The sequence below is a fragment of the Brevundimonas intermedia genome, assembly GCF_027922165.1.
In the GTDB taxonomy this organism is placed as follows: Bacteria; Pseudomonadota; Alphaproteobacteria; order Caulobacterales; family Caulobacteraceae; genus Brevundimonas; species Brevundimonas intermedia.
On the sequence record NZ_BSFD01000009.1, the window covers coordinates 111,993 to 165,057 of the forward strand.

At 66.0% G+C, this 53,065-nt stretch carries 67 protein-coding genes and 1 tRNA gene (2 of these 68 only partly in view); 27 read left to right on the top strand and 41 right to left on the bottom strand.

The features are described from left to right. Positions 1–34 carry the 5' end (the start) of a bifunctional glutamate N-acetyltransferase/amino-acid acetyltransferase ArgJ gene (argJ, locus tag PKE72_RS12070; RefSeq protein WP_271165629.1) on the bottom strand. Its footprint begins 1,361 nt before the window's first position, so only the first 34 of its 1,395 coding nucleotides appear in the window; its start codon is at positions 32–34; its stop codon lies beyond the left edge, outside the window. Between the two features lies 1 nt (position 35). Continuing rightward, positions 36–992 (bottom strand): peptidylprolyl isomerase, encoded by a 957-nt coding sequence (locus PKE72_RS12075; RefSeq protein ID WP_271165630.1) that lies wholly within the window; start codon positions 990–992, stop codon positions 36–38. Between the two features lie 245 nt (positions 993–1,237). On the opposite strand from PKE72_RS12075, the gene secA reads away from it, so the two are divergent. Further along, entirely contained in the window at positions 1,238–4,087 is a 2,850-nt protein-coding gene (secA, locus tag PKE72_RS12080; protein ID WP_271165631.1) for a preprotein translocase subunit SecA, read from the top strand. A 73-nt stretch (positions 4,088–4,160) separates the two neighbouring features. Here the strand turns inward: secA and PKE72_RS12085 are convergent, their stop codons facing one another. After that, positions 4,161–4,526 (bottom strand): hypothetical protein, encoded by a 366-nt coding sequence (locus tag PKE72_RS12085; RefSeq protein ID WP_271165632.1) that lies wholly within the window; start codon positions 4,524–4,526, stop codon positions 4,161–4,163. 143 nt (positions 4,527–4,669) lie between these two features. On the opposite strand from PKE72_RS12085, the gene PKE72_RS12090 reads away from it, so the two are divergent. Continuing rightward, positions 4,670–5,608: a DMT family transporter gene (locus PKE72_RS12090; RefSeq protein ID WP_271165633.1), complete on the top strand. Its 939-nt coding sequence runs from the start codon at positions 4,670–4,672 to the stop codon at positions 5,606–5,608. 91 nt (positions 5,609–5,699) lie between these two features. Here the strand turns inward: PKE72_RS12090 and PKE72_RS12095 are convergent, their stop codons facing one another. Both PKE72_RS12095 and PKE72_RS12100 read right to left on the bottom strand, forming a co-directional pair. Beyond that, the gene (locus tag PKE72_RS12095; RefSeq protein ID WP_271165634.1) at positions 5,700–6,341 is read right to left on the bottom strand and encodes a TetR/AcrR family transcriptional regulator; all 642 of its coding nucleotides are present in this window, start codon (positions 6,339–6,341) and stop codon (positions 5,700–5,702) included. Positions 6,342–6,543: 202 nt separating this feature from the next. Next, positions 6,544–8,379, bottom strand: coding sequence for a cation:proton antiporter domain-containing protein (locus tag PKE72_RS12100; protein WP_271165635.1), 1,836 nt, complete (start codon positions 8,377–8,379; stop codon positions 6,544–6,546). A 155-nt stretch (positions 8,380–8,534) separates the two neighbouring features. On the opposite strand from PKE72_RS12100, the gene PKE72_RS12105 reads away from it, so the two are divergent. Further along, entirely contained in the window at positions 8,535–10,655 is a 2,121-nt protein-coding gene (locus tag PKE72_RS12105; RefSeq protein WP_271165636.1) for a M13 family metallopeptidase, read from the top strand. Positions 10,656–11,028: 373 nt separating this feature from the next. On the opposite strand, the gene hisS is transcribed toward PKE72_RS12105, so the two are convergent. Together hisS and hslV are read right to left on the bottom strand one after the other, a co-directional pair. Further along, complete coding sequence (gene hisS, locus PKE72_RS12110) at positions 11,029–12,519, bottom strand: histidine--tRNA ligase (RefSeq protein WP_271165637.1); 1,491 nt, start codon at positions 12,517–12,519, stop codon at positions 11,029–11,031. Between the two features lie 50 nt (positions 12,520–12,569). Then, positions 12,570–13,124 carry an ATP-dependent protease subunit HslV gene (hslV, locus tag PKE72_RS12115; RefSeq protein ID WP_271165638.1) on the bottom strand — a complete coding sequence of 185 codons (555 nt, stop codon included), beginning with the start codon at positions 13,122–13,124 and terminating at the stop codon, positions 12,570–12,572. A 134-nt stretch (positions 13,125–13,258) separates the two neighbouring features. On the opposite strand from hslV, the gene PKE72_RS12120 reads away from it, so the two are divergent. The 3 genes from PKE72_RS12120 to PKE72_RS12130 all read left to right on the top strand — a co-directional run bounded on the left by PKE72_RS12120 (position 13,259) and on the right by PKE72_RS12130 (position 14,954). Next, positions 13,259–13,669 carry a BLUF domain-containing protein gene (locus tag PKE72_RS12120; protein ID WP_271165639.1) on the top strand — a complete coding sequence of 137 codons (411 nt, stop codon included), beginning with the start codon at positions 13,259–13,261 and terminating at the stop codon, positions 13,667–13,669. 81 nt (positions 13,670–13,750) lie between these two features. Further along, the gene (locus PKE72_RS12125; protein WP_271165640.1) at positions 13,751–14,161 is read left to right on the top strand and encodes a BLUF domain-containing protein; all 411 of its coding nucleotides are present in this window, start codon (positions 13,751–13,753) and stop codon (positions 14,159–14,161) included. A 55-nt stretch (positions 14,162–14,216) separates the two neighbouring features. Next, a complete protein-coding gene (locus PKE72_RS12130) occupies positions 14,217–14,954 on the top strand; it encodes a HesA/MoeB/ThiF family protein (protein WP_271165641.1) in 738 nt (245 codons plus the stop codon). A 3-nt stretch (positions 14,955–14,957) separates the two neighbouring features. Here PKE72_RS12130 and PKE72_RS12135 read toward each other — a convergent pair whose 3' ends face one another. Continuing rightward, positions 14,958–15,209 carry a hypothetical protein gene (locus tag PKE72_RS12135; RefSeq protein WP_271165642.1) on the bottom strand — a complete coding sequence of 84 codons (252 nt, stop codon included), beginning with the start codon at positions 15,207–15,209 and terminating at the stop codon, positions 14,958–14,960. A 119-nt stretch (positions 15,210–15,328) separates the two neighbouring features. Between PKE72_RS12135 and PKE72_RS12140 the strand changes: the two genes are divergently transcribed. Next, positions 15,329–16,534, top strand: a complete 1,206-nt coding sequence (locus PKE72_RS12140) for a DUF6880 family protein (RefSeq protein ID WP_271165643.1) — start codon at positions 15,329–15,331, stop codon at positions 16,532–16,534. On the opposite strand, the gene PKE72_RS12145 is transcribed toward PKE72_RS12140, so the two are convergent. Next, entirely contained in the window at positions 16,531–17,517 is a 987-nt protein-coding gene (locus tag PKE72_RS12145) for a 2-hydroxyacid dehydrogenase (protein ID WP_271165644.1), read from the bottom strand. The genes PKE72_RS12140 and PKE72_RS12145 overlap by 4 nt on opposite strands. Before the next feature lie 63 nt (positions 17,518–17,580). Here PKE72_RS12145 and PKE72_RS12150 point away from each other — a divergent pair, with 63 nt between their 5' ends. The 4 genes from PKE72_RS12150 to PKE72_RS12165 all read left to right on the top strand — a co-directional run bounded on the left by PKE72_RS12150 (position 17,581) and on the right by PKE72_RS12165 (position 20,526). Beyond that, positions 17,581–18,153, top strand: coding sequence for an SH3 domain-containing protein (locus PKE72_RS12150; RefSeq protein WP_271165645.1), 573 nt, complete (start codon positions 17,581–17,583; stop codon positions 18,151–18,153). 78 nt (positions 18,154–18,231) lie between these two features. Continuing rightward, complete coding sequence (fabA, locus tag PKE72_RS12155) at positions 18,232–18,768, top strand: 3-hydroxyacyl-[acyl-carrier-protein] dehydratase FabA (RefSeq protein WP_008263519.1); 537 nt, start codon at positions 18,232–18,234, stop codon at positions 18,766–18,768. Positions 18,769–18,845: 77 nt separating this feature from the next. Then, entirely contained in the window at positions 18,846–20,063 is a 1,218-nt protein-coding gene (gene fabB, locus PKE72_RS12160; protein WP_271165646.1) for a beta-ketoacyl-ACP synthase I, read from the top strand. A 4-nt stretch (positions 20,064–20,067) separates the two neighbouring features. Continuing rightward, complete coding sequence (locus PKE72_RS12165; protein WP_271165647.1) at positions 20,068–20,526, top strand: GNAT family N-acetyltransferase; 459 nt, start codon at positions 20,068–20,070, stop codon at positions 20,524–20,526. Between the two features lie 131 nt (positions 20,527–20,657). On the opposite strand, the gene PKE72_RS12170 is transcribed toward PKE72_RS12165, so the two are convergent. Continuing rightward, positions 20,658–21,347, bottom strand: a complete 690-nt coding sequence (locus tag PKE72_RS12170; protein WP_271165648.1) for a hypothetical protein — start codon at positions 21,345–21,347, stop codon at positions 20,658–20,660. 149 nt (positions 21,348–21,496) lie between these two features. Here PKE72_RS12170 and PKE72_RS12175 point away from each other — a divergent pair, with 149 nt between their 5' ends. The 3 genes from PKE72_RS12175 (at position 21,497) to PKE72_RS12185 (ending at position 23,054) form a co-directional block, all read left to right on the top strand. Next, a complete protein-coding gene (locus tag PKE72_RS12175; protein ID WP_271165649.1) occupies positions 21,497–21,955 on the top strand; it encodes a YaiI/YqxD family protein in 459 nt (152 codons plus the stop codon). Next, positions 21,952–22,356: an alternative ribosome rescue aminoacyl-tRNA hydrolase ArfB gene (arfB, locus tag PKE72_RS12180; protein ID WP_271165650.1), complete on the top strand. Its 405-nt coding sequence runs from the start codon at positions 21,952–21,954 to the stop codon at positions 22,354–22,356. The genes PKE72_RS12175 and arfB overlap by 4 nt, the downstream gene beginning before the upstream one ends. Positions 22,357–22,433: 77 nt before the next feature. Next, positions 22,434–23,054, top strand: a complete 621-nt coding sequence (locus PKE72_RS12185) for a hypothetical protein (RefSeq protein ID WP_271165651.1) — start codon at positions 22,434–22,436, stop codon at positions 23,052–23,054. A 7-nt stretch (positions 23,055–23,061) separates the two neighbouring features. On the opposite strand, the gene PKE72_RS12190 is transcribed toward PKE72_RS12185, so the two are convergent. From PKE72_RS12190 to PKE72_RS12210, 5 genes are all read right to left on the bottom strand, one after another. Beyond that, the gene (locus PKE72_RS12190; RefSeq protein WP_271165652.1) at positions 23,062–23,862 is read right to left on the bottom strand and encodes a hypothetical protein; all 801 of its coding nucleotides are present in this window, start codon (positions 23,860–23,862) and stop codon (positions 23,062–23,064) included. 98 nt (positions 23,863–23,960) lie between these two features. Further along, positions 23,961–24,422 carry a hypothetical protein gene (locus PKE72_RS12195; RefSeq protein WP_271165653.1) on the bottom strand — a complete coding sequence of 154 codons (462 nt, stop codon included), beginning with the start codon at positions 24,420–24,422 and terminating at the stop codon, positions 23,961–23,963. 13 nt (positions 24,423–24,435) lie between these two features. Next, complete coding sequence (ubiB, locus tag PKE72_RS12200) at positions 24,436–26,013, bottom strand: 2-polyprenylphenol 6-hydroxylase (RefSeq protein WP_271165654.1); 1,578 nt, start codon at positions 26,011–26,013, stop codon at positions 24,436–24,438. After that, positions 26,001–26,789 carry a class I SAM-dependent methyltransferase gene (locus tag PKE72_RS12205; protein ID WP_271165655.1) on the bottom strand — a complete coding sequence of 263 codons (789 nt, stop codon included), beginning with the start codon at positions 26,787–26,789 and terminating at the stop codon, positions 26,001–26,003. The genes ubiB and PKE72_RS12205 overlap by 13 nt, the downstream gene beginning before the upstream one ends. Before the next feature lie 40 nt (positions 26,790–26,829). Further along, positions 26,830–27,555: a Crp/Fnr family transcriptional regulator gene (locus tag PKE72_RS12210; RefSeq protein WP_271165656.1), complete on the bottom strand. Its 726-nt coding sequence runs from the start codon at positions 27,553–27,555 to the stop codon at positions 26,830–26,832. Between the two features lie 168 nt (positions 27,556–27,723). Between PKE72_RS12210 and PKE72_RS12215 the strand changes: the two genes are divergently transcribed. The 10 genes from PKE72_RS12215 (at position 27,724) to PKE72_RS12260 (ending at position 32,386) form a co-directional block, all read left to right on the top strand. After that, a complete protein-coding gene (locus PKE72_RS12215) occupies positions 27,724–28,035 on the top strand; it encodes a 4a-hydroxytetrahydrobiopterin dehydratase (RefSeq protein WP_271165657.1) in 312 nt (103 codons plus the stop codon). Next, positions 28,035–28,835, top strand: coding sequence for an SDR family oxidoreductase (locus PKE72_RS12220; RefSeq protein ID WP_271165658.1), 801 nt, complete (start codon positions 28,035–28,037; stop codon positions 28,833–28,835). The genes PKE72_RS12215 and PKE72_RS12220 overlap by 1 nt, the downstream gene beginning before the upstream one ends. 178 nt (positions 28,836–29,013) lie before the next feature. Continuing rightward, positions 29,014–29,090: transfer RNA gene (locus PKE72_RS12225), tRNA-Arg, on the top strand. A 184-nt stretch (positions 29,091–29,274) separates the two neighbouring features. Continuing rightward, positions 29,275–29,715, top strand: a complete 441-nt coding sequence (locus tag PKE72_RS12230; protein WP_271165659.1) for a hypothetical protein — start codon at positions 29,275–29,277, stop codon at positions 29,713–29,715. A gap of 97 nt (positions 29,716–29,812) precedes the next feature. Continuing rightward, positions 29,813–30,040, top strand: a complete 228-nt coding sequence (locus PKE72_RS12235; RefSeq protein WP_271165660.1) for a hypothetical protein — start codon at positions 29,813–29,815, stop codon at positions 30,038–30,040. Next, on the top strand, positions 30,037–30,399 hold the full coding sequence (locus PKE72_RS12240) for a hypothetical protein (protein WP_271165661.1): 363 nt from the start codon (positions 30,037–30,039) through the stop codon (positions 30,397–30,399). Before PKE72_RS12235 ends, PKE72_RS12240 begins: the two co-directional genes overlap by 4 nt. 36 nt (positions 30,400–30,435) lie before the next feature. Beyond that, complete coding sequence (locus tag PKE72_RS12245; RefSeq protein WP_271165662.1) at positions 30,436–31,140, top strand: SOS response-associated peptidase; 705 nt, start codon at positions 30,436–30,438, stop codon at positions 31,138–31,140. A 25-nt stretch (positions 31,141–31,165) separates the two neighbouring features. Continuing rightward, positions 31,166–31,432 carry a hypothetical protein gene (locus PKE72_RS12250; RefSeq protein WP_271165663.1) on the top strand — a complete coding sequence of 89 codons (267 nt, stop codon included), beginning with the start codon at positions 31,166–31,168 and terminating at the stop codon, positions 31,430–31,432. Positions 31,433–31,504: 72 nt separating this feature from the next. Then, a complete protein-coding gene (locus tag PKE72_RS12255) occupies positions 31,505–31,765 on the top strand; it encodes a hypothetical protein (RefSeq protein WP_271165664.1) in 261 nt (86 codons plus the stop codon). Between the two features lie 84 nt (positions 31,766–31,849). After that, complete coding sequence (locus tag PKE72_RS12260) at positions 31,850–32,386, top strand: hypothetical protein (protein WP_271165665.1); 537 nt, start codon at positions 31,850–31,852, stop codon at positions 32,384–32,386. Positions 32,387–32,652: 266 nt separating this feature from the next. Here the strand turns inward: PKE72_RS12260 and PKE72_RS12265 are convergent, their stop codons facing one another. Together PKE72_RS12265 and PKE72_RS12270 are read right to left on the bottom strand one after the other, a co-directional pair. Beyond that, positions 32,653–33,021, bottom strand: a complete 369-nt coding sequence (locus tag PKE72_RS12265; RefSeq protein WP_271165666.1) for a hypothetical protein — start codon at positions 33,019–33,021, stop codon at positions 32,653–32,655. Then, positions 33,018–33,497: a M15 family metallopeptidase gene (locus PKE72_RS12270; protein ID WP_271165667.1), complete on the bottom strand. Its 480-nt coding sequence runs from the start codon at positions 33,495–33,497 to the stop codon at positions 33,018–33,020. The genes PKE72_RS12265 and PKE72_RS12270 overlap by 4 nt, the downstream gene beginning before the upstream one ends. 334 nt (positions 33,498–33,831) lie before the next feature. On the opposite strand from PKE72_RS12270, the gene PKE72_RS12275 reads away from it, so the two are divergent. Together PKE72_RS12275 and PKE72_RS12280 are read left to right on the top strand one after the other, a co-directional pair. Then, on the top strand, positions 33,832–34,188 hold the full coding sequence (locus tag PKE72_RS12275; RefSeq protein ID WP_271165668.1) for a hypothetical protein: 357 nt from the start codon (positions 33,832–33,834) through the stop codon (positions 34,186–34,188). Positions 34,189–34,342: 154 nt separating this feature from the next. Continuing rightward, a complete protein-coding gene (locus PKE72_RS12280) occupies positions 34,343–35,398 on the top strand; it encodes an acyltransferase family protein (protein ID WP_271165669.1) in 1,056 nt (351 codons plus the stop codon). Between the two features lie 383 nt (positions 35,399–35,781). Here PKE72_RS12280 and PKE72_RS12285 read toward each other — a convergent pair whose 3' ends face one another. Continuing rightward, entirely contained in the window at positions 35,782–37,494 is a 1,713-nt protein-coding gene (locus tag PKE72_RS12285; protein WP_271165670.1) for a glycine-rich domain-containing protein, read from the bottom strand. Positions 37,495–37,499: 5 nt separating this feature from the next. Next, positions 37,500–38,138 carry a hypothetical protein gene (locus PKE72_RS12290; protein WP_271165671.1) on the bottom strand — a complete coding sequence of 213 codons (639 nt, stop codon included), beginning with the start codon at positions 38,136–38,138 and terminating at the stop codon, positions 37,500–37,502. A gap of 195 nt (positions 38,139–38,333) precedes the next feature. On the opposite strand from PKE72_RS12290, the gene PKE72_RS12295 reads away from it, so the two are divergent. Next, the gene (locus PKE72_RS12295) at positions 38,334–38,531 is read left to right on the top strand and encodes a hypothetical protein (RefSeq protein ID WP_271165672.1); all 198 of its coding nucleotides are present in this window, start codon (positions 38,334–38,336) and stop codon (positions 38,529–38,531) included. Between the two features lie 52 nt (positions 38,532–38,583). Here PKE72_RS12295 and PKE72_RS12300 read toward each other — a convergent pair whose 3' ends face one another. From PKE72_RS12300 to PKE72_RS12405, 22 genes are all read right to left on the bottom strand, one after another. Further along, the gene (locus PKE72_RS12300; protein WP_271165673.1) at positions 38,584–38,961 is read right to left on the bottom strand and encodes a hypothetical protein; all 378 of its coding nucleotides are present in this window, start codon (positions 38,959–38,961) and stop codon (positions 38,584–38,586) included. A 1-nt stretch (position 38,962) separates the two neighbouring features. Beyond that, positions 38,963–39,181, bottom strand: coding sequence for a hypothetical protein (locus PKE72_RS12305; RefSeq protein WP_271165674.1), 219 nt, complete (start codon positions 39,179–39,181; stop codon positions 38,963–38,965). Beyond that, positions 39,178–39,663 carry a hypothetical protein gene (locus PKE72_RS12310; protein WP_271165675.1) on the bottom strand — a complete coding sequence of 162 codons (486 nt, stop codon included), beginning with the start codon at positions 39,661–39,663 and terminating at the stop codon, positions 39,178–39,180. Before PKE72_RS12310 ends, PKE72_RS12305 begins: the two co-directional genes overlap by 4 nt. Positions 39,664–39,665: 2 nt before the next feature. Further along, positions 39,666–39,893, bottom strand: a complete 228-nt coding sequence (locus PKE72_RS12315; protein ID WP_271165676.1) for a hypothetical protein — start codon at positions 39,891–39,893, stop codon at positions 39,666–39,668. A 32-nt stretch (positions 39,894–39,925) separates the two neighbouring features. Beyond that, complete coding sequence (locus tag PKE72_RS12320) at positions 39,926–40,252, bottom strand: hypothetical protein (RefSeq protein ID WP_271165677.1); 327 nt, start codon at positions 40,250–40,252, stop codon at positions 39,926–39,928. A 137-nt stretch (positions 40,253–40,389) separates the two neighbouring features. After that, a complete protein-coding gene (locus PKE72_RS12325; protein ID WP_271165678.1) occupies positions 40,390–40,641 on the bottom strand; it encodes a hypothetical protein in 252 nt (83 codons plus the stop codon). Beyond that, on the bottom strand, positions 40,638–44,081 hold the full coding sequence (locus PKE72_RS12330) for a hypothetical protein (RefSeq protein WP_271165679.1): 3,444 nt from the start codon (positions 44,079–44,081) through the stop codon (positions 40,638–40,640). Before PKE72_RS12330 ends, PKE72_RS12325 begins: the two co-directional genes overlap by 4 nt. After that, the gene (locus PKE72_RS12335; protein ID WP_271165680.1) at positions 44,074–44,523 is read right to left on the bottom strand and encodes a DUF6950 family protein; all 450 of its coding nucleotides are present in this window, start codon (positions 44,521–44,523) and stop codon (positions 44,074–44,076) included. The genes PKE72_RS12330 and PKE72_RS12335 overlap by 8 nt, the downstream gene beginning before the upstream one ends. Continuing rightward, entirely contained in the window at positions 44,523–45,149 is a 627-nt protein-coding gene (locus PKE72_RS12340; protein WP_271165681.1) for a hypothetical protein, read from the bottom strand. Before PKE72_RS12340 ends, PKE72_RS12335 begins: the two co-directional genes overlap by 1 nt. Then, positions 45,149–45,739 (bottom strand): hypothetical protein, encoded by a 591-nt coding sequence (locus PKE72_RS12345; RefSeq protein ID WP_271165682.1) that lies wholly within the window; start codon positions 45,737–45,739, stop codon positions 45,149–45,151. The genes PKE72_RS12340 and PKE72_RS12345 overlap by 1 nt, the downstream gene beginning before the upstream one ends. Continuing rightward, positions 45,739–47,862, bottom strand: coding sequence for a phage tail tape measure protein (locus PKE72_RS12350; RefSeq protein WP_271165683.1), 2,124 nt, complete (start codon positions 47,860–47,862; stop codon positions 45,739–45,741). Before PKE72_RS12350 ends, PKE72_RS12345 begins: the two co-directional genes overlap by 1 nt. Next, complete coding sequence (locus tag PKE72_RS12355) at positions 47,787–48,131, bottom strand: hypothetical protein (RefSeq protein WP_271165684.1); 345 nt, start codon at positions 48,129–48,131, stop codon at positions 47,787–47,789. Before PKE72_RS12355 ends, PKE72_RS12350 begins: the two co-directional genes overlap by 76 nt. Positions 48,132–48,160: 29 nt before the next feature. Next, positions 48,161–48,487 (bottom strand): hypothetical protein, encoded by a 327-nt coding sequence (locus PKE72_RS12360; RefSeq protein WP_271165685.1) that lies wholly within the window; start codon positions 48,485–48,487, stop codon positions 48,161–48,163. Continuing rightward, entirely contained in the window at positions 48,488–48,913 is a 426-nt protein-coding gene (locus PKE72_RS12365) for a phage tail tube protein (RefSeq protein WP_271165686.1), read from the bottom strand. It abuts the gene before it with no gap. Between the two features lie 47 nt (positions 48,914–48,960). Then, positions 48,961–49,356, bottom strand: coding sequence for a tail completion protein gp17 (gp17, locus tag PKE72_RS12370; RefSeq protein ID WP_271165687.1), 396 nt, complete (start codon positions 49,354–49,356; stop codon positions 48,961–48,963). A 3-nt stretch (positions 49,357–49,359) separates the two neighbouring features. Further along, entirely contained in the window at positions 49,360–49,815 is a 456-nt protein-coding gene (locus PKE72_RS12375) for an HK97-gp10 family putative phage morphogenesis protein (protein WP_271165688.1), read from the bottom strand. Then, the gene (locus tag PKE72_RS12380; RefSeq protein ID WP_271165689.1) at positions 49,805–50,137 is read right to left on the bottom strand and encodes a phage head closure protein; all 333 of its coding nucleotides are present in this window, start codon (positions 50,135–50,137) and stop codon (positions 49,805–49,807) included. The genes PKE72_RS12375 and PKE72_RS12380 overlap by 11 nt, the downstream gene beginning before the upstream one ends. Further along, on the bottom strand, positions 50,137–50,685 hold the full coding sequence (locus PKE72_RS12385) for a head-tail connector protein (RefSeq protein ID WP_271165690.1): 549 nt from the start codon (positions 50,683–50,685) through the stop codon (positions 50,137–50,139). The genes PKE72_RS12380 and PKE72_RS12385 overlap by 1 nt, the downstream gene beginning before the upstream one ends. A 5-nt stretch (positions 50,686–50,690) precedes the next feature. Further along, positions 50,691–51,062 (bottom strand): hypothetical protein, encoded by a 372-nt coding sequence (locus tag PKE72_RS12390; protein ID WP_271165691.1) that lies wholly within the window; start codon positions 51,060–51,062, stop codon positions 50,691–50,693. A 57-nt stretch (positions 51,063–51,119) separates the two neighbouring features. Continuing rightward, on the bottom strand, positions 51,120–51,314 hold the full coding sequence (locus tag PKE72_RS12395) for a hypothetical protein (protein ID WP_271165692.1): 195 nt from the start codon (positions 51,312–51,314) through the stop codon (positions 51,120–51,122). A 57-nt stretch (positions 51,315–51,371) separates the two neighbouring features. Then, on the bottom strand, positions 51,372–52,556 hold the full coding sequence (locus PKE72_RS12400; RefSeq protein ID WP_271165693.1) for a phage major capsid protein: 1,185 nt from the start codon (positions 52,554–52,556) through the stop codon (positions 51,372–51,374). Positions 52,557–52,592: 36 nt separating this feature from the next. Continuing rightward, positions 52,593–53,065, bottom strand: partial view of a head maturation protease, ClpP-related gene (locus PKE72_RS12405; RefSeq protein WP_271165694.1) — the 3' portion only. The gene runs 373 nt beyond the window's last position; the window shows 473 of its 846 coding nt (coding positions 374–846); its start codon lies off the right edge, out of view; it ends in the stop codon at positions 52,593–52,595.

Below are 53,065 nucleotides of genomic sequence, written 5' to 3' on the forward strand. Positions count from 1 at the left end.
TCTTCTGGCCGGTGGTCGAGGGGGTCTTGGTCATGTCAGGCGGCCGGAGCGGGAACTGGAGCGGGAACGGAGGTCGGGGAAGAGGCGGCGGGCGCTAGAGGCTGAGCCGAAGCGGGTTCCTGATCCTGTCCGGCGCTCTCGCCCGACAGCAGGACATCGACCTTGGCCTTGCCGCGCAACTGCTCCAGCAACTGCCGCACGCCTTCATAGGTCAGATACCGGACGATCTGCGGCCGCGCCTGTTCCAGGGTCGGCGGGCTTTCCTTGCGGCGGTCCTCGACGCGCAGCACGGCCCAGCCGCCCTCGGTCTGGAACGGTCCGACGGTCGAGCCCGCCGGTCGGTCCCGAAGCGCCCCGGCATAGGCCTGCGGCATGACGTCCAAGGTCGAATAGCCCAGATCCCCGCCGGAAAACCGCGTCGCCTCGTCCACGGACCGCTCCATGGCCACGGCCTCGAAGCTGGCGCCCTGGCCCAGAATGCCGATGACGGCGTCGGCCTCGGCCTTGGTGCGCGACAGGATCAGGCGGACGCGGATTTCCTCCGACGTCTTCGCCAGACGCAGCTGCTCATTATAGAGGGTCTGGACGGCCTCGTCGGAAATCGCGCCGTTGACCACGCTCTCGACCAGCATGTCGCCCAGAATTCTTTCGCGCGTGGCTTCCAGCCGGCGTTGCGCCAGGGGCGAGGCGTCCAGGCGGCGGCGCTCCGCCTCCCGCGCCAGCAGTTTCTGATCGATAACCTCGTCCAGGACCCGGCGGAATAGGTCAGAGGTCACGTCCAGGGGTTCGCCCTCGCCGACCAGGCCTTGGGCCACCGCCTCGCGTTTGACGTCCGAGGCCCAGACGGTTTCGTCCAGGACCCTGGCCACCGCGCGATCCCCGGGTTCAGGCGCCTGATCCCCGCCGCCGCCCCGCGAACAGGCGGACACCGTCAGCGCCGCGGCCAGAACCACGATCAAAAACAGGCCTGAAACTCGCGGAAATGGGGTCAAGAGAGGGCTCCGTCGAAGGCGGCCGAAAGCCCCTCGCGTTGACAGGGGTTAGGCCGGTGCTTAAGTCCCGCCTGCGCCCAAGTCGAGGGGTTTTGATCGTCTGCGCGGCCCTTCGCGCGCGCCAGTTCCGGCGCACCGGGGTCGCCATCGGTTCGGGCCCCTCTTGCGGCGTCCGTACCGCCGCCCCTCTCGGGATTTCCAGAGCCGCTCAGCTCGCAGACGCTCGACCGCTTACCGGATCCAATATGCTCGGCTTCGCCAAGAAACTTTTCGGCTCTTCCAACGACCGCAAGGTCAAGGCTTTCCAGGACCACGCCCAGCGCATCAATGCGCTGGAGCCCAAGTTCGCCGCCCTGTCGGACGACGAGCTGCGGATGATGACCGACGCCTTCCGGGATCGTCTGGCCAATGGCGAGACCCTGGACAAGATCCTGCCTGAAGCCTTCGCCGTGGTGCGCGAGGCGTCCAAGCGGGTGCTGGGCCAACGTCAGTATGACGTCCAGCTGGCCGGCGGCATGATCCTGCACGAAGGCGGCATCGCCGAGATGCGGACCGGCGAGGGCAAGACCCTGGTCGCCGTGGCCCCCGTTTATCTGAACGCCCTGCCCGGCAAGGGCGTTCACGTCATCACCGTCAACGACTATCTGGCCCGCCGCGACGCCGAGACCATGGGCAAGGTCTATCGCTTCCTGGGCCTGGAAGTGGGCGTCATCGTCAATGGCCTGAGCCAGGGCCAGCGCCAGGCCGCCTACGCCGCCGACGTCACCTACGGCACCAACAACGAGTTCGGCTTCGACTATCTGCGCGACAACCTGGTCTATGACCGGCGCGAGATGGTGCAGCGCCCGCACAATTTCGCCATCGTCGATGAAGTCGACTCCATCCTGATCGACGAGGCGCGCACGCCCCTGATCATTTCGGGCCCGACCGAGGACCGGTCGGACCTGTACAAGGTTCTGGACACCCTGATCAAAGAGCTGATCAAGGACAAGGACACCTTCGAGCTGGACGAGAAGCAGAAGCAGGTTCTGCTGACCGAACTGGGGTCTGAGCGTCTGGAAGAGGCTCTGGAACAGGGGGGGCACTTCGCCCTCGACACCACCGGCCTCTATGACGCCGCCAACATCAGCTTGGTCCACCACTCCAATCAGGCCCTGCGCGCCAACACCCTGTATCAGCGCGACAAGGACTATATCATCAAGGGCGGCGAGATCGTCCTGATCGACGAATTCACCGGCCGGATGATGACCGGCCGCCGTCTGTCCGAAGGTCTGCACCAGGCCATCGAGGCCAAGGAAGACGTCAAGATCCAGCCCGAGAACCAGACGCTGGCCTCGGTGACCATCCAGAACTATTTCCGCCTTTACCAGAAGCTGTCGGGCATGACCGGCACGGCCGCGACCGAGGCGCAGGAATTCGGCGACATCTACAAGATGGACGTGCTGGAGGTGCCGACCAACCGGCCGATCCAGCGCAAGGACTATGACGACGAGGTCTATCGGACCCACGCCGAAAAGAACCAGGCCATCGCCAAACAGATCGCCGAATGCCACCTGGCGGGTCAGCCCATCCTGGTCGGCACCGTCTCGATCGAGCGTTCGGAACAACTGTCTGAACTGCTGAGCAAGTACGAGTACAAGGTCGAGGTCTCGCGCAAGCTGAAGCCGCAGTACGAGGGCAAGGCAAAGGAAGCCGAGAAGATCGGCGACGCCGCCTATGACATCACCTACGAGACCAAGCTGCGGGGCATCCCGCACTCCGTCCTGAACGCGCGCCAGCACGAGCAGGAGGCCTATATCGTTGCCGACGCCGGTCTGCCGGGCGTGGTGACCATCGCCACCAACATGGCCGGCCGCGGCACCGACATCCAGCTCGGGGGCAACCTCGAGATGAAGATGCAAAAATGGCTGCTGGAACAGCGCAACATGGCCGTCGAGGTCACGCCCGAGATGGAGCAGGCGCAGGAGGCCCAGTTCAAGGCCGACATCGCCGTGCAGAAGAAGATCGCGCTGGACGCCGGCGGTCTGTTCGTCCTGGGCACCGAGCGCCACGAGAGCCGCCGGATCGACAACCAGCTGCGCGGCCGCACCGGCCGTCAGGGCGACCCCGGCACCTCGAAATTCTACCTGTCCTGCGAGGACGACCTGCTGCGCATCTTCGCCGGCGACCGTCTCGACTCGATCATGAAGACTTTCGGTGTGGCGGAAGGCGAGGCCATCACCCACCCCTGGCTGAACCGCGCCATCGAGACCGCCCAGAAGCGGGTCGAGACCCGCAACTACGACATCCGCAAGAACCTGCTGAAATACGACGACGTCGTGAACGACCAGCGCAAGGCCGTGTTCGAGCAGCGCCAGGAGTTCATGGACTCCGAGGACCTGTCGGAACTGGTCGGAGACTTCCGCCGCGACGTGGTGTCCGACCTAGTCGAACGCTATATGCCGCCCAAGGCCTATGCCGAACAGTGGGATATCGACGGCCTGGACGAGCGGGTCCGCACGACCCTGGGTCTGGAACTGCCGCTACACGACTGGGCCGCCGAGGAAGGCGTGTCGAACGAGGAGATCGAGGAGCGGCTGCTGGCCGCCGCCGACGCCCGCGCCGCCGAACGCCTGGAACAGATCGGCGCTGCCCAGACCCGCGGCCTTGAAAAGCAGTTCATGCTTCAGATGATCGACATGCAATGGCGCGAGCACCTGGTCCACCTTGACCATCTGCGCGGCGTCATCGGCCTGCGTGGCTACGGCCAGCGCGATCCGCTGAACGAGTACAAGACCGAGGCCTTCTCGCTGTTCGAGAACCTGCTGTACGACCTGCGCCACAACGTCACCCGCTGGCTGATGACGGTCGAGTTCCGCTTCCAGCCGCCGCCGGAAATGCCCGAGTTCCAGGAAATCCACCTGAACCCCGGCACCGGCGAGAACGAGATGGCCAATCCGTCGGCTCAGAATCCCGAAGCAACCCTGATCGGCGACGACCGCTCCAAGCTGCCGGTCGAAGCCCTGCCGCCCGGCTGGGAAATGACCGGCCGCAACTCGCCCTGCCCCTGCGGGTCAGGCCGCAAGTTCAAACACTGCCACGGGGCGCTGGTCTAAGGACCGACATCCCCAGTTCCGTCACCCTCGGGACAAGCCCGAGGGTGACGGAACTGGGAGTGCAGGCTCATTATCAGCGCACGACGCGCCTTCGCCCGAACGCGGTCCCCGTCAACAGCGTTCTGATGAAGAAGAAGATGGCGATGACGATCGCATAGCCCAGGAACAGGGCCAGGGCCGTCATCCAGAAGCTGACCGTCAGGATCGCCGGAAGGGCGAACTCGCCGCCGTTCAGCACCGGCAGGATCGCCAGGACGATCAGATGCACCAGGGTCGCGCCCAGGGCGGTCGAGGCCAGCGACCGCCAGTCCGCCATCAGCAGGGCGGCGATGATGGCGATGATCAGCCCCATCACCTGGTTGACGCCGTCGAAACCGGCGCTGGCCAGACCGGCGATTCCACTCAGGAAGTCGCCGATCTGATCGATCAGATTTTCCATCTTATCACCCCTGCGAATTAAATTCGAAAAACGCGCCGGCCAAGCTTGGTCGGTTCGTATCGGTTAACGCCGCCTGTGCTTAAAGGCTCCCTCGCGCGATACGAACCCGGCTACGGTCGGGGCTGCAGGATCTACAGGACGATATGAAGGCCCGAACCAGCGTCGAAGACATCGCCGGCGGCATCGCGCTCCGGGTAGCGGCTGCGGGCGCCTTTTCGATCATGACGGCGACGTTGAAGCTGGCGTCGTTTGACGGGGTGGTGGCGGCCGAGATGCTGTTCTACCGCGCCTTCTTCGGCCTGCCGGTCGTGGTGATCTGGGTCTTGACCCAGCCGGGGGGCTTGGCGGGGCTGACGACCCGCCGCCCCTGGGCGCTCGCAGGCCGCAGCGCTCTGGGCATCGCCTCGATCCTGTGTCTGTTCCAAACCCTGACGATGCTGCCGTTGGCCGACGCCACGACTCTCAGCTTCACCTCACCCATCTTCGCCACCCTGCTGTCCTTCCTGATCCTGAAGGAGGCGGTGGGGCCGCGCCGCTGGGCCGCCGTTGCGGTCGGCTTCGTCGGGGTGATCATTGTTATGCGGCCTGTGGCCCTGATCTCTGGCGGCGGGGATCACGCCATCCCTCTGGTCGGGATCGGCTTTGCCCTGGCCGGCGCCCTGCTGACGGCGGGCGTAACCATCACCCTGCGCCAGCTGCGCGACACCGAACATGTCGCCGCCATCGTCTTCTGGTTCTTCGCCGCCTCGTCCGTGGTGGGCGCGATCCTGCTGGCCTTTGTCGGCAAGATGCACAGCCCGGCCACCTTCGGCCTGCTGATCGGTTCGGGCATAGCCGGCGGCCTGGCCCAGCTGTTCATGACGGCCTCGCTGCGCGCCGCCCCCGTCGCGGTCGTGGCGCCCTTCGACTATCTTCAGATCGTCGGCGCCGTCGTTTTCGGCTGGTGGCTGATGCACGCCACGCCCAGCGCCAATACCTTGGCCGGCGCCGCCCTCATCGCCGCCAGCGGCCTCTACACCGCCTGGCGCGAACACGTCCGCCGCAAGGACGCCCTCATGCAGACGACCGCGCCGCCGGTTTAGGGCAGGCGGCGAGCCGGAGTGCTCCTGGCGCCCGCCCGCCGGAAAGCGGTGCGGGCTTTGGATGGGGAGGCTTGGAGGGGCCGCCGATCGCTTATTTCTTCGACAGGGCGCCGGCCAGGATGACGTCGATCTGCTTGCCCATATGATCGGACAGGGCTTTGGCGTCCCATTCGTCATAGGCGGCGCGGCGGTAGTTCGACAGATAGGCGTCCCAGATCAGTTCGACCAAAAGACGGATGTCGGCGTCCTTGCTCAGTTCGCCCTTCGCGACGGCTTCCTGGAGTATGCCGCCAATAGCCAAAAGCAGGTTCTTGGTTGCGGCGCGGGCGCGCATTTCGGCGGCCAGGGGCTGGAACCAGGACCGGGCGACGATGGCCTGGAACAGGGGCAGTTGGTCCAGAGAGGAGTGATAGCCTGCGCTCAGGGCGCCCAGCAGGCGCTGGCGAACCGGCTCGCCCTCGGGCGCGCCGGCCTCGACCACCTCGGCGAGACGCGACATGTCCTCGGTCAGGACGGCCTCGAACAGTTCGGCCTTGTCCTGGAAGTTCGCGAAGACGGCGCCGGTCGACATGCCGGCCCCCTTGGCGATGTCGCGGATCGTCGCCGGCTCATAGCCCCGCTCGGCAAACAGCGAGCGCGCGGCGTCCAGAACCTTCTGGCGTGTCCGGATCTTGGCGGCCTGGCGGCGGTTAAGACGGGGGGCGGCTTCGGTCGAAAGAACGGAATCGGTCATGAAATCAGGCTTTTACTCTACGCATTTTCGGAAGCCCTGACGGAGCCCGAAGTGGATTGGGTCGTCGCTTGAACTATGGGGTGAGACGTTTTGACTCTTCGCCCGCCAAACGCGCGATATCGAAGCAGGGCTTGCATCATGGAACCATGACGAAAATGGGTCGCGAACGCAGATGTGTGAGCTAAGGATGTGAAATCTAAGCTTAACTGTTCTGGTTACCTGTCCCATTCTGGGGCATTCTCAACGCTCGGGTGGTTCTACTGCGTCCTCCGGCGGGTATGGCGGCCTGAAAGGTTCGGCGGAATTGATCCCGCTTTTCGTGGATGGAGGCGAGCACCAACCCCATGGGCACGCCCAGATCGACAAGGGTGTTTTCCGCCAGCTGCAGGCTGGCTTCCGTCGTCTCCGGCACCGCATCTGTGACGCCCAGCGCATAGAGGCGGGCCGCATGCTGGTCGTCGCGCGCGCGGGCGATGATGATCAGGTCTCCACGCAGGGCGCGCGCCGTCGTCACCACTTCATCCACCTTGGTCGGCGCATCCATGGTCACGATCAGGGCGCGGGTGGACAGGACGCCGCAGTGGGCCAGCATCTCGGCCCGTCCCGCGTCGCCATAGAAGACGTCGAGCCCGTCGCGGCGTCCGGCCGCGACGGCGGCGGCGTCCGTGTCCAGGGCGATGAAGGGCTGGTCGTGTTCCCTCAGCAGTTCTCCGATCAGCCGCCCGACCCGGCCGAAACCGACGATGATGACGGCGCCGTCGGTCTGCTCGGGCGGCGCGGCGCCCTCGGGCGTGGTCGGCAGGTCCGGGGCCTTTTCGCGCGACAGCCGCTGACCCAGCAGGGCCAGCAGGGGGATGGAGAAGATGCTCAGGGTCGCCGACAGGGCCACGGTGCTGGTCACCGCGGGGGGCGCGATTCCCTCGACCAGGCCGGTGGCGAAGACCACGAAGGCGAACTCGCCCGCCGGGGCCAGAACCAGGGCGGTCTCGATGGCCGGCTTGGCGCCCAGGCCCCACAGCCGGGCCAGGCCGAAGATGACCCCGGTCTTCACCACCGTGATGGCCAGGGCCAGGCCGAACAGCAGGACCGGGTTGGCGGCGACCGCGCCCAGATCCAGCCCCAGGCCGACCCCGACGAAGAAGACGCCCAGCAACAGGCCCTTGAACGGTTCGATCGAGACCTCGACCTCGCGTCGGAACTCGGTCTCGGCCAGCAGGACGCCGGCGACCAGGGCGCCGATGCTCATGGACAGGCCGCTGGCCTGGGCCGCCAGACCGGCGGCGACTACCACCAGCAGGCTGGCGGCGACGAACAGCTCGCCGCCCTGGGCCGACTTGCGCGCCCGGGCGACGGACCGGAACATCGGTCGCAGCACCACCCGGCCCAGCAGCACCAGCAGCCCCAGGCCGATGGCGGCCGGCACCAGGGTGAACAGCGACCGTCCCAGCACCGCCGGATCCAGCGAGCCGCCCGCCTGGGCGACCGCGGCCAGAACGCTGACGGTGATCAGGATCGGCGCGACCGACAGGTCCTGGGCCAGCAGTATGGCGAAGGTCGAACGCCCCACCGTCCCCTTCAGCCGCCCGCTCTCGGCCAGAACCGGCATGACCACGGCCGTCGACGACAGGGCCAGACCCATGCCGAGCACCGCCGCGCTGACCGGGGTCTGACCCACCAGCATGAACAGGCCCGCCAGCACCAGGGTGCAGGCGACGACCTGCATAAGCCCCAGGCCGAACACCAGCCGCCGCATGGCCCGCAGCCGCTCCCACGACAGCTCCAGCCCGATCATGAACAGCAGGAAGGCGACGCCCAGCTCCGACAGCTGCGCCAGCTGGCCCGGATCGCTGATGGTGAAATAGGACAGCCACGGAACCGCGTCCGAGAACCGCGCCAGCCCGTCCGGTCCCAGCACCACCCCAGCCGCCAGAAAGCCCAGAACCGGGCTGATCTTGAGCCTGTTGACCAGGGGCACGATCACCCCGGCGGCGGCCAGAAAGACCACCAGATCCTTATAGTCCCCGCCGTGCCCCTGCATCCGCCCTCCGTATCAGCGGCATCTGACCCCGAACCGCCGCCCGTGGCGAGAGGTCGCGCCCCTTTCATGAACTTTTTTTAAGGCGACAGTCCCGGCCTCGGGTCTAGGGTCCGCTCCGACCCGCCCGTTTCGGGGGTGGAACCTAGGATACAGTGATGAAAAGACTGCTTATCGGGGCCGCCGTCGGCGCCCTCCTGTTGCCTGCCGCCGCCTTCGCCCAGGACGTCGATCACGACCACGCCTGTATCGACGAGACCTGCTCGATCGTCTCGTTGTTCTCGGGCGAGGAGACCGCCGCCGGCTGGCAGGGCGTGGACGCCCCCCGCTACGGGACCTGGGGCTTCGATATGGCCGGCCGCGACACCTCGGTGAAGCCGGGCGACGACTTCTTCCGCTACGCCAACGGCGCGGCCTTCGACAAGCTGGTCATCCCGTCGGACCGCACGAGCTACGGCTCCTTCGCCCTGCTGCGCGAACTGTCCGACAACCGGATGAAGCAACTGGTCCTGGGCCTGGCCTCGCGCACCGATCTGGCGCCCGGCTCGGACGAGGCCAAGGTGGCCGACGCCTACCGCGCCTACATCAACGAGGCCCGGATTGAGCAGTTGGACGCCCAGCCGCTGCAACCCTATCTGGCCGCCATCCGCGCCGCCGACAGCCATGAGAAGATGGCCGTCTATATGGGCCAGACCGTCGGCCGTTTCGGCGGATCCTTCTTCGGCAGCGGCATCACCATCGATGCGAAACAGCCGACCCGCTACGTCGTCTCCACCGGCCAGTCGGGCATCGGCCTGCCGAACCGCGACTATTATCTGGACGCCCGCTACGCCGATAAGAAGGAGAAGTATCAGGCCTATGTCGCCGATATGCTTGGCATGATCGGCTGGGCCAATCCGGCCGAGACCGCCGCCCAGATCGTCGCCCTGGAAACCAAGATCGCCGAGGCGCACTGGAGCCCGGTCGAGAACCGCAACCGCGACCGCACCTATAACGAATACACCATCGCCAAACTGGCCCAGGACGCGCCGGGCTTCGCTTGGCAGGCCTATTTCGACGCCGCCGAACTGGGCGGCGTGCCGCGCCTGATCGTGCGTCAGGACACGGCCATGCCCAAGATCGCCGCCATCTACGCCGAGACGCCGGTCGAACTGCTCCAGGCCTGGGAAGCCTTCCACACGGCCGACGACATGGCGCCCCTGCTGTCCAAGCGGTTCTCGGACGCCCAGTGGGGCTTCCGCTCGCGCGACCTGTCGGGCCAGCCCGAACAGCGCACCCGCGAGAAGCGCGCCATCTCCTTCGCCGAAGGTTCGCTGGGCGAGGCGACGGGCCGGCTCTATGTCGCCCAGTATTTCCCGGCCGAATCCAAGGCCAAGATGGAAGAACTGGTCGCCAATCTGCGCACCGCCCTGTCGCACCGGATCGATAATCTGACCTGGATGGGCGACGAGACCAAGGCGGCGGCTCAGGAGAAGCTGCGTAAATTCACCGTCAAGATCGGCTATCCGGACAAGTGGCGGGACTATTCCGGTCTCGAAATCCGCGCCGACGACCTGGTCGGCAACGCCGAGCGTCGCGGCCTGTTCGAATGGAACTACGATCTCGCCCGCCTGGACGAGCCGGTCGACAAGTCCGAGTGGGGCATGACGCCTCAGACGGTCAACGCCTACTATAACTCGGCCAATAACGAGATCGTCTTCCCGGCCGCCATCCTGCAGCCGCCCTTCTTCGATCCGAACGGCGATCCGGCGGTCAACTACGGCGGCATCGGCGGCGTGATCGGCCATGAGATCGGCCACGGCTTCGACGACCAGGGCTCCAAGTCCGACGGCGACGGCGTGCTGCGCAACTGGTGGACCCCGACCGACAAGGCCAATTTCGAGGCCCTGACCGCCCGCCTGGGCGCCCAATACGCCACCTATGAGCCGATCGCCGGCTACACCATCAACCCCGGCCTAACGATGGGCGAGAACATCGGCGACGCCTCGGGCGTTGCCGTGGGTCTGGAGGCCTATCGCCTGTCGCTGGCCGGAAAGCCCGCTCCGGTGCTGGACGGAACCACCGGCGACCAGCGCTTCTTCTACGGCTGGGCCCAGGTCTGGCAGTCCAAGTACCGCGACGAGGCCCTGAAGCAGCAGGTCGCCACCGACCCGCACTCGGCGGCCCAGTTCCGGGTCATCGGCCCGCTGCGCAACGTCGACGCTTGGTACGACGCCTTCGACGTTGAGCCGGGGACCAAATACTATCTGACGCCGGAAGACCGCGTCCGCATCTGGTAGGCGGCGCGTCTTTGAAGACGTGAAAGGCCGGGGTTCGCCCCGGCCTTTTTCATGTGGAGACAGGATGAAAAATCGGGTCCGAAATCTGTAGATCGCATCGAAAAAATCTACAGGTCGTGCATTTTGTGCGAGGCTCCAGGCACGAAAAAGCCCGCTGCGGGGGATACATCGCAGCGGGCTTTCGTGCTCTTTGAAGAGCGGACGTTTCCTCCCCGAAACGCCTTCGAGTGCTGCGCGCTTGAGCAACGCTTGCCCTCGAGTGAGTTCATTTGCCGCAACCGGGCCGGGGACGTCAACGGGCTTGTGACGGTGAATCGAACTTTCTTCGACTTATCGCCGATAACTGTTACCAGACAGACTTATTTATCGAAGCTTATTCGATAATGGTCCGAATGGCGGAAACCATGTCGGCGCGGGCGATCTTCATCTGTCCCGGCCGCTCGGCCTTCCAGGCGTCGTTGTCGGCGATAGCCGTGGCGGCGGCACGGCCGGCGTCCAGGTCCTTGATCGTCACCTCGCCGGCGGCGATCTCGTCCCCGCCCAGAATGACGACGGCGGGCGATCCGCGCCTGTCGGCGTATTTCATCTGGGCCTTCATGCCCGCCCGGCCCAGATACAGTTCCGCCGCAATTCCGGCGGCCCGCAGCTCGGCGACTGCGGCCAGATAGTGGCTCATGTCGTCTTCAGAGAAGACGATGACCACCACTGGCCCGCGCACGGCATGCTCGCCGCCGCGTCCGGCCGCGCGAAGGGCCGAGGCCAGGCGTGAGACGCCGAAGGAGAAGCCGGTCGCCGGCAGGCTCTGGCCGGTGAACCGGGCGACCAGATCGTCATAGCGTCCACCGCCGCCGATGGAGCCGAACCGAACCGGCCGCCCCTTGTCGTCGGTGGTCTCCAGCAGCAGTTCGGCCTCGAACACGGCGCCGGTATAGTATTCCAGCCCGCGCACGATGGTGGGATCGAACTTCACGGCCTCCTGGCCGACCTTCATGGCGCCCAGCGCCCGGTCGATGGCCGCCAGCTCGTTCAGCGCCGCCTCGCCCGCCGCGCCCAGGTCCCCGGACCGCGCCACGGCCTCCAGCGTCTCGGCCCGTGAAAGGCCGGGGGTGTTGGCCGAGGCCAGGAAGGCCTCGATGGCGCCGGTCACCTTGGCCGGCAGGCTCGCGCCCTTGGTATAGTCGCCGGACTCGTCCAGACGACCCTCGCCCAGCAGTTGGACGACGCCCTCCCAGCCCAATCGGTCGAACTTGTCGATGGCGCGAAGAGCGGTCAGCCGCTGACCGGCCTCGGTCACGCCGCCGGCGTCGAACAGGCCGTCGAACAGTTTGCGGTTCGAGACGCGGATCTGGGCCTGGCCCGCGTCCAGCCCGGCGGCGGCCAAGCCTTCGCAGGCCATGGCGATGATCTCGGCGTCGGCCTCGGGCCGGTCGGAGCCCACGGTGTCGGCGTCGCATTGCCAGAACTCGCGGAACCGGCCGGGGCCGGGCTTCTCGTTGCGCCACACCGGCCCGTAGGCGTAGCGGCGGAACGGCTTGGGCAGGGTCTCCCAGGTCTGGGCGGCGAACCGGGCCAGGGGCGCTGTGTGGTCGTAGCGCAGGGCCATCCATTCGCCCGGTTCATCCGAACCCGCGTCGTCCTGAAGCGCGAACACCCCTTCATTGGGTCGGTCGGCGTCAGGCAGGAATTTGCCCAGGGCGTCGGCGTATTCGAACGCCGGCGTCTCCAGCGGCTCGAAGCCCCAGCGCTCATAGACCTCGGAAACGCGCGCCACGATGCGGCGTTCGGCGGTCAGGTCGCGGCCGCGCTTGTCGGCGAAACCGCGGGGATTGCGGGCGAGGGGGCGGAGGGGGGCGTCTTCGGTCATGGCGGGGCCTTAAGCCAAAGGGGCGCCGCTCGCAACGCAGCCGGGGCGTCTCACCCCTCCAGCGTCTCAACCGTCAGATTGCCGTTGGTATAGACGCAGATCTCGGCGGCGATCTTCATGGCCTTGCGGGCGATGGCCTCGGCGTCCAGGTCGGTTTCCTCGATCAGGGCGCGGGCGGCCGACAGGGCGTAGTTGCCGCCCGAGCCGACGGCGGCGACGCCGTGTTCCGGTTCCAGCACGTCGCCGACGCCGGTGACGGTGAAGATCGACGACTTGTCCGCCACCAGAAGCATGGCCTCCAGCCGACGCAGATAGCGGTCGGTGCGCCAGTCCTTGGCCAGGTCGACGCAGGCCCGCGCCAACTGGTCCGGATACTGTTCCAGCTTGGCCTCCAGCCGTTCGATCAGGGTGAAGGCGTCGGCGGTGGCGCCGGCGAAACCGGCCAGCACCTTGCCGCCGGCCAGGGTCCGCACCTTGCGCGCCGCGCCCTTGACGATGGTCGGTCCCATCGAGACCTGGCCGTCGCCGGCGATCACCGTGCGGCCGTTTCGGCGCACCGCCAGGATGGTGGTGCCGTGCCAGTCTGGGAAGTTGGATTGGGTCATGACGCCCAGATGGCGTGAGGCCGTTCCGGGATCAAGCCTGCCCCGATGTCAGATACCGGTGTCATATTTTGACCTAAGTTATCAGTGTAAAGTAAGAAAATTCACCAATATCACGCGAAATCGGGGATAGAGATTTGCTCTATCGGGTTCTTATTGTGAGCGAAACGGTCGGCGCCATAGGCCGCTCGGCCGGGAGCGTGGTCGATATTCTCGGCGCGTCCGAGCACAACAACCGGCGCGACGCGATCGGCAGCGCCATGATGTTTTACGAGGGTCAGGCGGCCGTGCTGCTCGAGGGTATGCGCGCCGACCTCGATCGGCTGGTGAAGCGGCTTTTCGCCGATCCCCGGCATCGGGCGATGCGGATACTGTCGGATCGGCCGATCGTTCAGCGCCGTATCAACGAACCGGTTCGCCTGTGCGCCCTGACGCCCGAACAGGCGGCGGAGTATCTGCACGGACGGCGGCTCGAGGACGTCGCCGTCGAGGGGCTGGAGCGCCTGCTGTCGTGCGACCGGCTGAGGGTGTCGGCCTGCGCCGCGTGACCGCCTGCTCTGCGTGTTTCGTTAACCTGCTCGCTTTACGGCTAAAGATCGATCTTCGGTCGTAAAGCGTATGAGTAATCAATGAGTTTGTTCCGTATCGTCTATGTCAGCGACGCCGTGGGCGACGCCGGCCTGGGCCTCTTGCCCTTGATCGACATCATCGGCGCCTCCGACCGGAACAATCGCAGGGACCATTTAACCGGCGTCCTGATGCGGCACGAGGGCCGGTTCTTCCAGGCCATCGAAGGCGCCCGTGTCGATCTGGACCGATTGATGGGGCGGCTGCGGGCCGATCGGCGGCACGCCAATATTCAGATCCTGGCTGAAATCCCGATTAAGGAGCGCCTCTTCCCCAACTGGGCCATGGCTCAGGCCGACGCGCCGCCGGCGCTGGGCCGGTTGCTGAAGGGATCGCTGGTCGATCCGTCGGTTCCGGATCAGGCAGACCGCATCCTGGTCGACGCCAGCCGCGCGATAGCTGCGATCGCCTAGGTTTCGTTGCAGCCGCGGGCCTCGCGTGAAGAGCTCTGCGTCGCTAGATGGAGCCATGGTTTTCTCCGAAGACGAAGTCGAACGCTACGCCCGGCATCTGGTCCTGTCCGAGATCGGCGGGCCGGGGCAGCAGGCGCTGAAACGCGCGCGGGTGCTGATCGTCGGGGTCGGCGGCGTGGGAGCGCCGGCCGCCCTCTATCTTGCGGCGGCGGGGGTAGGGACCTTGGGGTTGATCGACGACGACGTCGTGGGCCTGTCGAACCTCCAGCGCCAGATCCTCTTTTCTACGCCGGAGACCGGCCGGCCGAAGGTCGAGGCCGCCGCCGCGCGCCTGGGCCAGCTGAATTCCCACGTGACGATCCAGACCTTCGCCGAACGGTTGACGCCGGCCAATGCGGCGGAGCGGATCGACGGCTTCGACATCGTCCTGGACGGGACCGACGATTTCGAGACCCGGCTGGTCGTCAACGCCGCCTGTGTGGCGACCGCCAAACCCCTGGTCTCGGGCGCCCTTGGACGCTGGAGCGGTCAGGTGGGCGTGTTCGCCGGACGACCCTGTTACCAGTGCCTGGTGCCCGAGGTTCCGCCGGACGCCGAAACCTGCGCGCGTGTCGGTGTGGTCGGCGCCCTGGCGGGCGTGGTCGGGTCGATGGCGGCCTTGGAAACCATCAAGCTGATCACGGGAGCGGGCGAGGCCCTGAGCGGGCGGCTGATGCTGTATGACGGTCTGGCGGCGACGGCGCGGACGGTGCGGGTGACGGCCGACCCCCATTGCCCGGTTTGCGGCGGTTGAATCTCAGGCGGCCGTGGCGAAACGGACGTCGGCCAGATCCAGATCCGGGATGTGCGGGGCGAAGCCCAGGGCCGGGTTGCTGAGCACCGTCACCAGCCGCTCGCCGCAATAGAGGTACAGGGTCTCGAACCCGACCCAGGTTCGGGCGACCTCGGCCAGAGCCTGATTCGCCGCTGTGTCGTCGGTCGCGCCCAGAACACAGATGTCACGCACCGGAACGCCCGGCAGGTTGACGATACAATAGTAGGAGTCCAACGCACGCTTCCTCAGACAGGTCGCCGGAAACGAAGCCCGCTCGCGGCGGTTCCTCCCCTGCCCGTGGTTTTCGACAGCCGTGTGAGTCCGGTCCGACAGACTTGTGAAAAGGAGACCCGATGGCCCGACGTCCCGCCTCGCCCAAACGTCTGAACGCCGCCAGCCTGGCGTCCCTTGGGGCGGACCGACTGGGCGAGCTGTTGATGCAGGCGACGGACGGCGACGCCTTGCTGAAACGTCGTCTGCGGCTGGTGCTGGCGGCCGAGGCGGGGGAGGAGGCCCTGACGGTCGAGCTGGACAAGCGGCTAACGGCTCTGGCGTCCGCACGGGCGCGGGTGTCCTGGCGCAAACGGCCGGACCTGCTACGCGACCTCGACATGTTGCGCCGTGCGGTGGTGGACGACCTGGCGCCGCGAGCGCCCGTCGCCGGGCTGGACCGGTTGATCGCCTGGTTCGACCTGTTTCGCGGCCTGACGTTGCGGGTCAAGGATCCGCGCGGCGAGATGACGGCCGCCTTTGAGGCGGCGGCGCCCGATCTTTGGACCGTCGGCCAGACGGCCCTCATGGATCAGGCCGCGATGGAACGTCTGGCCGCAGCGATCGAACGCCATCCTCTGGACTATGCCCGGTGGATCGGCGCGGCGGGGGAGGCCCTGACATCCGAGTTGGCGCGGGCTCTGCTGGCGGCGCTGGACACCAGTTCGGGCGTCCGCGGCGCGCGAACGGCGATCCGGCGACTGGCGGACCGGGCCGAGGACCTGGACTTGTGGCTGTCGCTGGCCACGCCTGATGAACGGGGCGCGCCGGACTTCGCGGCGGCGGCGGCGCGGCGGTTGCTCGCCGCCGGTCGGATCGCCGAGGCGCGTCAGGCCCTGGAGGCCGCGCTGAAGCCGTCGGCCGCGAACCGGCGCTTCACCTTCGGTCGGTCGCCCGCAGCGGGTCCACCGTCCCTGACCCCCGCCTGGGAAGCGGCCTCCATCGACCTGCTCGACGCCGAAGGGCGCAAGGCCGAGGCCCAGGACCTGCGCTGGGCGATGTTCGAACGCGACCTCTCGGCGCCGGCATTGCGCGACTATCTTGCCCGCTTGCCCGATTTCGACGATGTCGAGGCCTTGGACCGCGCCCTGGCCCATGCCGCGGCATACGCCGATTTCGAGACCGCTCTCGGCTTCCTGATGGACTGGCCCGCCCACCGCGAGGCCGCCGCCCTGGTCGAGCGCCGCATCGGTCAGGTCCGCACACAGTTGCCGCTGAAGGCCGACTGGGCCGCGCGGCTAGCGCAGAAATACCCGGACGCGGCCGAACGGCTGCTGGCCGCGCCCTAGAGCATCGCCGGGATGACCCGGTCCGGCGGGCGGTGGCCGTTCTGGTAGGTCATGACATTGGCGATGACCCGGTCGCCCATGTCCTGGCGCGCCTCCAGTGTCGCCGAGCCCAGGTGGGGCAGGAGCACGACATTGGGCTGGCCCAGCAGGCCGGGGTGGATGGCCGGCTCGTTCTCGAACACGTCCAGGCCGACGCCGGACAGGGACCGGGTCGCCACGGCTTGAGACAGGGCCGCCTCGTCGATCAGTTCGCCCCGCGCGGTGTTGACCAGGATGGCGTGGGGCTGAAGCTTCGCCAGCCGTTCCGCCGACAGCAGGTGGTGGGTGTCCTTGGTCGCCGGGCAGTTCAGCGAGACCACGTCCATCCGCGCCAGCATCTGGTCCAGATCGTCCCAGTAGGTCGCGCCCAGTTCTTCCTCGATCAGGTCCGAGACGGGTTTTCGGTTGTGATAATGAACCTGCAGGCCGAAGGCCTTGGCGCGGCGGGCCAGGGCCTGGCCGATCCGGCCCATGCCGACGATGCCCAGCCGCTTGCCCCACAGTTTGCGGCCGCACATCCAGGTCGGGGTCCAGCCCTCGAACCGCCCCTCGGCCACCACCTGGGCGCCCTCGACGATGCGGCGGCTGACGGCCAGGATCAGGCTCATGGCCAGGTCGGCCGTGTCCTCGGTCAGGACGCCGGGCGTATTGGTGACGATGATCCCGCGCGCCACGGCGGCGTCGACGTCGATATGATCGACCCCTGCGCCGAAGTTGGCGATCATCTTCAGCTGGTCGCCGGCTCCATTGATCAGGTCGGCGTCGATGACGTCGGTGATGGTGGGGACCAGAACCTCGGCGCGCTGAACCGCCGCCTGAAGCGCCGCCCGGTCCATCGGCTGGTCCTTCAGGTTCAGCTCGGCGTCGAAAAGCTCGCGCATCCGCGTCTCGACCGCGTCCGGAAGGCGTCTGGTTAATACGACCTTAAGCTTGCGAACGGACATTGCGGGCCTTGGTTAGCGGGCGACGGTTCAGGATCGAAGCCCGCACGACGGGTCGTTTCCTCAGTGTCTAGCAAAGCCGCCGCCATCTTCCAAAGCCTGCGACGCCGCATCGCCGTCGCCCTCGCCATTCTGGGCGTGGGCGTCATGGCGGGCGCGGGCGCGACTATGCCCGACGGGCGGCCCACGCCGTCGGGACTGGAGGTGCCGCGCTGGATTTCGCTGAAGTCCTCGCACGTCCGCGCCCGCCAGGGGCCGGGGCTGGATTATCCGATCCTGTGGGAATATCGCGCCGCCGGTCTGCCGGTTCAGGTGATCGCCGAGACGACCGAATGGCGCAAGATCTGCGACTCGGACGGCGCCGTCGCCTGGATCCACCGCACCGTGTCCTCGGGCCGCCGCTATGTGCTCAACACCTCGCCCGAGGAAGTGATGATCCACGCCGGCAAGTCCCAGGCCTCGGCCGTGCGGGCGCGCCTGTCGCCCCGTTCGCTGGTGTCGCTGGAAGACTGCGAAGAGGGCTGGTGCCGGGTGCGGGCGCGCCGCCTGCGCGGCTGGATCCAGGAACGGGCGGTGTTCGGAACCCAGCAGAGGGCCCTGTGCAACGCCAACCGCCCCGCCGGAACCGGGCGCGACTGACGCCTCGTAAGCCTCGGTGTTGAGCGAAGCGGCCCGGTCGTGTAACCCGCAGGCAACAGCAGACCAGACGGAACCGCCTTGACCCAGTCCCAATACCCCTCGTCCTTCGACCACGAGGCCCTTCTGGCCTCCGGGCGCGGCGAACTGTTCGGTCCCGGCAATGCGCAGCTGCCCGCCCCGCCGATGCTGATGTTTGACCGGATCACCCAGATCTCGGCCGACGGCGGCGCGCACGGCAAGGGCTATGTCGAGGCCGAACTCGACATCAATCCCGAGCTCTGGTTCTTCCAGTGCCACTTCATCGGCGACCCGGTCATGCCCGGCTGCCTGGGCCTGGACGCCATGTGGCAGCTGGTCGGCTTCTATCTGGGCTGGATCGGCGGTCCGGGCCGCGGCCGCGCCCTGGGCGTCGGCGAGGTCAAGTTCACCGGCCAAGTGACGCCGGACATCAAGAAGGTGGTCTACAAGATCAATCTGAAGCGGGTCATCAATCGCAAACTGGTGATGGGCATCGCCGACGGCGTGCTGGAGGCCGACGGCGAGGTCATTTACACCTGCAATGACATGCGGGTTGGATTGTTTGGCGCCGCCAAGGACGAGCAGGCGGGCGCTTAAGCCCCTATATAACCGCGGACAGCGCGGAAGACCCCCGGTCGAGAAGCTCGGGTCGAGAAGCTAAAGAAGGAAACACCATGCGTCGTGTCGTCGTCACCGGCCTGGGCATCGTCTCTTCCATCGGCCATGGTGCCGAAGAGGTGACCCAGTCCCTGCGCGAAGCCCGTTCGGGCGTCGTCCATGCGCCCGATCACGCCAAATACGGCTTCCGCAGCCAGGTCTGGGCCCCGCCCAAGATCGGCCCGTGGGAAGAACTGATCGACCGTCGCGCCGCCCGTTTCCTGGCCAACGGCACCGCCTGGGCGCACATCGCCTTTGAAGAGGCGCTGAAATCGTCGGGTATGACGGCCGACGAGATCAAGGACGACCGCATTGGCCTGATCGTCGGCGAGGGCGGCCCCTCGACCCAGATCATTCTGCAAGCGGCGGCCACCACCATCGAGCGGGGCTCGCCCAAGCGCATCGGCCCGTTCGCCGTGCCCAAGGCCATGGCGTCCGGCCCCTCGGCCGTCCTGTCCACCTGGTTCCAGATGCGCGGCGTCAACTATTCGATCAGCTCGGCCTGCGCGACCAGCGCCCATTGCATCGGCGCCGGGGTTGAACAGATCCAGTGGGGCAAGCAGGACGTGGTCTTCGCCGGCGGCTGCGAGGACATCGACTGGTCCATGTCGAACATGTTCGACGCCATGGGCGCGATGTCCTCGGACTTCAACGAAACCCCCTCGGTCGCCTCGCGCGCCTATGACGTCAACCGCGACGGCTTCGTCATCGCCGGCGGCGCCGGCATCGTGGTGCTGGAAGAATACGAGCGGGCCAAGGCGCGCGGCGCGACCATTCTGGCCGAAGTCACCGGCTACGGCGCCAACGCCGACGGCTACGACATGGTCGCCCCCTCAGGCGAGGGCGCCCAGCGCTGCATGAAGATCGCGCTGGAACAGGCCGGCAACCCGAAGATCGACTATCTGAACCCGCACGGCACCTCGACCCCGGTCGGCGATTCCAAGGAAATGGAGGCCGTGCGCGCCGTCTTCGGCGACCAGATGCCGATGATCTCCTCGACCAAGTCGCTGACGGGCCACTCGCTCGGCGCGGCGGGCGCTCAGGAAGCCATCTATTGCCTGCTGATGATGCAGAACGGATTCGCCGCCGAAAGCGCCCATATCGAGACCCTCGATCCGGCCTTCGAGGGCATGCCGATCCTGCGTCAGCGCCACGAGGGCGAACTGACCCACGTCATGTCCAACAGCTTCGGCTTCGGCGGCACCAACGGCACGCTGATCCTGTCCAAGGTCTGAGCCCATGTTCGCCCTGCGGGTGGATGATCTCAACGGGGAGGCGGTTCGCGCCCTGCTGGCCTTCCATCTGCAAGGCATGCACGCCAACTCCCCGGCCTGCCACGTCAACGCCCTGGACCTGACCGGCCTGCTTCAGCCGAACGTCACGGTGTGGAGCGCCTGGGACGGCGCAGCCCTGGTCGGCATCGGCGCCTTGAAGCTGATCGACGCCGATCAGGCCGAGGTGAAGTCGATGCGCACCCACCCCGACCATCTGCGGCGCGGCGTGGCGGCGGTGCTGCTGGAACAGATCATCGACGCCGCACGGGCCGCAGGCGTGAAGCGGCTGAGCCTGGAAACCGGCCGCGGCGACGCCTTCGAACCGGCTCTGGCGATGTACCGCCGACGCGGCTTCATCGACGGCGGACCCTTCGCCGGATACGAGGCAAACGAATTCAGCCAGTTTCTGCATCTGGATTTGTAACGGCCGCCCTGCGGAAACCACGGGAGGCGATACCTTCGCCACAAGTTGAGAACGACGATGGCCGGCGGAGTCGATCTGGACGTCCGCTTTCCGGCCCGAGGGTTAAGTCATGCCTCGACCCAAGGCTGACATTACGGAGGCCACTCAAACCAACCTTCCTCGTCGATTCTGTCTTCGGGCCATTCCGGCAAGCCGAACGTCTTGGCAAGGAGGAACAACTGTAGTCGGCCTTGCGGCCCGACGGTCCACGAAAAGTGCCACCCGCCCCAGGCACGTTCGCCGTGAGTCACATCATAGGCCGTAGAAGGACCGTCAGGTCTGTTGTCGCCTCGCCCATTCACGAGACGGACCGGTCCATCGAGAAAGCGCGGCGCAATCCAGAAGCAAGGATCGTCGAGGATTGAATTCAGCTTCTTGGCCTCGCTGGCGGTGAGGCTGATGCGTCGCCACGCAGTCCAGTGCGTTGGATGTGGCGGACCAACTGGTGCGGACCTCGCGTATATTTCCCAGTTCGTGTCACGCCCCCGGCCGATGACTTCACGAACCGTCGGGTCAGTCGACAATCCGCCCGGCGAGGTCCTGAAATGAACGGTGGATTGAGGGGTGTCGATGCTCCAGGAAATGCTGGTCTCTTCGCTCGCCCATGCTGCCCAGATGGTTTCGAACAACGGGTTTTGCAGGTCATCGTTGAGATGGGTGGGAAGCTTTGAATAATCGACACTGCGCCAAGCGGGACATTCTTTCGGGTCGATAGGGACAGGCATCGGATTGCACCCCGAGATCAGGGCGGCTCCCGTCACCAACATAACGGCCAATCTCATGATCGCTGCGGCTCCACCCTTAAGGTATCGAAACCGTTTCCCTATCGGAGGTCAACGACCGCTTCCCACCCCCTACAGACACCTCTAACGTCCGCTTAGCCCCCACCCCGCCCTCGACGACCCGCCCCCGTCCGCGCTAGGTCAGGCCCATGCCGACCGCCCTCTACATCGACGCCGACGCCTGCCCGGTGAAGGAGGAGGTCTATCGCGTGGCGCGGCGCTATGGGCTGAAGACCTATGTGGTCTCCAACGGCTGGATGCAGGTCCCGCGCGAGGCCCTGATCGAGCAGGTGGTGGTGGACGCCGGGCCTGACGTGGCGGACGACTGGATCGCCGAACGGGCGGGCGTGGGCGATGTGGTCATCACCGCCGACATTCCTCTGGCCGACCGCTGCCTGAAGGCTGGGGCCCAGGCGTTGAAGTCCAACGGCCAGGCCTTCACCCCGGACTCCATAGGCTCGGCCCTGGCCGGGCGAATGGTGGGCGAACATCTGCGGTCGATGGGCGTCGCCACCTCGGGCCCGCCGCCCTTCTCGGCCGCCGACCGCTCGCGCTTCCTCCAGGCCCTGGACCAGGCCGTGGTCAAGGCGCGCCGGGCCGCGACATGACGACGATCCCCGAGGACGAGCTGGAGTTCCACTTCTACCGCGCCGGCGGACCGGGCGGCCAGAACGTCAACAAGGTCTCGACCGCCGTCCAGATGCGGTTCGACGTGAAGAACTCCCCCAGCCTGACCGAGCCGGTCAAGGCGCGGCTGATGAAGCTGGCCGGCAGTCGGCTGACGCTGGAGGGGGTGATCCTGATCACCGCCGTCCGCCACCGCACCCAGGAGCGCAACCGCGCCGACGCCATCGAACGGCTTCAGGCGATGGTGGACGAGGCCTCGATCCGCCCGGTCTTCCGCGTCCCGACCCGCCCGACCAAGGCCTCCAAGGAACGCCGGCTGAAGGCCAAGACGACCCGTTCGGCCATCAAGAGCGGCCGGGGGCGTCCCGCGCGCGACGACTGAACTCCGCACGAAAGGCCGGGAACAGCCCGCCCGCCGCCTCGTTGTCCTGTCCAAGGCAACGGTTGACGGAGATCGATATGCGGCGGCTTCAGGCGATAAGCTTGGGATTGAGTCTGGCGGCGAGCGGCATCGCCGCCTGTTCTCCCGGCGATCGGAACGCGGCGCGCGACGACGCCGCCGACCCTGTCCCTGCGGCGGCGGCCGCCGTCCCGGCGCAGTCCGAACAGGACAAGGCGATCATCGCCGCGACGCCCCAGATATCCCTGACCGAGGCGCAACGGGCCGAGTATCGCAGTGTGGCGCTCAACTATCTGAACGACGCCGCAAAGGAACTGGCCAAGGGCTTCTCGCCCGTCGGCGGCGTTGAGGATTCCGTAAACGCCATGCAACCGACCGAGGTCCATCCCTGGCGGTTGACCCTGAAACGGGGGGAAACCTATCGAATCCTCGCCGCCTGCGACAACGAATGCTCCGATCTGGATCTGGAGCTGCTGGACTCGGCGGGAAAGATCATCGAACGCGACACCCTTCCCGACTCGGCCCCGGTCATCAACATCCGGCCGACGGCTGACGGTGTCTTCACCGCCCGCGTGGTGATGAAGACCTGCACCCTGGCGCCCTGTTACGCCGCCGCCCGGCTTTATCACCAGACCGGGCCGGTTCCCGACGACGACGCACCGCCGCCGGCCACGGCCTGACCGAGCCTCAGGGGCGCGGCGGGCGCCCGCCGCGCATCTGGCCGCCCCGTCCGCCCTGCACCGCCGTCTTCGGCAGGCTTTCGAGGGTCAGCACGCCGTCGTGGTCCTGGTCCAGCAGGACGAACCAGCGCTCGCTCGCGGCGGTCCATTCCTCGGGCGTGATCTTCTGGTCGGCGTTGCGGTCGGCCGCCCGCACCGGCTGGGGCACGGACAGCAGACCGGCGCGGGCCAGACGCTCGGTCCCGCCGCGATAGGGCTGGGCGCGCGGCTTGGACGGCGCGGCGCCGCCTTCCTGGCCACCGCCTATGCCCCCGCCCATCGGGCCGCCCATGGAGCCGTCCTGCTGGTCGTCGTTCAGGTTCATCTGACCGCCGCCGGGCGGTCCACTGCGCCCGGAGCCTCGATCGCCGCCCTGACCACCGCGCCGACCACCGCCAGGCGCGCCGCCCATTTCCCCGCCCATCGCGGCGAAAGTGGTGTCGACCAGCCGCTCATAGGCGAAAATTTCCGACGGCCCGACCACGCCGTCGCCGTCCTGGTCCAGGGTCGCGAACCAGCGCCGGCCGTCGGCGGCGAACTCTTCGGCCGTCAGCCGGCCGTCGCTGTCGGCGTCGGCGTCCGCGAACCAGGCCGCAACCGGATAGGGCTCGCCCGGCTCGGACACGAACAGCTCGCCATAGGGGCTGACGAAGATTTCAGACCGCTGCGGCGGCGGAGCGCCTTCAGGGCCGCCCGGATGACCGGAGGGGCCGCTCGCGCAGGCGGAGAGCAGGGCCATCATGCCGAGGCCGGCGACGGAATATTTCATGTCTGAAACCCCAGAGGACGGGAAAAGCGCCGTCATTCCAGGGCTTAGCGCATCAGCTTGGCCTTAGCGTGGCTCAAGCCTTCGTATCGGCCTTCGCCTCAGGCCTCGACGGGGCGGAAACGCAGACCGGCGATCCGATCCTCGGGATCGAACAGGATCATCCATTCGGTCACCTGGTTGTCGAAGGTGACGCGGAACAGCTGGGCGTCGCCCTCGGCCTTCTGGAACTCGACCGTGCGGACGGCGCCGAAGCTCTTGATCAGGGGGCTGATTTCGGGCGACAGCTGCCGCATCCGGGTCGCCAGATCGGGGGTGAAGACCGAATAGTCGAAGCCCGCGCCCTGAACCGCCGCGATCACGCCGCGCAGGGCCGCCTCGGCCCGGGCGATGTCCGGCGCCTGGGCCGCAGTGGGAGCCGGGGCCTGTACAGGGGCGGGGGCAGGCGCCGGCGCGGCGTCGAAAGCATTGGGCACCGAGCCGGCGGCCGCCTGGGCCAGCGCAGGCACAGGCGCCGCAAACAGGGCTGCGGCGAGAACCGTCTTGATCAGCTTGGTCTTCATGCGAAGGCTCCGGTCAGTGCAGATAGGGCCACAGAGAAAGACCCAGGGCCGTCAGGGCCGCGACGACCGCGACCGTGATTGAAGCCGCCACCCAAGCGGGAGTTCCCGACTTTTCGATGACCACGGCCGCCGGACGCGGCGGCTCCTGCACCAGGCGCGAGATGGCGCGGGCCGCCGCGATCATCTCGTTCAGGGCGTCGCGCGCCTGGGCCTGGGGCCCCAGCTCGCGGCGGATCCAGCGTTCGACCACCGGCTGGGCGGCCTTCCACAGGTCGTGGTCGGGTTGAAGCCGGCGCGCCACCCCCTCGACCGAGACCATGGTCTTCTGCAGCAGGATCAGCTCGGGCCTCAGCCGCATGTCGAACAGAGCGGTGATCTCGAACAACTGGCCCAGCAGCCGGCCCATCGACACCTGGCTGGCGGCCCGGCCGATCACCGGCTCGCCCACGGCGCGCAGAGCCTGGGCGAAGGTCTCGACCGAATGGTGCGGCGGCACATAGCCGGCCTCGAAATGGACCCGGGCGATCCGGTCATAGTCGCGGCTGATGAAGCCCCACAGGATCTCGGCCAGATAGCGCCGCTCGGCCGGACCCAGCCGCCCGACGATGCCGAAGTCGATGGCCGTCAGATGGGCCGGGGCGCTGGCGAACAGATTGCCCTCGTGCAGGTCGGCGTGGAAGACGCCATGATCCAGGGCCTGAACCAGGAAGGCGCGCACCACATTGTCGGCCAGCAGGTCGGTGTCGAGGCCGGGCAGGTCCGCCAACGCCGGATCGGTCATGGGCACGCCCTTGGCCCATTCCAGCGTCAGCACCCGCTTGCCCACCCCGTCCCAGATGACGGCGGGGGCGGACATATAGCCGTCCTTGGCCAGGACATCGGCCATCTCGCTGGCGGCGGCCGCCTCCAGCCGCATGTCCAGCTCCAGATCCATGGAGTTGGCGATGGTCTCGACAAAGGCCTGGGGCTCCAGTCGGCGCGACAGGGGGACGAGTCGGTACACCAAGGCGGCGCCCAGCCGCATGGCGTCCAGCCCGTCGGCGACCCGGCGCTCGACCCCCGGACGCAACACCTTGACCGCCACGGCGCGACCGTCGGCCAGGGTCGCCCGATGCGCCTGCGCCAGGGAGGCGGCGGCGACCGGCGGGCTCAGGTCGATGAACAGGCTCTCGACGGACCGACCCAGGGACTTTTCGATCTCGCGCCGCGCCTCCTCGATCGAAAAGGGCGGCAGGGCGTCCTTCAACCGGCCCAGGTCGCGCGCGAACTGCAGGCCGAAGATGTCGGCGCGGGTGGCCAGGACCTGGCCCAGCTTGATCGCCACCGGCCCCAGGTGCTCGAACGCCTTGCCCAGCCTCTGGCCCGGCCGTCCCTGACGCCCGTCCCGACCCGAAAACATCTGGACGAAACGGGCGAAGGGCCGGACCCAAACCGGCAGCAGCGGCGTGACTTCACGTGGGATCAAGGCGTCGTGGCGCGCCAGCACCCACAGCCAGCCGATCAGGCGCAGGAAGGCGGCCACCGGATTGCGCACCGCCACGGCGGCGGGCGGCGGCGGGGCCGTGCGATAGACCCGGGTCAGATCGCCCACCCGTGGTGGATGGCGGCGATCCCGCCCGACAGATTGGTCACCGAGACGCGCTTGAAGCCGGCGTCCTCGATCAGGCCCTTGAAGGCCGTCTGGTCGGGGAAGCGGCGGATGCTTTCGACCAGATACTGGTAGCTGTCTCGATCCTTGGCCACCCAGCCGCCGATGCGCGGAATGGCGTGGAAGGACCAGGCGTCATAGAGCTTGCGCACCGGCCCGGTGGTGGGGCGCGAGAACTCCAGGCACAGGAACCGCCCGCCCGGCTTCAGCACCCGCCGCGCCTCGGCCAGGGCCTTGTCGATATGGGCCACGTTGCGGATGCCGAAACTGATCGAATAGGCGTCGACCGAGGCGTCCGGCAGGGGCAGGCTCATCGCGTCCCCGACCGACCAGCTCATCTCCGGCTCGCCGCCCTTGTGGACCCCGGCCAGGATCATCTCGGCGTTGTAGTCCAGCACGATCACATTGGCGTCTTCCCCGCCGCGCCGCTCCTGGGCCGCGCGCGCCATCTTGGAATAGCGCCGCGCCATGTCGCCGGTGCCGCCGGCCACGTCCAGGATGGTCTCGCCGGGCCGGGGATTCAGCTTGGCGGCGGCGATGTCCTTCCAGATGCGGTGGACGCCGACGCTCATCAGGTCGTTCATGACGTCATAGCTGGAGGCGACGGAATCAAAGACCCCGCGCACCATCTTGACCTTCTCGCGCGCGTCCACGTCGCGGAAGCCGAAGGAGGAACGGTCGCCCGACGAATGCGGGCCATGGGAGGAGGCGTCGGTCATAATCGGGGGTCTAGCGCGTCAAGCGCCGCCCGTCACGCGATCAGGCGGCTTCCGACCCGGCTTCAGGCCCGGCTTCCGGTTGGGGCAGCTTCAGATCCTTCATCACCTCGCGCATCAGGCCGTAGCAGCCGCAGGAGGCCGCCTCCAGCCCGTCGCGGTCCAGCACCCGGACCCAGCCCCGGCCGCGCTGGATCAGCTTCTTGCCCTCCAGCACGGTCCCGACCTCGGACACGGTGGCGCGTCGCACGCCCAGCATGCCGGCGATGTCGGCCTGGGTCAGATCGACGCGGTCGTCCTCGGCCCGGTCGTGCAGCATCAGCAACCAGCGCGCCAGCCGCTCGTCCAGCCGGTGCTGGGCGTTGCAGGCGGCGGCCTGCTGCACCTGGGCCATCAGGCCTTCGGTGAAGCGCGACAAGGCCGAACGCAGGGTCTCGCTGGCGTCCAGCGCCGCGCCGAACACCTCGGCCGAGCAGACGGCGGCGACGCCGTCGCCTTGGGAGATGGCGCGGCTGGCGGCCCGGGCGTTAAACGGTCCGCAGGTTACGCCGACCAGGCCCTCGCGGCCGATGGCGGCGGTCTCGACCATCTTGTCATCGGGCAGGACGGTCATCAGCGACACCACTCCCTTGATCGGGAACCAGACCTGATCGACCGCCTCGCCGGCGTCGTACAGCATCTGTCCGCGCGCGACCTCGCGTGCCTCCAGGTGGGGTTCGATCCGCTTGCGGTCGGCGGGATCAAGGGCTGCGATCCACAGATTGTCCATCCTCATCTCCTCGGCGCATCCACCGCGCGGCGATCCGGCCAGAGCCCACAGTCGCGCTTGACGGAAAGCTCAACGCCCAAGCTTGATCCCGCGTTCCCGACCCTTGTCGCACGCCGGCGGGCGCCTTACGCCAGGATCAATCGACAGAGATCGACGGGGAGACGCGGAATGGACGGCAATATCGGCGCAAGGGCGGCCTGCGCCGCGCTCGACGGATGGAAGCCGGGCGAGGACGGGCGCGACGCCATCGTCAAGGCCGTCCTGTTCCACGACTTCAGCGCCGCCTTCGCCTTCATGACGCGCGTGGCGATGCAGGCCGAGGCCATGGGCCACCATCCCGAATGGTTCAACGTCTACAACCGCGTGGAAATCCTGCTGACGACGCACGACGCCGACGGGGTCACCGATCTCGACGTGCAGATGGCTCAATTTATCGATTCCATCACCGGCGACTTGACGCCCGGAAACGGACACGACTGATGGCCGCCCCGCACAACCGGCCCGGCCGCGTCGCCGGCAAGACCGCCCTGATCACCGGCGCCGCCGGCGGCCTGGGCGAGGCCATGGCCTTCATGATGGCCCGCGAAGGCGCCCGTCTGGCCCTGACCGACATCGACGGCGACCGCGTCGCCGCCCTGGCCGCCCGGATCAACGCCGAAATCCCCGGCGCCGCCTTCGCCTACGCCCACGACGTGGCCGACGAGGCCCGGTGGGAACAGGTGATCGCCGCCGCCGTGGCCGACCTGGGCGGCCTGTCGGTTCTGGTCAACAACGCCGGCGTCGGCGGCCCCTTAGCCTTCGTCGAACAGGACAAGGTGGAGAACTGGCAGCGTCAGTACGAGATCAATCTGCGCTCCGTCATGCTGGGCGCCAAATACGCCATGCCCCATCTGCGCGCCGCCGCCCCGGCCTCCATCATCAACATCTCGTCCATCGCCGGCCTGGTCGCCAGCCCCGGCATGGGCGCCTATCACGCCACCAAGGCCGCCGTCTGGATGTACACCAAGACCCTGGCCCTGGAATCGGCCAAGGCCGGTTGGGACGTGCGCTGCAACTCGGTCCATCCGGTTTTCATCAAGACTCCGATCCTCGACCCCTTCATCGCCATGGCCGGCGGCGACGAGGCCAAAGCCCACGAGCGCCTGACCCGCGGCATCCCGCTGAAGCGGATCGGCGAACCCGACGACGTCGCCTGGTGCGTCCTCTACCTCGCCTCGGACGAGTCCAAGTTCGTTACGGGCTCCGAGTTCAAGATCGACGGCGGCATGACCGCGCAATAGGGCGCAAGCGCGCTTTCTTTTGGGCCTACCGCGCTTCGCGCTGCTTAGGCCGGGGAGTGCTGACCTGTCAGCCAGCGGCGATGGTTCGGGACGGTCATCCGGCCCTCATCTGCTTATTCGGGATTGAGACCGCCCGCCGCTTGCTGTAAGCGGCCTCTTCCGGCGTCTCGCCGACCACGCACCCGTAGCTCAGCTGGATAGAGTACTGCCCTCCGAAGGCAGGGGTCACAGGTTCGAATCCTGTCGGGTGCGCCATCTTCTCCATACAAATCAATCGCCTTACACCCTCTCGGGTGTGCGCTCGTCGTTCGTCTAGGGGAACATCTGGCGAAAATCGGCCCGCGCCGGGAGTCATAGTCCCGGAATAGTCCCGGCGGATGTTCGATATTCGTTCACGTCAGAATGAAAAACGGGCCCCGCTCTCCCGAAGGAAGGCGGGGTGGGATATCATCTGCCCATGATGTTCGAGTTCACCCTCAAGCCGCCCGGCGACGTCGCTTACAGTTTCGAGAACACCGGCGGGAACTTGGGCGAGAGCCTAGATGCGGAGATCAAGGCTGTATGCTCGGCGCCTCCGAAGTTCGCCGGACGTGAGGCGAGGGTGCTACTGACCTCCTCCCCCGAGCTGGAAGACGCCGAGTTTCTAAAGGCTAAGCACCCGACCAGGAGCGTGGGCCAGGTCTTCGCCGACAAGAACAATGTCGAGGTCCTGGCAATGGTCCCTGCGGGGCGCCTGCTGCCCCTGATGGCTGCAATCGCGTCTGGCCAGATCGCCTATATCTCGTTCTATGTCGGGGCGTTCAAAGCCCGTCGTGCGGACGCCTCCGGATACTATTTCGAGGGCCAGGCGCAGAGAGAAGCAAGCCTCACTCACCCCTGAAGTCGTCCACAAGCGGCGAAACTGTTCTGGTTGCGTTCTCCTTTGATCGGAGTCAGAGGTGCGGTCTCTGGGTCGGTTGGCGCTGCCGGAGATCGATATGTCAGAGCCGCTGTCTGCTGCCGAGCTGGATGAGCTCGCCGCGGAGCTTCCCCTCCCCAGTTTGCCGGCGACGCCGGAGCCAGGATCGAATGTCGCCTATCGGCCGCCGCCTGCGGAGAATGCGCGCCTGGTCGCCCAAGCGCTGGCGATGGGCCTAGGCCGCTTCCGCGTGTCGGAACAGGATCACCGCAGGGCGCTGGATCGCGGCCAGAAGTCCCGCACATGACCCGACACAAGGGGATGAGCAAGAAGGGCGCGGTCGATGCCACTGACCTGAAGGAGATCGTGGACTGCTACTTCACGCTTCGGCGCATCATGGCTAGCCTCAACCACGCTTCGCCTCAGCAGTACCCGCTAATGGCGACGGTGACGACGCTGAAGGCTTGCTGGGCAGATCTCAGCGGAGCGCAGGTCGCAGCGGGATGGTCTTATCCCGCTGAGTTCGTGCCTGCCGACGGTCTGGCGCCCAACGCAGACCGATCCGGAAAGCCGCGCGAGAAGACCTACATCGAATGGGGGCAGCGGGGCCCGGACAACTCGACCGTGCCCGCGCAGGGGACCGAGCAGGATCAGGATCGCCGCTGACTCCACATTTGTCGCCCGCCGTGACAGGCTTCCGCCATGTGCAACCTCTATCGCCAGCGCACCGGCCCCCAGGCCATCATGGACATGGCCAAGGCCATGACCTCGACCGTCGGCAACCTCGCGCCCGGCGACATCTATCCCGACTACCCGGCGCCGATCGTGCGGACCGATGCGAATGGCGTGCGCGAACTGGCCCTGGCGCGCTGGGGCATGCCCTCATCCAAGAAGGCGATCTTCGACAACGCGACGAAGCGAGCGGACAAGCTGCGGGCCAAGGGCGGCGCGGTCGATTTCCAGAAGATCCTCGAGTTCGAACCGGACAGCGGCACGACCAACGTCCGTAACACGACATCCACCCACTGGAAGCCCTGGCTCGAACCGGCCCACCGCTGCCTCGTCCCCTTCACCGCCTTCAGCGAGCCCGGCCGCGACGCCGCCGGCAAGTACCGGCCGGTGTGGTTCAAGCTGGCCGGCGACGATCCCGAGCCCTTGGCCTTCTTCGCCGGCATCCACCTCCCGGGCCACACCGGCGTCCGCAAGATAAAGACCGGCATGGAGACGATCGATGTCTTCGCCTTCCTGACGACCGACCCCAGCGAGCCGGTGAAGTCGGTTCACCCCAAGGCCATGCCGGTGATCCTGACCCAGCCGGATGAAATCGAGGCCTGGATGACGGCTCCGTGGACGCAGGCCCAAGCGCTGCAGCGCGCCTTACCGGACGGTGCACTGGACTACATCTGACCGACTCGGCCTATAGGCCGCGCCGATGACGCCTGACGAACTGAACGACGCCCTGGACAAGATGCAGGCTGCGGCCGGCGACGACGCCGACAAGGCGCCTGGATTGATCGAGATCCAAGTCGACGACTGGATCAACCGCCTGGCGGCCATGCCGACCGGCAGGCCTCAGACGATCGTGGACGGTGTCCGCATCAGAGACATCAAGGTCGCAATTGGCTCCGACCACACCAAGGTGCTCAGCCGAAAAGCGGCTGGCGAGCGGGGCGAGCCTTATCGCGATCTTGCTCCATAGAACGAAGTCTTTGACTCCACCGGTATTTGAAGCGATCAACCGGTGATCTGCATACGACTCACCGGTAGGCGCTTGGAATTCAAAATCTCTGATGAGGTGCAGCAGACTGCGCTGCAGTTCCTCATTTCCCAGGGGCCTTTGTGCATCATCCTGGTCATATTCGTGCTGACGCTGCCGAAGATCATTCCGGCGGTGTCTGCAGCGCTGCTCGAGCATCGGAAGCTGTCTCACAAGCGCCACGATCAGAAGCAGAAGGTGCTGAACTCAATCGGGCAGCGGCGGCCCGCCGCCTTGCCGCCTTCGGCGACAAAAGGCCCTCGAACAAAATCTTGACGGAACCCCGTTGTCCGTGACCAACTTAAGCTTGTGTCAACTTGAAGTAGACAAGTTGCACGAAATGGTTAGGAGCACACCGCTATGTCAGCTTTCCTGCCCATCCTTGTCGCCGCCGCTGCTGCGCTCGCTGCTGTGCAGCTGACGTTGATGTGGGCCAAGACTTATTCCGGCGACTTGAGAAGCGCCAGTGAGCTGCTGGACGAAAACTATAAGGCGGCGAACGCCCTCATCCAGGACGAGGCCACGCCCGACAGCGTCATCCGGTTCATAGGCTCAGCTATTCAGCACGCCGGCCGCCCCGCTATGGCCCGCAGCTTCGCTCGGCATTTCCTGTTCGGGCGGATCCGTAAACCCAAGCCAATTTCTGCGCGCTCCGCCGAGCTGAAAGCTGATTTGGCGCGCCTGAGCCCTGAGGGCCAAGATAACTTCGCGGCGTTTATGGCGTCAGCAATGATGGCGAGCGCGGCGGCGGACCCGCTGCTTTCGCGCGTCTACCTGATGGCGGTGAACGCATTCCTGTCGGCATCCGGACGCGCCGACGATCAAAATGTTTCGCATGATCGCGCCGAAACAGCGGCAATCGACTTGAGTGACAGCGGTTTTGCCTGCGCGGCATAACGACAAAGCCGCCCCAGACGAACCGGGGCGGCTTCGATAGCGGAGCCCTTGAGCTCGACGCTGAGTGACCATCGGTCAGACCGAGGTCGGAATTCCGACTACGGCACTAGCCCGGTCGAAGCGGCGGCCCGCAGGCCACACGCCTAGCCTCCTCCGCTCGATCTGCGTTTTCGGTCCCGACGCTCACGGCCTCCGCAATCCAGGTCAGGAACAGGCGGACGCCCTCGCGCTCCTCCTCCGTGACGGGCTGGACCATGGAAGCGCCTTCAGGAAGCGCCGGCGCCCTCTTGACCGTCGTGCACAGGCTCGGGGGCAGAGACGCCGGGCTGTAGGGCTTCGCGCAGCTCGTCAGCAGAAACGCGCTCGCGCACAGGGCAACCTTGAGGATCGACATGGACTGGCCTTTCGATGATGCGCTCGATGGCGCGGGCGGATTGGCGGGCGGCGGCGACCTGGGCCGTGCAGCGGTCGTCGGCGGTTTGGGCGAAGGTGGCGGCGTCATCCAGGCGCTGGGCCAGGGCGACGGCCTGGTCTTTCGCCTGGTCCAGTTCGGACTTCAGGCGGTCGATGCGCCAGGTCTGGACCCCCGCCAGGACGGCGGCGACGGCCAAGGCGGCGAGAAGGAAGCGGATCATCGCACCAGTTCGAAGTGCGGACCGTCGGTCTCGCCCTTCTCTCCGATCTTGCCGTCCTCGTCCCAGTCACGGCCCCAGCGGACCCGGACCTTCTCGATCCGGCCCGCCTCTATGAAGGCCTCGTACATCAGCCGCCAGCCAGGCCCCTCTTTCCAGTCGTAGGGGGCGATCAGACAGTCCACGGCCTCGCCATAGCCGCTCTTCTGGATCCCGTGCTTCGAGCTGAACGGGTCCGCCAGCCACGTCACCTTGGCGACCGCCGGACGGGCGTACTTGGCCGGGATGCCCTTGGCGGCCAGCTGGGCGGCCGTGCGACCCTTGCCGTAGTTCTCCATCATCCGCCCTCGGGACCGGACGCCCTCGATCACCTTGAAGTCGATCTTAGAGATCGAGATCGCGCGCTCCACGACCCGCACAAGGTCGGGGTGGACGCCTTTCAGATTGGCGCGCGACGTCGCGCCCAGGACATAGGCCATGGCGGTCTCTCCAGTTTCAGATGGGATGATCAGCGGGCAGACCGCGTTCTCGCCGTCGGGCCATCCGGCCGGACAGGGGCGCAGATTACAGAAGAAGGGGTTCAGCGGCCCCGGCCGGAACTGGCGCGGGCAATGGGTCGGCCCATGTCGCCAGATATTCAGATCGTCGCTGTCCAGGGCCTTGCAGCGCCGCCGCCGAAACGGCTTGTCCCAGACGAACGGTGTAGGCTCTTCCAGACCTCCCCCCAGAGACTGGCGACACCGTTAACCGGCGTTACTTGAGGTCGTGCAATGACACAGCTAAGGTTGCGCATCCAGTCTAGGGAGAAGACGTATGTCCGTGCTTCTGATCGGCGACCGCGACTTGGTTCAGCTGGCATGCTTCGCCGCTGATCATTTGCTGCTGCCGGCAGGCTTGGACGCCGTTGCCCTGGCGACCCGGTTCAGAGCCGCCAATCTGGAGGCGTGGCGCAGCTGCTATCCGAATGCACCCGATCCGGGGCTGCCTCGAACGCCGACGGTGGCCGACTCCGCGACCGATGCTACGTCAGCCCGCGACATGCTGGACCTTCTGCGCACCACCCGCGACCTACGGTACAACGCGGAGATTGAATCCGACGGCCTGCTGGGCGGCGTCCTTCTTCGCGTCGCGGAGCAGGCCGCAAAAGCCCGGCAGGCGGCCATGCCATGAAGCCATGGCCTCAGCCTGTCAGGATTGCCGTTTGCGTGGCGTGCGGTTTTCTCGCTTGGGGGCTGATCGCCGCCGTCGGGTGGGTGAGTCATCAAGCGGCGTTGCATTGTTGTACCGCTCAGCAACCCGAGTTACGGTTTGGGCGGGGGCCATCATGACAACATCCACACACCGGCATGTGTTCGTCTCGCTTGACGCGATGCGCGGGATAGCTGCGTTGATGGTCGTTCTCTACCACAGCCCCACTTTGTTCGGCCCGATCGCCTCTCGCGGCTATCTCGCGGTGGACTTATTTTTCGTCTTGAGCGGCTTCGTGATCGCTCATGCTTACGACGCCAGGCTGGCGACAAACTTAACCCCAAGCGCCTTCATCAAGCTTCGCGTGATCAGGTTTTGGCCACTCTATGCCGCAGGGTTGGCGCTAGGCTTGTGCCGCGAGATCCTGCTGATTGCCTCAGGAAATCACTACGCTCTGACGCCAGGGCTCCTCGCGTTATGTCTAGCCGCCGCACTTTTGTTCATTCCCGCGCCCCTCGCCAGCCGCGACTACCAGCTCTTTTCACTTAACTCGCCCAGCTGGTCCCTTCTTCACGAACTGCTGGTAAACGTGCTCTACGCGGTCTTCTTCCGCTTCCTGACCATTCCCGTGCTGTGCGGGCTTGGCGTCGCGTCTTACATCGCCTTGGCCCTGACAGCGCCTGCGAGCGGCATCTCCGACACTGGCTTCAACCTACCGGGGACGCTTCCCGCGATAGCGCGAACCCTGTTCTCTTTCACGGCCGGCGCTTTGCTGTTTCGCCTCAAGCTCAAGGCACCCAAAATCAGCGTCGCGCTTGTGCTTTGCGTTCTGATGGCCGCCCTCGCCCTGCCGTTCGGCGGTCGAGTCTACGACCTTCTCTTCGTCGCACTGATGAGTCCTGCTTTGGTCTGGATGGGAACGGCGTGTACGATCTCGCCCAAGCTCCACAAGTTAGCAGCGTGGCTGGGCTTGATATCATTTCCCATCTACGCCGTTCACCGTCCGGCTCTTGCTATAGCTGAGGCTGGTGCTGAAAGGCTGTCGCTCCCGCCCGCTGCTGTTGGGATCGGCGTACTTGCCGCCCTTTTGCTCGGCTGTACGTACCTAGCAGTACCCTTCGACATTTGGTCGCGCCGCAAGCTCACCGAGCTGAGTGCCGTGCGACCAATTGTCCAGAAGACCGCTGCCTAAAAACCAAGCGCCGCCAGCGTCCAATCCGCCATCTTATCCAGCTCATAGGGCGTTTGGTGATTGTAGCGATTGCCGCCGGAATAGTGCTGCCGCGCCTTTCGACATTTCACCATAATCAACAACCTGCGGAACCATCTTTACCATAGAGGCGGCCCCGAGTCGCAGGACCAAAAACTCTATTTAAAATCCAACAAAGCCTTCGCTCTCACAGACCGGGAGATCAAGGTCGCCTACAGCATCGCGCCCGACGACCTTGCTAACGTCTGCCACGACATGGATATCGTCGAGGCAATTCTCATCTATTTGACCGCTCCAGAGGGCCTGGCTGAGGAGCGGAGGTGGGCGCTAGACACTATGTCGATGCAATTTCGCTATTCCCCTCGTTAGCGCCAAATCAGCCTGACCTGACCATCCCCACCCCGGCCGCCCGCGCCCGACACGAAGCCGTTGTCCGCCGCCGATCCGCCGCCCCCGCCGCCGCCAGGGTGCCCGCCGTCAGCACCGTTCTGGCCAGCCGCCCCTGAAGTCCAGGCTCCACCGCCACCGCCCGACGACCCAAAGAGGGTCGGATCATCGCCCGCGCTGCCGCCAGGGTTAGGGCCAGGCCCTCCGGACACGCCGTTGAATCCTTGCAGCAGGAAGTTGGTGCTGATCGAACCCTCCATGCCGAGAGACGCGCCGACCGCGACATTGGCCGCCGTCGCGCCGCCGCCAGCGCCCCCTCCGCCTGAAGCCACGGCGTTCGCCGTGATGGCCGCGCTGCCGCTGATAGCGCTGGCCGCGCCGGCGCTGCCAGGCAGGATGCCCGTACCGTCCGAGCCGCCGCCGCTGGCTATGCCGCCCGACCCCCCGAACCCCGGATAAGAGCCCATGATGTTCATCGGCGTGAAGCTGGTAATAATCCGGTCCAGGCGCTGCACGAAGCTGGCGCCGCCTGCGATGAACCAGGCGCCGCGCGCGAACACGGCCATCGAGCAGCCGTCGCCGTTGTGCAGCATCGGATACCAGGTCAGGCCGTCCTGGCTGACAAAGCGGTTTTGGAAGAACCAGCCGTTCGTGAAGCTCAGGAAGGCCGAGAACCGTTGGAAGCGGCCGCCCCGGTTGGTCCACACGACCCCGTCCGTGGACGTGTAGCAGTTGCCGTTCTGACCGGCTTGAATCATCCAGACGCCGTTGCCGTAGGCGATGCCGTACAGGGGCTGCGTCACCGCCGTGGTCAGCTGGGTCGCAGTCCAGGTCCCGGCGGGATCGCTGGCCGAGACGATCTTGCCGGTCGAGTCCGTTGCGATGTAGAGCCCGCCGCCGAATGCCACCTGCGCCAGGGTTGCGGCGCTTGAGTAGGCGTTGACCGTCCAGGCCGTACCGTTGACGGACGTCAGGATTGCGCCCGACGCGCCCACGACGACCAGGACCCCACCCTCGAAGATCACCGAGTTCAGCGCTACTGCGACGCCGGAGGTGCGCGCCGTCCAGGACACGCCGTCCGGGCTGGTCAGAATAGCGCCCCCTGCGCCGACGACGACAAACAGGCCAAGAGCGGCAGCCCATACGATGGAATTCAACGAAGTCGTGACACCGCTGGCGCGCAGCGTCCACTCCGCGCCCGCGACGCTGGTGTAGATGCTGCCGTCAGCGTGGACGCCAACCAGCATTGCATCGCTGGCCGCCAACGCGCGGCAGGATGAAAGCGTAGGATAGGGCCAAACGGCAGGCCTCATGACGGTGCCGATGCCGACGGACGACCCGGCTTCACCCCGCTGACCGCTCGCCCCATCCACCGACGTCGCCGCGCCGCCGCGACCGCCGCGACCGACGATGATCGGCAAAATGGCCCCTGCGCCGCCGAGATCCGCAACGGTCAGGTTTAGGACAGCCGTATTGCCGCCGCCGCCGCCGCCGCCGCCCGTGCGAATACCGCCTACCGGCCGACGGCACCCAGAGCCACCCCCGCCGCCGGCGCCGAGCAGCTGTATCTCCACCGAGGTGTAGCCATCGGGAATCAAGGTCTCTTGGTAGTCGTCGACGAAGACCTGCCGCATCGGCGGACGATTGGTGAGGCCGAGCGCAGCCAGGACGGATTCGAATGTGATGGCCATCGGCATCAGGCTCCATATACCACGGGTTGATTATTGAATGTGACCGCCGCGCCGCTTCCGTCAATGACGATCTGACCGCCGGCGGACATTTCGAACAGGGCGATCAAGGCCTCTTGCACAGTCGCGGCGCCCAGCAGGGTCAGGGTGTCGTCGAAGCTGATCAGACCGGCGGCGTTCGGCCCCGGATCGCCTTGGTCGCCCTTCAACCCCTGCGGCGATAGTGCGATGGCGATGGGAGCCACGCCCCCGATAGCGATCCCCAGGGCCGCCGGCGACCGCGCCGCCCCGATCCGGTCCTCGCCCTGCGCACCGGCCCCCTTCGCCACCGTGACTTCGCCGACGGCAAGGGACAGATCATCCGCCCCGTCTTGCATCCGGATTTCGACGGCATAGACGCCCTTGGGCCAGTCGTCGGTTTCACCCGGCGCCTTTTCGAACACCACCACGCCCGGCGCATTCTCGACGCCGGCGATCTCGACCGCTTTCTCAGGCAGGCCAATCCGGTTCAGGAAGATCGTCACCGCGCGCCCGGTCAGGTCTAGCGGCGTGACCTTGTCCGCCTCGAACAGGTTCAGCGGCTGCGACCAGGTCGCGCCGATGGCGATGGGGTCGAGCGGGCGTGGCAGTTTGGCGGGCGACGACATGGCGGCTCCGGTCGATAGGTCAGATTGTGGAGAGGGATGCGAACGGCGTTCGCGAACCGGGTTCGTCAGTTTGGGTGAGGCGCAGGACAAGCCACGCGCTGCCATCAAGCGATCGTGAGTTGCGGCAGACGCCGACCTTGGCGGCAGATGCCGATGGGGCGGCATCGGGCTGTCCGACTTTGAGGGAGCAAGTGAATGTTGAAGAAACTCTCGGCCGTCGCGGGAGCGCTAGTCGTTGCCGTCGGCATGTCCATCGCCCCGGCGGCTATTGCTGGGCCCGGCAATTGTGACTGCACCTACATGGCCACCGGCTACAATCAAAGCACTGGCGAGTTCATCTACGAGTGGGTCTGTCCCGACCCGGTGATCTGCCAGATCACCGTCGAACCCTGACGGCTCCGACCCCGGAGAACACTCCGGGGTCGACCACTCGGCGGCGCGTCTCTCAGTCGCCGGTTTCGACGGTCAGTCCAGCCGGGCCAGCCTTGGCCTCAACCCGCTTCAGTCCGCCGCTGGCGAGGCGAAACACCACGACGCCCAGGATTGCCGTCAGGGCCATGGCTATCCCGGCCAGGGCCTGAATCCGCACAGCCGCGACTTCATCAGGCCATTCCGGCAGGCCCAGCCAGCGCCAGGCCGGGGCCGAGGCGATGGCCGCAACGATGGCCATGATCATCAGGGACAGGGCAGGCCCGGCAAGGCCCAGGGCGCGAATGGCGATGTCGGTCGGCTTGGCGATGACTGACGCGGCCTCGGGCGTGTCAGGGCCATGGGTCGCGGCGGCGACGGCCTTCATGGCTTCTGCGGCGGCGGGATCGGTCATATCAGTCGAGCCCCAGCGCCTTGACGATCTTCGGCATCAGCAGCGGGATCATGGCGCCGAACGCTGCCGCCGCCCCCATGCCCCAACGAAGCATCCGCTCGCTGGCCTGGGCCATGGTCTTGATCTCACGGAGGTCGCCGCGCATGTCGGCGATGTCGAGATCAATCCTCTCGATGTCTTTTTCGGTCGCGGTGATGCGTTCGCCGGGTGTCTTTGTCATCGAGACCTCGCATGAGCAAGTTGACGCCGAACACCAAGCATATGATCGAAAGCGCGAACCACAGCATGAGTAAGACCCGCGCTCCCTGCAAAGATTAGCTGCCCCGTGAACGCGACATTGAGTAGGAAAATGTACGCGTACAGGTTGCCGCCATCTATGCCGGTCGTCTTCCAGAGGAAGATGAAAGCGGCGTGGAGCACGAGCTGGGCCACGAGAAGGGACATGACGCCCATCTTCCACGCCCTCTTGTTCTTCATCCACGCCCGCCAGACCATCCAAACGAAGATCGCGTCCATGACCGGGAAGGCGTGGATTGCATCGGGGAGGCCATAGACCCCGATAATCAGGTTGGTCAGGCCGTAGGAGACACAGAGCATCATCGCCACGCCGGCCGCGTCTGTGTATCGCGGCTTAGCGTCCCAGGCGGCCCATGCGTTGACCGCAAAGACCGCCATGCATGCGACCCCGAAGGCGATCATCATGATCAGTCCTCAACGGGCTTGTTCGGATCGGGCTTGTCGGTTCCACCCGAGAACAGGACGACATTGCTAGGGGTCGAGGCCGAATAGGCGGTCTGGGCCTTGTCCAGCAGTTGGTGCAGATGACGAACGGCCTTCTGAACGTCTCGCGCCGCAGCCTTGGCGGCCTTGGCCTTTTCCTCGACGTCGATCAGCGCCGCGCCGATGGCGTCAATGTGGGATTGCGCAGGCATGGGGGTCTCCTTTTTTGGCGTTGGGGAAGGGGTCAGGCCGGATCAGCGGGCGCTTCTACAGGCGTCAGCTTTGCGATGCGCAGTGTGATCATGTCCTGCCCCAGCTTCAGAGCCGTCCGAACTCGCTGAAGGGTCTCGCGCGAGCCTTCTTCTCCGGCCGTGCGCTGTCCCGGCGCGGGCGACGCGCTGTCCTGATTGATCAGCAGGGCGGCGTCGATGACAGTGATCGCCTGCTGGACGGCCGCGCTGTTCAGGGCCTCGGCCGCCGTCAGGGCGCTGGGCAGACGCAGGGCTTCGGGGTTCGTGGCCAGATAGGCCAAGACTTGTTCAGGGGTCAGTTCGACGGCTTGATCAGTCATCGCGGCTATCCTTGGGTTGGAAAGAAGTCGATCTCCGTATCGGGCCAATGATCAGCGCCCCAGCAACCTCGACCGGCTGTAGAAAGCGAAGTCGTCCATTGCACTCGATAAAGGCGGGCTCAGTCGGTTTCGTCATTTCAGATCTCCGTAAGGACAGGGGTCAGGGCCAGGCCTTCGCCGGCGAACGGCAAATCCAAGTCAGGGGCGTCGGCGGATCGCTGAAGCGTTCCATCTGAAGCAACCTCCAGACAGTCGGCGATCACCAACGGGCCGTCAGACGCCATCAGGGTCTGACCGGGCTTCAGGTACAGTGAGGCGCGGTATGCGTCGGGCGCATCCACGCTCATCGCCACCGCTCCGGTTGCGTCTTCAATGATGCGGAAGATCATGTGTTGGTCAGATCCTCTTCAGCAGACATGAAGCGGTTACGGATATCCTTGACCGACATATTGCTGGCGCTCGTCCAGACCCGCACATAATATCTCCATGTGTTGGGCGTGGCGTATATGTCTCTCAGTTTTATTGGCCACTTTCCGGTAAAGTTGTCCGCCGTGTCCCCTGCGCCAGCGACATACTCATATTGAACCTGCGTATCTTCGGCGCCATCAAGCCGTTGCCTTCTCGTTTCAACATACATGGTGAATGAACTTGCTGGCGCATGCTGCATGTCCATCAATGCAAGAAACTCGACGATCACAGGCGAACCTGAAGTCTCGATGATAACTTCCGCAACTTCAGAGGGCGCCGTTCCGCTCAAGGTTACGGTTCCGGCGGCATAACTGGAAACGTAGGGGCGAACCGTGCCCTTTTCGATCTTCGTGGAGCCGTTCAGCGTCCCACCCAGCAGCAGGTCGCCGTCGATCTCGACGTCCCCGCTGAACCGGGCCTTGGTTCCGACAAGCCTCAGGACTTCAACCAGGGTTCCGCCGCTGTCATAGGTGCCGAGCAACAGGGACTGCGCCACCATGGCCAGGACTGACCCGCTCGCGCTGTCCTTCAACTGGACCATGGCCGGGGTTGAACCGACCGCCGCCCGGATGTCGATTTGCGCCGTCGAAAGCCGCGAGGTCACGTCCGCGACCGACGTCTGAAGAATGAAGGTCTCGGCGTCCAGATCATCGACCTGGGCCTGGGTCGCTGTCAGAGCCGCAGCCGAGGCTTTGCCGGCTGCCAGATCAACGATGGCCTGTTGGGCGTTTGTGACCGAGGCCGAGAGGCCCGGCAACACCGTGCCGGCCGCGATCTCGGCATCGGTGGCGGGCCTCACGGCGCAATGATCCCAGGCGATGACCTTGGGGTCCTGGATACCGAACCCGCCGTTCCAGTTGGTCATCAGATGCAGCGTCAATCCACCGTCGGAGACATTCTCCAGCCGGATTAGCTTGCGGAAACTTCGGCTCGGCAGTGCGGTCGTGTTTCCGACCTGACCATTTACATCCGGCTCATCCCCCATATGCAGGGTAGCGACCGAGCCGACGCCAAAACTTCCCGCATAAAGCAAGACGCCTGCGCCGCGATAACCGCCTGCCAACAGGCGCACATCGGCTTCGATCACATAATACCCGGGTGCGGCAGCGCTCAGACCTGGGCATGTGGCGGAGGTCTGGACCAAGCCGCAATCCTCTTGGACGCCGCCGGTGTTGTCATGCTGCTGGAAACCATAAGCCGAAAATCGCCCAGTGACCCTGGCATTGTCTTGCCGACCCCATGCGGACCAACCCGACGGCACAGCCACGGCGTCGGGGAAGGCGGCAAAATTCGGGTTGGAGTTGATACTCCCCCCGGAAGCTGCGGCTTGGATCTCCCGGATCGCCACCGCGCGCGCGCTCGTCTCATCCGAAACCGCGACCTCCAAACTGGCGATGTCCGCGCCCTGGGCCGAAAGCTCCCCCTCCAACGCGGCCAGATCGCCGTCGAACAGCGCCAGGGCGTCGTCCAGATCTCCGATGTCGCCGAAGATTTCGGCTAGGGTCGGCGCGTTCGGGCCAGGGTCCAGCACAGGGGACGTGTAGGGGCCATAGACGTGGCGTTCGGAGTAGTTCTGGTTCCGCTGATACTGGACCGCGATGTAATAGGTCTCGCCGGACTGAAGGCCATCAATTGGGATGTTCGTGACGGTCGGCGGGCCTTGATAGGCCTGCGTCCAGGGGCCGGCAGAAGTCGGGCCATGCTCAACAATGATGGCCGTCGCCGTGTCGTTGGACACCACGCCGGATAGGTCAAAGCCGGGAAGCTGACCGCCGCCGGTGGAGGGCGGGCGTGGAGTGATGGTCCAGTCGCCTGCTTCGGGCGGGGAGACGAAGGTGGGGTCAGTCGGCGTCAGCGTGGGGAAATCGGGAAGGGTCGTGGTCTTGCCCAGCGCCAGCGCGTGCTTGCTGTCGGTCTCCGACCGGAAGCCGATGCGGACCTGAGCCGTTTTCGGATCGTAGGACCGGCTCAGGACGATGCACTTCACCCCGTCCAGCAGGACACCCGGCTCGTCGATGACGAAGCAATCGCCCCGTTTCAGCAACCGCATGTGAGGCTTGAGCGGGACTGATCCGGAGAACGGCTCGCGGGCGTCGAGAATGTCATAGGCCGCAAGCTCCGCCGCCTGCTTCAGCAGAGGGCAAAATCGGTAGTCGATCTGGTCGCTGTGCTTGCCACCGTCATCGGTGACATAGGCAGCGAATGAGACAGGGTCCGCCGGGGTCAGCTTCCAACCGCCCGCTTCGGACATGAAGCGCGGGGTGATGGTGTTCAGTTGGTCGAACAGGCTGGGCGCCGTGTTGAGCTCGATCGATCCGGCCATGTCGCGGCCGGTGACAGTCACGACCGATGCGCGCGGCGCGCCCCGGCTGACGCAACTGATCTTGCCCGCATGCCTGGCGCGGACAGCGCCGCCGGCCTGTAGGAACTGATCCAGTACCGAGGACGCATCTTCGGACGTGTCGGGCCAGGCGGCGACCTTCCAGCCGTTGGCCTCGCTGATGTTCGCGGCTTCGACGAAGGCGGGAACATCGATCCCGTCAATGGAGGCCCCGACGCCGCCGACCACCTGGCCGTTTTCGACCATGCCCAGCGCCCAGTTCAGGCCTGCGATGATCGGATCTTCGATATAGCGATAGGTCGAGCGGACGCCGAGACGGCAAAAGCCATCGCCGCCGGCATACGTGCTGTCGTAGCGTGGGTCGTAGCCGTAGATGCCCTCGCCGACGTGGACCGGATCAGGGATGCCGGCCGGGTACGCCGTCCCCTTAGAATTTTCCCCCAGCACCTGCAGATAGCAGGCCTTGCCGGATAGCTTGGCGGACGAGGACCACTCGAATGATTGGCCGCCGCTCTTTAGGCCAGCAGGGACAGTCAGAACCGTGTCGGGCTGATTGCCTGCGCGGCGCACCATCCACATCTCGCCCTGCCATTGGGACGACACGGCGATGCCGTTGGAGCCGAAGGTGACGGCCTGATCGTCCCCCTTGAACGACTGGATGCCCTTGATCGGCCCCGCACCCGAGATGATCCCGACGATCCCCTGGTACATGTTGTCGGGGCCGAACTCGTCGCGCTGGACGATCTTGCCGGCGACGCCCATGCGCCCGAACAGGAAGGGCGTGGGTTGATCGGGGCTGGACGTCCACTCGTCCGGCTGGGCTGAGCCTTGGCTCTTGGGCTTGTCCAGCATACCGCCGACGGCGACAAGACCTGAACTGATCGTGTTGAGCGTGCCGGTCGAAATGCCGAACAGTGTCGTGGACCCGGCGAGCCCCGGCATGGCCAGGGCGCCGACGCCGGTCGCGATCAGGGCCGCTGCGCCGATGATGACTCCCGCGGTCTTCAGGGCCTTACCCATCAATGACCCTCCAAGCGCAGGGACCGAGATCGTCGCGCACGAATTCGGTCAGGTTGGTGATGATCTCGGCGTTCGGGCTGAGGTCGTGGAAACCGAGGTGCGCGCCGTTGCCCATGAAGACGCTCAGGGCGCCCAGCTTGTGGGTCGTCGGCAGGGCGACCAGATCGGCCGTGCGCGCCATGGCTGGGGCGATACGAGGCAGGCCCAGGCTATCCAGCGCCTCATAGAGGTTGGAGAAACCGAGACCCTTGAGGATGCGGAGCCCTTCGGTCTCGTCCTTCCACTTCAGGCCCTTTGCAAACGGAACCGACACCCCGACGTGGCGAAGATCGTGCAGCGCCAGAAGGGGGCAGTCGCGAACGCCCGGCTTGTACGGCTTTTGGTGAAAGCGGGCGCGACAGGCTTCGGCCGCCCGCTTTCGGCGTTCCCTAGGGTCGATCATCAGTATTGGTTCGCGCTGTTGCCGCCACCGCCGCCGCTGGAGTAGCCGCCACCGCCGGTGCCGGCTGGGGTGTTGGCGCGCCAGTAGACCTTGCGGCCCAGGCCGGTGACGTAGGCCAGTCCGGTTTCGCCGGGCCAAACGGATTGGTGGAAAGGGTTCGACAGGCGCCGGTCTTCGTTCGGCTCGTTCAGCAGCGACTCTTCGGTGCCGCACTCCAGCACCACCTCCCACGTTTCACTGATGACCAGGCGGGGGAAGTCTACGATGCCTCGGAACAGCAGGTCCGGCTCTCCGACCAGATAGCCAGTGTCGCCGTCCAGCGTGGCGTCCCAGACCTGAATGAGCGTGCGCTGATGAGCGCGGTCCGCGACCGCCGCCAAGGCTGTAGGGTCGGGCGGAATGATCGTGATGTTCGCACGCGTCGTCTGGCTGTCGATGCCGTCCTCAAAGGTCGGCAACTCGCCCAAGGCGCCATAGGTCAGGTCACGGGCGAGGAAGACCTTCTCCCCCCAAGGGATGAACCCGCCCGTCGACAGGCGAATGGTGAAATCCGCTGTCGTCCACTCAAGCAGTTGGACGATCCATGATACCGGCTGTTTCCGAGCGGCGACCGATGAAGCGTCCATTATTCGCGCTCCTCAAGGGTGAACCGCAGGCGGACAAATCGATCTACGCTGACCTGAAGAGACGAAGTGTCCACGGTCGCAAAACCCTCGGCCTTGGGCTCAGCAACATCGACCACGGCGTTGTTCGCGGGAGGGAGACGCAACAGCGTCAGCAAGGGCAGGGCGACCGTGCCGTCACTCTCGACGACCGTCGCGGTACGGACCTTGTAGGCGAACAGCTGACCCAGGACCGGAAAGCTGATCCACTGGCCCTTGCGGAAAGCATAGGCCGGCGTCAGGCCCTTCAGGTTCAGCGTGCGGCCGATCTGATTGGCGCCGTCGATCAGCGGAGAGCCCGGAGAGCCGATGTCTAGGCCCGGCTGGTGGATCTTCATCACGACCGTGTCTGCCTCGGACAGCAGGTCGTCCCATTCCAGGCTCCGAACATAGGTCATCGGCGGAAGCTCGATGTCCCAGGCCCAGCGGGTGCCCGGCTGCATATATCGATTGACCGGGCCGCTCGACGCCGGCCGCTGTTCATTGCGCGAACTGATGGGCCGCGGCGTCATGCTCGACGGCGCGGGGGAGGTAGGCAGGATCAGGGCGACCATCAGCGCCTCTTCCGCCCCACGGTGTATTGCTGCTGCTTGGCGGTCTGGCTCTGAGACAAGCCGGGGACGTTGGAAGTGGACCAGTGATTGGCGTTGCTCTCGCTCGTCTGACCAATCCGGTTCATCTGCTCCAGCAGATCAGCGGTCATCACCGCACCCCGCAGGTCGAAATATCCGCCCGCACCGCCTGAAGTCTGCCCCGGCCGCCGCACATCCACCATCTCACCGGGCGTAGAGCGGAAAGCCGTAATCTGGCTGTCAGCCCCGCCCGATCCGCCGACCGTGAATGAACCGCCCGTCTTGAACCCGGGCAGCCCGCCACCGAACGCGTTCAGCACGCTCTTGCCGATGTCGGTCCATTTCGAGAACTGCCCCCCGCCGGCAGACCCGCCCAACTCCAGCAGACTCCCCAGCACACCCTTCCAGTCTTTCGACCCAATGGACTTGAAAAGCCCCTCCAGGGTCGAGTTGATGTCTGACGACATGCCGTCGAACGCAGCGGCAGCCTGGCTGGTCATCCCTTCGACGGGCGCAACCATATTGCCCTGCAGCTTGGCGATCCAATCGCCGATCTCTTCGACCATATCGGGGATGTAACTATGCCCGACCACGGCGTCGTACAGCTTGAAGAAGGCGTCTCCGACGGCCTTGGCCTTGTCGATCACCCATTGCAGCACCGCGCCCAGCCGCTCGCGCAGCCAGGTCGTGACGCCCTCGACCAGTTTCGACACGCTGCCGATGACGCCGGGGAAAAGCGTCTCGAACGCGTTCAGCACGCCCGTCACCAGCGCCCGAACAGCGCTGCCCAGGGCGTTCCACATGGTCGAGAAGTCGCCACGCAGCAGGGCGCCCAGCGCCCGGAAAATCTGCGTGATCACATTCACCGCCCCAGTCACCAGATCGACCGCCGCACCCAGCACCCGGGCGATCACCTCGCCGAACGCCTTCAGATTGACCGAAGCGGACCCGTCGCCACCGGCGAAGATCGCCGCGAACACGCCGCCCAACGCCTGGACGGCCCCGTTCACGGCCGCCAACAACGGCTGGATCTTGGGGCCCAGCGTCTCCGCCAACTGCCCCGCAAACACCTGCAGCATCGGCACGATCTCATCGCCCCAAAGGACGAACGCCGCCGTCACCGCCGCGATGCCCAGGCCGATCGGACCAAGGAATGGCAGTATCCCGGCCAGAAACCCGCCGCCGGCGAACGCCGCCGTCAGCGCCCCGGCAGATGCAACCATGGCCCCCAGCGCGATCAGCATCGGCCCGATGGCGGCGGCGATGGCGGCGCCCACAGCCACGAACTTCAGCACCTCAGGATTCACGTTGGCGAAGGACCGCGCCAGCTCGGCGACCTTGGCCACCAAAGGCGTGACCACATCGCGGACGATGGGTTCGAACGCGCCCTCCAGGTCCATCAACGCGGTCTTAAGCGGCGTCCACATATCGGCGTCGGCAGCGGCTTTGGCGGCTCCGCCGAACTGCCGCTCCAGCTCCGCCAGCATGACAGCCTGCGCCCCAGCCGTGTCGCCGACAGCGGCCATCGCCTTGATCTGCTCTTCCTGCTGCGCCGTGAACTGGATCCCGGTGCGCCTCAGGGCGGTCAGGCCCCTCACAGGATCATTCAGCGCCTTGCCGACCATCAGGGTCGCCGATTGCAGATCCCCGCCCAGGCGCGCCGAAAGGTCCAGAATGGCCGCCTGCGCCCGATCAAACGTCGGGCCTGCAATATTGCCGAAGGTCAGCAGATTGGCGGTGACATCCTGCAGGATCAGGTCGTCGTCGATCCCGGTCAGGTCGCGCAGCGCCTCGGCTGTCTTGGCCAGCTCCTCCGACGTCTTGCCCGAGGCGCCGCCCATACTGGTCAGGGCGGCGTTCACCTGGGCCGCCGCCGCCGCCGCATCCTGGCTGCCTTGCAGCAGATGGAACCCCAGGGCGATGAAGGGTGCCGTGATCCCGGCCGTCGCGGCGGCGCCGGCCGTGGCCAGCCCCGCCCCGACCGATTGCATCTGCCCGCCGACTTGCTTCAGCTGGCGCTGCGCGCCCTTCAGTCCGTCGGTGAAGGCGCCGCTGTCGAGTCCGAGGACGACGCGCAGGGCGCCGACGGTTGCGCTACCGGCCATGGCTCATTCCTCTTCAGTCCGAACATGCGTTTCAGCTCGGCTTCGATCCGGGAGGGCGTCTGCACCCGCGCCTTCGGCCGCTGCCCCAGCAGTTCCTTCAGGCCGGGGAACCGTTTCATCTTGGGCAGGGCCGCGACATGCCACGCCAGCCAGGCGCGGCCCTGCTGCTCCTGCTCCCGCACGCGGATCCGCGCCCGGATGGCGATGTCATAAAGGCGGGGCGTCTGGCGCCAGTAGGACTCGGGATCGAAACCCGCCTCGACCCACAAGCCCAGGCTCCGCTCCCAGGACCAGGCCTCTACGGCTTTGGGGGGCGAGCCTTGCTCCCGGTCGCGGCCTCCGGGAAAGAGGCCTTGAACGCTGCCGCCACCAGCTGCCCGGCCATCGGGATCCCGACGGCGCTGATCAGCTCGCCGGCGGACAGCACCGACAGTTCCGGATGATGCTTGGCCAAGCCGGTATGAAACACTTTGCGGATGGCGGTCGGGCTCTTCAGCTCGAACGACCCGTCCATGATGCCGGGGAAATCAGCCTCCAGATCGCACAGGGCGTTGAAGTCCAGGACCAGCACATAGTCTTCGTCATCCGCCTTGAAGGGCACCTCGCCACGAACCCGGTTCGCCATTTACGCCCCCGGTGTGAAGGTGACGGGACCGGTAACCTTGATCGTGGCCGACATGCCGATCTTATCGTCGATCGCGATGTCGTCGATTGGCTGCTCAGTCACCAGGCCATCGAATACGATGGTCGCGCCATCCGACAGTGTGATCCGGAAGTTCGCCGGATCGTCGTCGTCGAACATGCCTTCCAGCACCTCATAACCATCGGCGGTGTAGTTGAAGGTCAGCGTGGCCTCGCCGCCGTCGCGTAGCGACGAGATGAACTCACGATAGCCGCCCGGCGACTGCATGTGGGTCGCATCGATCACCTCGCGCGACTTCTGCGGCGGCGTCGCCGACAGCAGCTCGCCGATGGCGGAATAGGTCGACGGCGCGGTCGACAGATATTCAGCGGTAAGGCCAAAGCCCTTTACAGCCTCGGTAGCAGCCATGGCTCATTTCTCCTGCGATGGCGGGTGACGGGCTAGGCCCGGAAACATCACGCCACTAGGGCGTGGTGAATGTTCAGATCGACCGAGGTGCGATAGATCGCGCCCCCGGTCTCGTCGAAGGTCTGGTCGCGTTCGTCGATCACGAAGACGGCGTCGAACCGCACCACCCCCTGGGCGAAGCGCGCGCCAGACATCACGGCCTTCAGCGCCGTCGCGGCGGCCTTGGCCTCGGCGTAGGTCGCGCCCCAGCAGTCGGCCTGGACCCGGCTCTCGACCAGTCCGGACGGACCCAGGCTGTGATAGTCCGGCGCCCCGTCAATCCGGTGCAGCACAATGGCCGGCGTCGCCCCGCCCTGGTCGCGCCGCAACCAGGTGATCCGGTCGTCGACGACCGCCTTCAGGCTCGCCTCAGACAACAGGCGCGCAGTCAGTTGGACTTCCATGGCTCAGCCTTTCGGGGCGAGGCGGGCCGTCTTCCGCGCCGCGCGGGCGGCAGCCTTTTCGATCTCAGACCAAAGCTCAGCCCCGATCACTGCAGGCAGGTCGTGCCTGTGTTCGTCCCACGCCGGACGAAGCGAAGGGTGAGGTGGATGGGTGTTCGTGCCGAACTCTTCAGTGATGGCCTGCGGGTTTCCACCAGGTCCGACAAACATCTCGATGGGCGCGGTCTTCTTGTGCTGGGCCCGCTGGCGTCGCGTCAGCTTCGTGCTGATGCCGCCACTTTCCCGCAGATCGCCCGTATCGACACGGACCTTGCTACGCCAAGACTGGTCTATGGGCTCCGCGGCATTCCGCAGCGCGCGGCGACCAATGTTCTTGGCGGTCGCCTTTTTCCCGATGTCCAAAAGCGCCTGGTCGATGTCTTTCAGACCCTCGATCTTGAAGGACGGGCTACGGGGCATCGTCCCGCCCCACGACCGTGATTTCCAAACCTTCGCGGCGACCGATCTCCTTGACCCGCGTGATGGCGAAGGTCCGGCCGCTGAACACCAGCTGATCCTTGGGGCTCAGGTCGGCGACCTGACTGGAATGCCGGATCGTGAACCGAGCGCTGATCTCAGAGGCACGTTCGCCCGCCCGGAACCGCTCCCCGTCGCTGACCGGCGCATACCCAGCCCACACCGTGACCAGGTCGTTCCATGTCGCGACTTCGTTGTTGTAGCCGTCGCGGGTGATAGTCGCGCGCTGGAGCGTAATGCGACGGTCTAGATTGCCCGCCTCCATCAGCAGTGCCACTTCCGATAGGGCTGGAGCAGGGCTTCAATCCCAAACGGCATCTGATTGACGATGGTGCCGATGACGACCGATGCGCGGTTGGCATGCCACTGGCCGATCAGCAGCAGGGCGGCTTGTTGGACCGGCGCCGGCGCTTCAGCGCCACCGACCACGTAGCGAACCCTGACGCCCTCGGCATCGCCCCGCAGTGCTGGCCAAGAACCTGTGGCGACCAGGGCTTGGCCGTCCAAGCGATAGGCGTTGTCAGGCAACGTCTCTTCGACGCCGGCGGGCGTCAGATATTTCACGCTCTCGATGCTGCTGATCGGACCATGCGGCAGGCATTCGGCATCGCTGAAGTCGGCGACCCGAAGCTCTAAGGTTTGGGTCAGGATCGCGCGGCCGAGCCAGCCCAGCGGGTTATCAATCCAACCGGACGCTGCTGCGATATAGGATTCAAGAAGGGTGTCCTCGTCGCCAGAATCCAGCTTCAGATGATCTTTCACCATCTTGAAATCGATCAGGGGAGCCGGTGGGGTGACGACGAGGACACTCATGACGCTCAGTCCACCAGAATGTGGAAGGCGCCCGTCTTGGCGTTGCCGCCCTGAGCGATGGCGATCTTCACGCGATCACCACCGATGGCGATGCGATCCTGAACGGGCGTGCCGCCCGCTGCGAACAAGGCCGCTGCGCCAGCCTGGGTGTGCGTCGCCGCGCGGGGATATCGGACGGCCGAAGCATTGACGTTCTGCTCCGTCCAGATGTTCTCGCCCGTGGCTTCGGCGGTGATCGTGAAGTCCACGCCGTCGGCGAAAGAATTAGTGCCGGGCTTCACGTACTGGACGGAATGAATATTGCCCGACGTCTTGGGCGCGTACCCGGTGGCGGTGCCGTCAGCGGCAGTGGTCAGGGTGACCTTGTAACGACGCATGGTCGATCTCCTATTGGGGGTTGGCGCGGTGCGCCGGGTGGCGGCCCGTAGGCCTGATCAGGTTTGGGTGCCGTTGGCGTCGCCGCCTTTGCCCTTCGCCTTCTTGGGTTCGGCCTCCTCAGGGGGCTCGACCTCTTCAGCCAGGCCGCGCTTGACGAGGCTCTTGCCCACGTCCTTCTCGACCAGCTTCACGTCGCCGACTTTCGCGCGGCCGTAGTCGCCCCGCAGGGCGCGGTTGAAACGAATGTGCATGGGGTTCTCTCTGCTGAATCAGGGTGCAGCCCAGCCTTACGACCGGGCTGCATTCCGTCAGGCGGCCAGCGGGAAGGTGCCGTCGACGAGGGCCGTCTCTCGCTTGACCGCGAAGGCCAGGCGCTTTTCGGCGCGAGCGGTGATCATGTTTTTCACGAAGTTGTCGCGGTCTTCCGTGGAGAACAGCACCTCGGCGTCCATGCGGTCATAGATCGTGGCCGCGACACCGAACTCGCCAGCCATAAAGTCGCCGGCGTCCATCGCAGTGGTGGCGACCACTGAACGGCCCCAGAGGGTGGGCCCAGCGAGCTGCAGCACGTTGGCGAAGATATAGGAGCCGAACTGGTTCTTCGTCAGTTCGATGCGCGCCCATTCCATCGGATTCAGGATGAAACCGTCGCCGGCATAGTCCTGAAGTTCCAGCTGGAGCAGCGCCAGGCGCAGAGTGTCGATCGGCGTTTCATCCTCGATGGAGAACGGCGCCGCATAAGCGGTGGCGTTGGCCCGCAGGCCGTCCAAATGCTCGCCGGTGCCGTCGCCGTTCAGCAGTTCTTCGTCCTCGGCGATGTCGAGGCCGTAGCGCAGTTCGCTGTCCAGCTCGGTTTGCAGGGCAGCGGCGTCGTCCAGGGTGTTGCGCGAGATCGGCACCCAGTGGGCGATGGTGCGGACGATCGCGTCCGCTTTCGCCCAGGCGTAGTTCGATTCCGCCTTCAGGGTGTTCTCGGCGACGACTGCAGCGTTGTTGGTCCGCGCCGTTTGACGGGCGTACTCCACAGAACTTGAGTTGGTGCGGCCCTGGTTCAGCAGCGATCGAATGCGGGGCTGGCGACGGCGCAGGCTGACGATCTCGCCGTCTCGCGTCGGGGTGATCAGGCCGCCGGCGGAAGCCGACGTGATGACGTTGTTCACCTCGATGCGCTGGGTGCCTTTGGCGCCTTGAGCGATGAACGCCTTCAGGCCGTCGCTTTCGGCGATGGCTTGGCCCAAGCTCTTGGGCGGCGCCTTGTCCTGCTCGCGGCGATTGGCGGCGCTCTGCTCGAGCTGCTGTTGACGCTCCTCGACCGCCTCCAGCTTGCCCTGCAAGGCCTTCTGCTCGACCAGCAGCTTGTCCGCCGTCTGCTTGACCTCGTCGGTCACCTTGCCGGTGTCCTCGGCCTGCTTCAGCGCCTTCTCGGCCGTCTGCTTGACGTCGCCGGTGACGCGTTCAAGCTGCTGGCGAATTTCTTTGATGTCGTCCGACATTGGGTATTCCTTCAATTTTATGGGGAAAAGGGGCGGTCAGAGCGACCGCAGGGTCTCCGCGAGGGACCGAAGTTCCTCAGTGTCGGCAGCGCCGGGCTTGCCATAGTCGTCAGCACCAGGCGTGACGCGTTTCAGATCTTGGATCAGTTGCTTGATGTCCGAGCGGGACACCCCAGCAATCCGCCCAAGGTTGTCGGTGGCGCGCTCGGCGCGCAGGCGCTCCGTTCGCTCGCGCGACTGCGGGTCATCACGCATCGCGTCGTTTGACAGCAGGCTGTCAGCAAAGCCGCGAGCGACCGCATCAGCGCCGCCGATCCAGGTTTCCTTGTCGAGCATTTCGCCGATCTCGGCGGAGTCGATGCCCGTTCGTGAGGCGTAGATGTCGACCGCCGCACCGTCGAAGGGTTCAAGCCAGTAGGCCGTATCACGCAGCTGGTGGCGGTCGCCGGCTGCGCCGACCCAGGTATTGTGGATCATCAGGAAGCCGGCGCGGGCGATCTGAACCTCAT

Bases quoted from the DNA above. Each gene is read 5' to 3' on its own strand.
- PKE72_RS12195 (WP_271165653.1), bottom strand. From the start codon at position 24,422: ATGAAGACCAAGCTGATCAAGACGGTTCTCGCCGCAGCCCTGTTTGCG.
- PKE72_RS12365 (WP_271165686.1), bottom strand. From the start codon at position 48,913: ATGGCTGCTACCGAGGCTGTAAAGGGCTTTGGCCTTACCGCTGAATAT.
- arfB (WP_271165650.1), top strand. From the start codon at position 21,952: ATGACGACGATCCCCGAGGACGAGCTGGAGTTCCACTTCTACCGCGCC.
- secA (WP_271165631.1), top strand. From the start codon at position 1,238: ATGCTCGGCTTCGCCAAGAAACTTTTCGGCTCTTCCAACGACCGCAAG.
- PKE72_RS12185 (WP_271165651.1), top strand. From the start codon at position 22,434: ATGCGGCGGCTTCAGGCGATAAGCTTGGGATTGAGTCTGGCGGCGAGC.
- PKE72_RS12360 (WP_271165685.1), bottom strand. From the start codon at position 48,487: ATGGCGAACCGGGTTCGTGGCGAGGTGCCCTTCAAGGCGGATGACGAA.
- PKE72_RS12310 (WP_271165675.1), bottom strand. From the start codon at position 39,663: ATGATGATCGCCTTCGGGGTCGCATGCATGGCGGTCTTTGCGGTCAAC.
- PKE72_RS12175 (WP_271165649.1), top strand. From the start codon at position 21,497: ATGCCGACCGCCCTCTACATCGACGCCGACGCCTGCCCGGTGAAGGAG.
- PKE72_RS12140 (WP_271165643.1), top strand. From the start codon at position 15,329: ATGGCCCGACGTCCCGCCTCGCCCAAACGTCTGAACGCCGCCAGCCTG.
- PKE72_RS12220 (WP_271165658.1), top strand. From the start codon at position 28,035: ATGGCCGCCCCGCACAACCGGCCCGGCCGCGTCGCCGGCAAGACCGCC.
- PKE72_RS12295 (WP_271165672.1), top strand. From the start codon at position 38,334: ATGTTGAAGAAACTCTCGGCCGTCGCGGGAGCGCTAGTCGTTGCCGTC.
- PKE72_RS12165 (WP_271165647.1), top strand. From the start codon at position 20,068: ATGTTCGCCCTGCGGGTGGATGATCTCAACGGGGAGGCGGTTCGCGCC.
- PKE72_RS12250 (WP_271165663.1), top strand. From the start codon at position 31,166: ATGACGCCTGACGAACTGAACGACGCCCTGGACAAGATGCAGGCTGCG.
- PKE72_RS12215 (WP_271165657.1), top strand. From the start codon at position 27,724: ATGGACGGCAATATCGGCGCAAGGGCGGCCTGCGCCGCGCTCGACGGA.
- PKE72_RS12235 (WP_271165660.1), top strand. From the start codon at position 29,813: ATGTCAGAGCCGCTGTCTGCTGCCGAGCTGGATGAGCTCGCCGCGGAG.
- PKE72_RS12170 (WP_271165648.1), bottom strand. From the start codon at position 21,347: ATGAGATTGGCCGTTATGTTGGTGACGGGAGCCGCCCTGATCTCGGGG.
- PKE72_RS12335 (WP_271165680.1), bottom strand. From the start codon at position 44,523: ATGATCGACCCTAGGGAACGCCGAAAGCGGGCGGCCGAAGCCTGTCGC.
- PKE72_RS12320 (WP_271165677.1), bottom strand. From the start codon at position 40,252: ATGACTGATCAAGCCGTCGAACTGACCCCTGAACAAGTCTTGGCCTAT.
- PKE72_RS12285 (WP_271165670.1), bottom strand. From the start codon at position 37,494: ATGGCCATCACATTCGAATCCGTCCTGGCTGCGCTCGGCCTCACCAAT.
- PKE72_RS12385 (WP_271165690.1), bottom strand. From the start codon at position 50,685: ATGAGTGTCCTCGTCGTCACCCCACCGGCTCCCCTGATCGATTTCAAG.
- PKE72_RS12375 (WP_271165688.1), bottom strand. From the start codon at position 49,815: ATGCCCCGTAGCCCGTCCTTCAAGATCGAGGGTCTGAAAGACATCGAC.
- PKE72_RS12345 (WP_271165682.1), bottom strand. From the start codon at position 45,739: ATGGTCGCCCTGATCCTGCCTACCTCCCCCGCGCCGTCGAGCATGACG.
- PKE72_RS12095 (WP_271165634.1), bottom strand. From the start codon at position 6,341: ATGACCGATTCCGTTCTTTCGACCGAAGCCGCCCCCCGTCTTAACCGC.
- PKE72_RS12260 (WP_271165665.1), top strand. From the start codon at position 31,850: ATGTCAGCTTTCCTGCCCATCCTTGTCGCCGCCGCTGCTGCGCTCGCT.
- PKE72_RS12330 (WP_271165679.1), bottom strand. From the start codon at position 44,081: ATGGGTAAGGCCCTGAAGACCGCGGGAGTCATCATCGGCGCAGCGGCC.
- PKE72_RS12395 (WP_271165692.1), bottom strand. From the start codon at position 51,314: ATGCACATTCGTTTCAACCGCGCCCTGCGGGGCGACTACGGCCGCGCG.
- PKE72_RS12400 (WP_271165693.1), bottom strand. From the start codon at position 52,556: ATGTCGGACGACATCAAAGAAATTCGCCAGCAGCTTGAACGCGTCACC.
- PKE72_RS12340 (WP_271165681.1), bottom strand. From the start codon at position 45,149: ATGGACGCTTCATCGGTCGCCGCTCGGAAACAGCCGGTATCATGGATC.
- PKE72_RS12280 (WP_271165669.1), top strand. From the start codon at position 34,343: ATGACAACATCCACACACCGGCATGTGTTCGTCTCGCTTGACGCGATG.
- PKE72_RS12090 (WP_271165633.1), top strand. From the start codon at position 4,670: ATGAAGGCCCGAACCAGCGTCGAAGACATCGCCGGCGGCATCGCGCTC.
- PKE72_RS12105 (WP_271165636.1), top strand. From the start codon at position 8,535: ATGAAAAGACTGCTTATCGGGGCCGCCGTCGGCGCCCTCCTGTTGCCT.
- PKE72_RS12085 (WP_271165632.1), bottom strand. From the start codon at position 4,526: ATGGAAAATCTGATCGATCAGATCGGCGACTTCCTGAGTGGAATCGCC.
- PKE72_RS12300 (WP_271165673.1), bottom strand. From the start codon at position 38,961: ATGACCGATCCCGCCGCCGCAGAAGCCATGAAGGCCGTCGCCGCCGCG.
- PKE72_RS12290 (WP_271165671.1), bottom strand. From the start codon at position 38,138: ATGTCGTCGCCCGCCAAACTGCCACGCCCGCTCGACCCCATCGCCATC.
- PKE72_RS12130 (WP_271165641.1), top strand. From the start codon at position 14,217: ATGGTTTTCTCCGAAGACGAAGTCGAACGCTACGCCCGGCATCTGGTC.
- PKE72_RS12350 (WP_271165683.1), bottom strand. From the start codon at position 47,862: ATGGCCGGTAGCGCAACCGTCGGCGCCCTGCGCGTCGTCCTCGGACTC.
- PKE72_RS12325 (WP_271165678.1), bottom strand. From the start codon at position 40,641: ATGATCTTCCGCATCATTGAAGACGCAACCGGAGCGGTGGCGATGAGC.
- PKE72_RS12240 (WP_271165661.1), top strand. From the start codon at position 30,037: ATGACCCGACACAAGGGGATGAGCAAGAAGGGCGCGGTCGATGCCACT.
- PKE72_RS12205 (WP_271165655.1), bottom strand. From the start codon at position 26,789: ATGACCGACGCCTCCTCCCATGGCCCGCATTCGTCGGGCGACCGTTCC.
- PKE72_RS12380 (WP_271165689.1), bottom strand. From the start codon at position 50,137: ATGGAGGCGGGCAATCTAGACCGTCGCATTACGCTCCAGCGCGCGACT.
- PKE72_RS12390 (WP_271165691.1), bottom strand. From the start codon at position 51,062: ATGCGTCGTTACAAGGTCACCCTGACCACTGCCGCTGACGGCACCGCC.
- PKE72_RS12315 (WP_271165676.1), bottom strand. From the start codon at position 39,893: ATGCCTGCGCAATCCCACATTGACGCCATCGGCGCGGCGCTGATCGAC.
- PKE72_RS12275 (WP_271165668.1), top strand. From the start codon at position 33,832: ATGTCCGTGCTTCTGATCGGCGACCGCGACTTGGTTCAGCTGGCATGC.
- fabB (WP_271165646.1), top strand. From the start codon at position 18,846: ATGCGTCGTGTCGTCGTCACCGGCCTGGGCATCGTCTCTTCCATCGGC.
- PKE72_RS12210 (WP_271165656.1), bottom strand. From the start codon at position 27,555: ATGGACAATCTGTGGATCGCAGCCCTTGATCCCGCCGACCGCAAGCGG.
- hslV (WP_271165638.1), bottom strand. From the start codon at position 13,124: ATGACCCAATCCAACTTCCCAGACTGGCACGGCACCACCATCCTGGCG.
- PKE72_RS12265 (WP_271165666.1), bottom strand. From the start codon at position 33,021: ATGATCCGCTTCCTTCTCGCCGCCTTGGCCGTCGCCGCCGTCCTGGCG.
- PKE72_RS12190 (WP_271165652.1), bottom strand. From the start codon at position 23,862: ATGAAATATTCCGTCGCCGGCCTCGGCATGATGGCCCTGCTCTCCGCC.
- PKE72_RS12125 (WP_271165640.1), top strand. From the start codon at position 13,751: ATGAGTTTGTTCCGTATCGTCTATGTCAGCGACGCCGTGGGCGACGCC.
- PKE72_RS12305 (WP_271165674.1), bottom strand. From the start codon at position 39,181: ATGACAAAGACACCCGGCGAACGCATCACCGCGACCGAAAAAGACATC.
- gp17 (WP_271165687.1), bottom strand. From the start codon at position 49,356: ATGGAAGTCCAACTGACTGCGCGCCTGTTGTCTGAGGCGAGCCTGAAG.
- PKE72_RS12100 (WP_271165635.1), bottom strand. From the start codon at position 8,379: ATGCAGGGGCACGGCGGGGACTATAAGGATCTGGTGGTCTTTCTGGCC.
- PKE72_RS12145 (WP_271165644.1), bottom strand. From the start codon at position 17,517: ATGTCCGTTCGCAAGCTTAAGGTCGTATTAACCAGACGCCTTCCGGAC.
- hisS (WP_271165637.1), bottom strand. From the start codon at position 12,519: ATGACCGAAGACGCCCCCCTCCGCCCCCTCGCCCGCAATCCCCGCGGT.
- PKE72_RS12245 (WP_271165662.1), top strand. From the start codon at position 30,436: ATGTGCAACCTCTATCGCCAGCGCACCGGCCCCCAGGCCATCATGGAC.
- PKE72_RS12270 (WP_271165667.1), bottom strand. From the start codon at position 33,497: ATGGCCTATGTCCTGGGCGCGACGTCGCGCGCCAATCTGAAAGGCGTC.